This window comes from Geodermatophilus sp. DF01-2 (assembly GCF_004571065.1).
Taxonomy (GTDB): domain Bacteria; phylum Actinomycetota; class Actinomycetes; order Mycobacteriales; family Geodermatophilaceae; genus Geodermatophilus.
In genome coordinates, this window is the sequence record NZ_SPQN01000032.1 from 1 (window position 1) to 40459 (window position 40459).

At 74.7% G+C, this 40459-nt stretch carries 32 protein-coding genes and 2 pseudogenes; 15 read left to right on the forward strand and 19 right to left on the reverse strand.

Going from position 1 to position 40459, the window contains the following annotated elements; genetic code table 11:
- Positions 1-225: 225 nt before the first annotated feature.
- The 3 genes from E4P41_RS10520 (at position 226) to murJ (ending at position 4275) form a co-directional block, all read left to right on the forward strand.
- Entirely contained in the window at positions 226-1797 is a 1572-nt protein-coding gene (locus E4P41_RS10520) for an ATP-binding protein (protein WP_135141210.1), read from the forward strand.
- Positions 1794-2456, forward strand: a complete 663-nt coding sequence (locus E4P41_RS10525) for a response regulator transcription factor (protein ID WP_135141211.1) — start codon at positions 1794-1796, stop codon at positions 2454-2456. Before E4P41_RS10520 ends, E4P41_RS10525 begins: the two co-directional genes overlap by 4 nt.
- A gap of 295 nt (positions 2457-2751) precedes the next feature.
- Positions 2752-4275 carry a murein biosynthesis integral membrane protein MurJ gene (murJ, locus tag E4P41_RS10530; RefSeq protein ID WP_167761023.1) on the forward strand — a complete coding sequence of 508 codons (1524 nt, stop codon included), beginning with the start codon at positions 2752-2754 and terminating at the stop codon, positions 4273-4275.
- Here murJ and E4P41_RS10535 read toward each other — a convergent pair.
- A complete protein-coding gene (locus E4P41_RS10535; RefSeq protein ID WP_209307647.1) occupies positions 4249-4947 on the reverse strand; it encodes a hypothetical protein in 699 nt (232 codons plus the stop codon). The genes murJ and E4P41_RS10535 overlap by 27 nt on opposite strands.
- 155 nt (positions 4948-5102) lie before the next feature.
- Here E4P41_RS10535 and E4P41_RS10540 point away from each other — a divergent pair, with 155 nt between their 5' ends.
- On the forward strand, positions 5103-5867 hold the full coding sequence (locus E4P41_RS10540) for a TetR/AcrR family transcriptional regulator C-terminal domain-containing protein (protein WP_245177258.1): 765 nt from the start codon (positions 5103-5105) through the stop codon (positions 5865-5867).
- Between the two features lie 5 nt (positions 5868-5872).
- On the opposite strand, the gene E4P41_RS22090 is transcribed toward E4P41_RS10540, so the two are convergent.
- Entirely contained in the window at positions 5873-6223 is a 351-nt protein-coding gene (locus E4P41_RS22090; RefSeq protein ID WP_167761024.1) for an STAS domain-containing protein, read from the reverse strand.
- Positions 6224-6481: 258 nt separating this feature from the next.
- Between E4P41_RS22090 and E4P41_RS10550 the strand changes: the two genes are divergently transcribed.
- A complete protein-coding gene (locus E4P41_RS10550) occupies positions 6482-8509 on the forward strand; it encodes a SpoIIE family protein phosphatase (protein ID WP_245177259.1) in 2028 nt (675 codons plus the stop codon).
- Positions 8510-8616: 107 nt separating this feature from the next.
- Here E4P41_RS10550 and phaZ read toward each other — a convergent pair whose 3' ends face one another.
- The 4 genes from phaZ to E4P41_RS10570 all read right to left on the reverse strand — a co-directional run bounded on the left by phaZ (position 8617) and on the right by E4P41_RS10570 (position 14019).
- Complete coding sequence (gene phaZ, locus E4P41_RS10555; protein ID WP_135141215.1) at positions 8617-9468, reverse strand: poly(3-hydroxyalkanoate) depolymerase; 852 nt, start codon at positions 9466-9468, stop codon at positions 8617-8619.
- Positions 9452-11182: an alpha/beta fold hydrolase gene (locus E4P41_RS10560; RefSeq protein WP_135141216.1), complete on the reverse strand. Its 1731-nt coding sequence runs from the start codon at positions 11180-11182 to the stop codon at positions 9452-9454. Before E4P41_RS10560 ends, phaZ begins: the two co-directional genes overlap by 17 nt.
- Positions 11183-11385: 203 nt before the next feature.
- Positions 11386-12429, reverse strand: coding sequence for a YihY/virulence factor BrkB family protein (locus tag E4P41_RS10565; protein ID WP_135141217.1), 1044 nt, complete (start codon positions 12427-12429; stop codon positions 11386-11388).
- A gap of 105 nt (positions 12430-12534) precedes the next feature.
- On the reverse strand, positions 12535-14019 hold the full coding sequence (locus E4P41_RS10570) for an MFS transporter (RefSeq protein ID WP_135141218.1): 1485 nt from the start codon (positions 14017-14019) through the stop codon (positions 12535-12537).
- Positions 14020-14209: 190 nt separating this feature from the next.
- Between E4P41_RS10570 and E4P41_RS22095 the strand changes: the two genes are divergently transcribed.
- On the forward strand, positions 14210-14380 hold the full coding sequence (locus tag E4P41_RS22095) for a hypothetical protein (protein WP_167761025.1): 171 nt from the start codon (positions 14210-14212) through the stop codon (positions 14378-14380).
- Positions 14381-14557: 177 nt separating this feature from the next.
- Here the strand turns inward: E4P41_RS22095 and E4P41_RS10575 are convergent, their stop codons facing one another.
- The 3 genes from E4P41_RS10575 to E4P41_RS10590 all read right to left on the reverse strand — a co-directional run bounded on the left by E4P41_RS10575 (position 14558) and on the right by E4P41_RS10590 (position 19002).
- Complete coding sequence (locus E4P41_RS10575) at positions 14558-16366, reverse strand: acyl-CoA dehydrogenase (protein WP_135141219.1); 1809 nt, start codon at positions 16364-16366, stop codon at positions 14558-14560.
- 327 nt (positions 16367-16693) lie between these two features.
- Positions 16694-18478, reverse strand: a complete 1785-nt coding sequence (locus E4P41_RS10585; RefSeq protein ID WP_135141221.1) for an MDR family MFS transporter — start codon at positions 18476-18478, stop codon at positions 16694-16696.
- Positions 18475-19002, reverse strand: coding sequence for a MarR family transcriptional regulator (locus tag E4P41_RS10590; protein WP_135141222.1), 528 nt, complete (start codon positions 19000-19002; stop codon positions 18475-18477). Before E4P41_RS10590 ends, E4P41_RS10585 begins: the two co-directional genes overlap by 4 nt.
- A 196-nt stretch (positions 19003-19198) precedes the next feature.
- Between E4P41_RS10590 and hrpA the strand changes: the two genes are divergently transcribed.
- Positions 19199-23209: an ATP-dependent RNA helicase HrpA gene (hrpA, locus tag E4P41_RS10595; protein ID WP_135141223.1), complete on the forward strand. Its 4011-nt coding sequence runs from the start codon at positions 19199-19201 to the stop codon at positions 23207-23209.
- Between the two features lie 87 nt (positions 23210-23296).
- Here the strand turns inward: hrpA and E4P41_RS10600 are convergent, their stop codons facing one another.
- Positions 23297-23659 carry a hypothetical protein gene (locus E4P41_RS10600; RefSeq protein ID WP_135141224.1) on the reverse strand — a complete coding sequence of 121 codons (363 nt, stop codon included), beginning with the start codon at positions 23657-23659 and terminating at the stop codon, positions 23297-23299.
- Between the two features lie 345 nt (positions 23660-24004).
- On the opposite strand from E4P41_RS10600, the gene E4P41_RS22100 reads away from it, so the two are divergent.
- Positions 24005-24181 carry a hypothetical protein gene (locus E4P41_RS22100; RefSeq protein WP_167761026.1) on the forward strand — a complete coding sequence of 59 codons (177 nt, stop codon included), beginning with the start codon at positions 24005-24007 and terminating at the stop codon, positions 24179-24181.
- Between the two features lie 89 nt (positions 24182-24270).
- Positions 24271-25797 (forward strand): cytochrome P450, encoded by a 1527-nt coding sequence (locus E4P41_RS10605; protein ID WP_135141225.1) that lies wholly within the window; start codon positions 24271-24273, stop codon positions 25795-25797.
- Positions 25798-25826: 29 nt separating this feature from the next.
- On the opposite strand, the pseudogene E4P41_RS23175 reads toward E4P41_RS10605, so the two are convergent.
- A pseudogene (locus E4P41_RS23175) lies at positions 25827-27002 on the reverse strand (MFS transporter); the annotation flags it as partial.
- Between E4P41_RS23175 and E4P41_RS10615 the strand changes: the two are divergent.
- The 3 genes from E4P41_RS10615 to E4P41_RS10625 are packed head-to-tail and all read left to right on the forward strand — an operon-like array spanning position 26995 to position 30607.
- A complete protein-coding gene (locus E4P41_RS10615; protein ID WP_135141227.1) occupies positions 26995-29280 on the forward strand; it encodes a xanthine dehydrogenase family protein molybdopterin-binding subunit in 2286 nt (761 codons plus the stop codon). The pseudogene E4P41_RS23175 and the gene E4P41_RS10615 overlap by 8 nt on opposite strands.
- Entirely contained in the window at positions 29277-29780 is a 504-nt protein-coding gene (locus tag E4P41_RS10620; protein WP_135141228.1) for a (2Fe-2S)-binding protein, read from the forward strand. Before E4P41_RS10615 ends, E4P41_RS10620 begins: the two co-directional genes overlap by 4 nt.
- Positions 29777-30607, forward strand: coding sequence for a xanthine dehydrogenase family protein subunit M (locus E4P41_RS10625; protein ID WP_135141229.1), 831 nt, complete (start codon positions 29777-29779; stop codon positions 30605-30607). The genes E4P41_RS10620 and E4P41_RS10625 overlap by 4 nt, the downstream gene beginning before the upstream one ends.
- 142 nt (positions 30608-30749) lie before the next feature.
- Here E4P41_RS10625 and E4P41_RS10630 read toward each other — a convergent pair whose 3' ends face one another.
- From E4P41_RS10630 to E4P41_RS10660, 7 genes are all read right to left on the reverse strand, one after another.
- Positions 30750-32093: a GTP-binding protein gene (locus E4P41_RS10630; protein WP_135141230.1), complete on the reverse strand. Its 1344-nt coding sequence runs from the start codon at positions 32091-32093 to the stop codon at positions 30750-30752.
- Complete coding sequence (gene cysD / locus E4P41_RS10635) at positions 32093-33001, reverse strand: sulfate adenylyltransferase subunit CysD (RefSeq protein ID WP_135141231.1); 909 nt, start codon at positions 32999-33001, stop codon at positions 32093-32095. Before cysD ends, E4P41_RS10630 begins: the two co-directional genes overlap by 1 nt.
- 171 nt (positions 33002-33172) lie before the next feature.
- The gene (locus E4P41_RS10640) at positions 33173-33922 is read right to left on the reverse strand and encodes an inositol monophosphatase family protein (protein WP_135141232.1); all 750 of its coding nucleotides are present in this window, start codon (positions 33920-33922) and stop codon (positions 33173-33175) included.
- Positions 33919-34632, reverse strand: coding sequence for a PaaI family thioesterase (locus E4P41_RS10645; protein WP_135141233.1), 714 nt, complete (start codon positions 34630-34632; stop codon positions 33919-33921). The genes E4P41_RS10640 and E4P41_RS10645 overlap by 4 nt, the downstream gene beginning before the upstream one ends.
- Positions 34633-34661: 29 nt before the next feature.
- A complete protein-coding gene (locus tag E4P41_RS10650; RefSeq protein ID WP_245177260.1) occupies positions 34662-36191 on the reverse strand; it encodes a HAMP domain-containing sensor histidine kinase in 1530 nt (509 codons plus the stop codon).
- Positions 36192-36313: 122 nt separating this feature from the next.
- Entirely contained in the window at positions 36314-37036 is a 723-nt protein-coding gene (locus tag E4P41_RS10655) for a response regulator transcription factor (protein WP_245177261.1), read from the reverse strand.
- Positions 37037-37172: 136 nt separating this feature from the next.
- Entirely contained in the window at positions 37173-37898 is a 726-nt protein-coding gene (locus E4P41_RS10660; protein WP_245177262.1) for a siderophore-interacting protein, read from the reverse strand.
- A gap of 390 nt (positions 37899-38288) precedes the next feature.
- Here E4P41_RS10660 and E4P41_RS10665 point away from each other — a divergent pair, with 390 nt between their 5' ends.
- Positions 38289-38498 (forward strand): DUF2945 domain-containing protein, encoded by a 210-nt coding sequence (locus E4P41_RS10665; RefSeq protein ID WP_135141236.1) that lies wholly within the window; start codon positions 38289-38291, stop codon positions 38496-38498.
- 40 nt (positions 38499-38538) lie between these two features.
- Complete coding sequence (locus tag E4P41_RS10670) at positions 38539-38970, forward strand: DUF2795 domain-containing protein (RefSeq protein WP_135141237.1); 432 nt, start codon at positions 38539-38541, stop codon at positions 38968-38970.
- A gap of 10 nt (positions 38971-38980) precedes the next feature.
- Here E4P41_RS10670 and E4P41_RS10675 read toward each other — a convergent pair whose 3' ends face one another.
- Positions 38981-39988, reverse strand: a complete 1008-nt coding sequence (locus E4P41_RS10675; protein WP_135141238.1) for a hypothetical protein — start codon at positions 39986-39988, stop codon at positions 38981-38983.
- A gap of 181 nt (positions 39989-40169) precedes the next feature.
- Here E4P41_RS10675 and E4P41_RS10680 point away from each other — a divergent pair.
- A pseudogene (locus E4P41_RS10680) lies at positions 40170-40459 on the forward strand (LytR family transcriptional regulator); the annotation flags it as partial.

A 40459-nucleotide genomic window follows, 5' to 3' on the forward strand; every position in this document is an offset into this window, starting at 1 on the left:
GGCCGGACGCCGGCACGTCGGTGATCCGGATCGGGTCCGGGAGCGGCCCCCGTTCCACCGCGGCCGGGCGCAGCACCGCCCAGCCGGCGACGAGGGCGAGCACCAGGGCCGCCGCCACGGCACCGCGCGTCGATCCTCCGGACCTCGTGCAGCCGCCGCCCTTGTCGGACGATGACGACGATGACGACGGGGACGGCGGTCCGGAGGGGGACGACAGGGACGACGATGACGACGGCTGAGGGAGCCCGGGGGCGGCTGTGGCGCTGGGTGCCCCGCTCGGCCCGCACCCGGATCATCGGCTGGGTCCTGCTGCTGGTCCTCCTCGCCCTCGGGATCGTCACGTTCGTCACCTGGCGGCTGCTCATCGCCGCCACCGACGAGCGGATGGACATCACCCTCCAGGCCGAGATCGAGGAGTTCCGGCGGATCCTCGAGAGCAACGTCGACCCGCGGACCGGCCAGCCGTTCGGGTCCGTCGAGGACGTCCTGCAGACCCTGATCACCTACAACCTGGCCCGGCCGAACGAGAAGTTCCTCGGTTACGTCGACGGCGACTACCGCTACCAGAGCCGGATCGAGGCGCCGGTCCTGCTCAGCCGGGACGAGGCGTTCACCCGCCAGGTCGGCTCCGTGTCCGAGACGACCTGGGGGCGCTACCAGAGCGGCGCCGGGGAGGTCCGCTACCTCGCCGTCCCCGTGGACCTCGTGGGTGACCCGTCGCGCGGCGTCGCCGTCGTCGCCTACTTCGCCGACCAGGAGCGCCAGGCCGCCGACGACGTCGCCCGGTTGATGCTGGCGGTCGGCGCCGCCACCGTGCTGCTCGCGGCCGGGGGCGCCTGGGTCGTGGCCGGGCGCATCCTGCGGCCGGTCCGCGACGTGGCCACCATCGCGCACAGCATCACCGAGACCGACCTGTCCCGCCGCATCCCCGTCGACGGGCGCCCGGCCGACGAGCTCACCGACCTCGCCGTCTCGGTCAACGGGATGCTCGACCGGCTGGAGGACGGCGTCGCCGCGCAGCGTCGGTTCCTCGACGACGCCGGGCACGAGCTGCGGACGCCGATCACCATCGTGCGCGGCCACCTGGAGGTGGTCGACCCGGCCGACCCGGGCGACGTCCGGGAGACCGTGGCGCTGGTCGACGACGAGCTGGACCGGATGAACCGGATCGTGTCGGACCTGCTGCTGCTGGCCCGCGCTGAGCAGCCCCGGTTCGTCCGCCCGCAGCCGGTCGACGTGGCCGCCCTCACCGGCGAGGTCTTCGGCAAGGTGCGGCGGCTCGGGGAGCGCAACTGGGTCCTCGAGACCGCCGCCGACGTGGACGCGGAGCTGGACACCCAGCGGGTCACCCAGGCGCTGGTCGCGCTGGCCGACAACGCCGTCCGCTACACCGTGCCCGAGGGGCGCATCTCCCTCGGCAGCCAGCTCAGCGGCGGGGACCTGCGGTTCTGGGTCGCCGACACCGGCCCCGGCGTTCCCGAGGCCGAGCAGGCGCGGGTGTTCGAGCGTTTCGCCCGCGGGTCGGCAGGGGCGCGGCGCTCCGATGGCGCCGGCCTCGGGCTGTCCGTCGTCCGGGCGATCGCGGTGGCCCACGGCGGCCGCGCGGTGCTCGACAGCGTGCAGGGCCGGGGGACGACGGTCACACTCGTCCTCCCCGCCCGCCTCGCGCCACCGGTGGACCCCGGGCACGCCGAGACCGTGGACGACGCCGCCGCGGCGCCGGAGCTCGAGCCCGACGACGTCCCCGCCCGCGCAGCGGAGCCGCTGCCCAGTCCATCCCCAGGAGGCCGGTCGTGAGCCGGGTGCTGATCGCCGAGGACGAGACCCGCATCGCCGCGTTCATCGAGAAGGGGCTGCGCGCCAACGGGTTCGCCACCGCCGTCGTCAACGACGGCCGGGCCGCCCGCGCCGCGGCCGCCGGTGGCGACTTCGACCTGCTGATCCTCGACATCGGCCTGCCCGGGATGGACGGGTTCGAGGTGCTGCGGGCGCTGCGCGCCGAGCGGGTGTCCATCCCGGTCGTCATCCTCACCGCCCGGGACAGCGTGCAGGACACGGTGGCGGCGCTGGAGGGCGGCGCCGACGACTACATGCCCAAGCCCTTCCGCTTCGAGGAGCTGCTCGCTCGCGTGCGGCTGCGCCTGTCCGGCGGCCGGCAGACCGAGACCACCGTGCTCACCTGCGGCGACCTGTCGCTGGATCTGCGGACGCGGCGCGCGCAGGCCGGCAACCGGACCGTCGACCTCTCCGCCCGCGAGTTCGCCCTGGCCGAGACGTTCCTGCGCCACCCCGGCCAGGTGCTGGCCCGCGAGCAACTGCTCAGCCACGTCTGGGGCTACGACTTCGACCCCGGCTCGAACGTCGTCGACGTCTACGTCCGCTACCTGCGCCGCAAGCTGGGCGCCTCGCGCATCGAGACCGTGCGCGGCATGGGCTACCGCCTCGTCGCGAACTGAGAAACCCCGTCCTCCCCGCCCCTCGCAGCCTCGGCGGTGCCCGGGACGGGGCCGGGGCCCGGCGGGCGCCAGCACCGTCGTCCAGATGTCGCCGCCGGCTTCGCCGAGCAGCAGCTGCAGGGACGGCGGCCAGCCGTGCCGCAGCGCCGGGCCGGGGGAGGACAGCAGCGGGGAGGTCACCTCCCGACGCTGCGCTGCGCCGGGCCGGCGACGCGGCCGTGAGAGGCCGATGAGCGCCCTCTCATGTCGGGGGCGGTGGTCCGCCCTCCGCCGGACCTGGGCGAGGATGCCCACCGTGGCGAGCGGGCGGCTGGCACGGGCGACGGCGCTGGTCGCGGGGCTGACCCTCGGCAGCCAGCTGCTCGGCCTGGTCCGCGACATCACCGTGGCCGCGGTCTTCGGGGTCGATTCCACGCTCGACGCCTACCTCGTCGCGCAGGGCCTGATGAACCTCGTGCTGGCCCTCATGGCCGGTGCGCTGGCCAAGGCGGTCGTGCCCACCGTGGCGCGGGCGGTCGCCGACGACGAACCGCGGCGCGGCCAGCACAGCGTGCAGGTAGCGCTGACCGTCGCCGTCCTGGTGCTCGGGACGGCGTCGGTGTTGATGGCGGTGTGGGCCCGCCCGGTGGTCGCGGTGCTGGCGCCCGGCTTCGACGAGGAGACCACCGAGACCGCCGTCGCCCTGACCCGGGTCGTCCTGGTGGCGGCCGTCCTGGTCGCGGCGACCAACGTGCTGGCCGGGACGGCGCACGGCCACCGCCGCTTCGGCTGGGCGGCGGCGCAGGGCATCCCGTTCAACGTCACGATGATCGGTGGCGCGCTGCTGTTCGGGCCGGTGTACGGGGTGACCGCACTGGCGGTGGCCTTCGTCGTCGGCAGCGCGCTGCGGCTGCTCCTGCAGGTTCCCCCGCTGCTGGCCGTGGGCCAGTCCTTCCGGCCCTCCCTGGACGTGCGCGACCGCGGTTTTCGGGAGATGGCCGTCCTGGTGCCGCCGCTGCTCGTGGGCAGCGCCATCGGCCAGGTCAACAGCCTGGTCGACCGCGCCGTCGCCTCCACCGTGGGCGAGGGCGCCATCGCGGCCCTCAGCTACGGCTGGCACCTCGTCGGGCTGGCCGACACCCTCGTGGTGGCCACCGTGGCCACGACCCTCTACCCGGCGCTGGCCGCGGCGGCCCGGCCGGGACGGGCCCGGGAACTGCAGGACCTGCTCCGCCGCGGCAGCGGCGTCCTGCTCGTACTCGTCACCCCGGTCGCGCTGGTCCTCGCGCTGGCCGCCGAGCCGGTCGTCGACCTGGTCCTCGGGCGCGGGGACTTCGGCCCGGTGGCGATCGAGCTGACCGCGTTGGCGGTCACCGCCTACGCCGCCGGGCTGCCGGCGCTGGCGCTGCGCGAGCCGGCCACCCGGGCCTTCTACGCGCTCGGCGACTCCCGCACCCCCGTGGTGCTGGCGCTCGCCGGCATGGCGGTCAACGTGGTCGGGGACCTCACCCTGGGGGTGCGCTACGGCATCCCCGGGCTGGCCGCGTCCACGTCGCTGTCGCTGCTGCTCGTCGCCGTCCTCACCCTCTGGCGGCTGCGGCGCGCCGGGGAGGGGCTGACCCTGGCCGGCCTCGGGCGGTGCTGCCTCCAGGTGGCCGTCGCCGCCGGGGCTGCCGCCGTCCCCACCTGGTGGGTCGGGCGCAGCGTCGACGGGGTGCTCGCCGTGCCCGCGTGCGTCGTGGCCTGCCTGGCGGTGTACCTGCTGGTCCTGCGGCTGCTGCGGTCGGCCGAGCTCCGGGAGCTGGGGACGGTGCTACGCGGTGTGCTCCCCGGACGGTGAGCGCCGGACGACGACGATCGGGGTGCTCGACATCCCCTGCCCCATCGGGTTGTCGCCCAGCGCGGTGAGCAGCTCCTGCGCGGACAGCGCCGCCGACGAGACCGCGCGCACCGACCCGCCGCGGTCGTTGACGTCGACGATCGCCACCCCGCAGCCCAGCCGCGCCTGCCAGGTCTGCGCCAGGCGTCGGGCCTCCTCGGGCTCCAGTGGCGGCAGCAGCAGGTCCAGGTAGGGCGGGCGCAGGCCGTCCAGGTCGCGGGCGAACGTGCCGGCCAGCCGGTAGAAGTCGCCGCGGCGACCCAGCGGGCGCAGCAGCCCGGCCGCCACGGCGGCGAGCACCACCCGCGGGCGCCCCTGCCGCTCGAGCACGAGCTGCATCTTCTCGGGGATCGACAGGCCGCGGCTGTCCCCGACGGGGTGCACGTTCCGGGCCAGGGTGTGCGCCAGGCGACCGGGGGAGACCGCCGAGCGGGGCACCGCGCGGTGGGTGAGCAGGACGGCGACCTTCTCGCTCACCGCCACGGTGTCCGTGCCCCGCCGGAACGCGGCCGTGCACCCGTCGAGCACCGCCGCGAGGTCGTCCCCCGGGTTCAGCCAGCGGGTGCGGACCGGGTACCGGCTCCACGTGCCGGTGTCGTCCCAGACCGTGGACCAGTTCCCGTCCTCGGGCATGCGCGGCCTCCTCGCCGTCCTACGAATGGATTCGAGGGTGCTGACCGGACTCACGCGGGAGGATGGGACGGACATGAGAGAACTGTCATGCGGGTAGACCGGCGGCGTACAACGGGGAGCAGGAGCGTAGAGGACGGCGGGAGGCGCGCGGAGTGGTGGACGACGCCGACCACCCTGTCGGGGGTCCCCCACCCACCGGCGCGGTCCGCGCGACCCCCCCGGGGGCGCCCCGGACGCCGCTCGACCGGCGGCGGGTGCTCACCGCGGCCATCGCCTTCATCGACGAGCACGGACTCGACGCCCTCACGATGCGCCGGATGGGTGCCCGCCTCGGCGTCGAGGGGATGGCGCTGTACCGGCACGTGACCGGCCGGGAGGACCTGCTCGACGGCGTCGTGGAACTGGTGGTCGACGAGCTCTACGGCGACCCGGAGGTCCACCTCGCGCCGACCCACGGCTGGCAGGACTACCTGCAGCGGCTGGCGCACGGGGTCCGGCGCATCGCCCTGGCCCACCCGGCGGTGTTCCCGCTGATCGCCACCCGGCCGCCGGCGGCGCCGTGGGTCCGCCCGCCGCTGCGCAGCCTGCGCTGGCTGGAGTCCTTCCTCGACGCGCTGACCAGCCACGGCTTCTCCGAGGAGGCTGCCGTCGCCGCCTACCGGGCGTACACGAGCTTCCTGCTCGGCCACCTGCTGCTGGAGGTCTCCCAGCACGGCGTGCCGATCAGCCCGCTGGACGACCCGGGAGGCTCACCGAACGCCGACGACGGGTCGCTGGCCCAGTACCCCCACGTTCGTCGCCTCGAGCCGCTGCTGTCGCAGGACGAGTCGGCCGCAGAGTTCGAGGAGTCGCTGGAGAACCTGCTCGAGCGCCTGCAGCGGGTGCTCCGGGAGTCGCGGCGCCCCGGCTCCACCATCTGAGCGCGTCAGCCCTCCTCGACGTCGAACAGGTCTCCCACGCCGGTCAGGCGCAGGACCTGCCGGACCGCCCGCGACGGGTTGCGCAGCACCGGCCGTCCGCCGGCCAGCCGGTGCGCCTCGGTCTCGCGGACCAGCAGGGCGACCCCCGCGGAGTTCAGGAAGGCGGCGGCGGAGGCGTCCACCGCGACGACGGCGTCCTGCGGCGCACCGCCCGCCGGGGCCGTGGCCCGCTCGTCGTCCCAGCGGGCCACGGTGGCGGCGTCGATCTCGCCGCGCAGGTGCAGCACGGAGCCGTCGTGCCCCGGCTCGAGCCAGACGGCGCCCGGCGGGTGTGGCGGCACGGCACTGGGGGTCACGGATCCTCCCGGTCTGGTGGGCGGCGCGTCCGTGGCCGATGGCTGGGCCAGGCGCCGTTTACAGGGTAAACGGCGCAGGAAGAGGCGCGGGGATCGCCCCTCCGTGGGGAACCGACCGCCCCGGTGGGCGTCAGGCCTCGTGACGGGGTGACCTGTATCGACGTGGTTGCGGGCGAGCCGTCGGTCGGCCGATACTCCGTGCCGCTCGACGTGAGCTGCGGGTGCCCGGCCCGAGCCGCCGAGCCGCGAGAGGGCAGTGTGGACAGACCCCTGGAACCGATCCTCCTGGACGATGACGAGGCCGACCGCCTGCTGGGCGAGCTGGCGATCGACGCCGCCGGTATCGGCACGTTCGACTGGGACCTGGTCACCGGCGAGCTGAACTGGGACGAACGCCTGCTGGAGTTGTTCGGCTACGGGAGCGGGGACTTCGACCGCACCATCACCGGCTTCTACGTCCGGATCCACCCCGAGGACCTGCCCGCCGTGTCCGCGGCGCTGCAGGCGGCCATCGACGAGTGCGAGGACTTCGAGTCGGTGTACCGCGTCCGTCTCCCGGACGGCGCGACCCGCTGGGTCTCCGCGCGCGGGCGGACGCTCTGCGACACCGAGGGCCGAGCCGCCCGGGTGCTCGGCGCCGCCCACGACGTCACCCGGCAGGTCGTGGGGGACCGTGGCGCCGTGGCCGTCCTCGAGGCGATGCCGGCGGCGCTCTACTCCCTGGACGGCGACTGGCGCTTCACGTACGTGAACGCCGAGGCCGAGCGGCTGCTGGGGCGCCCGCGTGAGCAGTTGCTGGGCCGGCGCCTCTGGGACGCGGTTCCCGCCGCCGTGAACTCGGTGTTCGAGGCGGGCTGCCGACAGGCGGTCGCGACCGGCGAGCCGATCACCTTCGAGGCCCACTACCCGCACCCGCTCGACGGCTGGTACGAGCTCCGTGCCTGGCCGAGCCCGGACGGGCTCTCGGTCTACCTCATCGAGGTCACCGAACGGCGCCGCGCGCAGGAGGATGCCCGGCGCGCCGCCGAGCGGCTCGCCGTGGTCGCACAGGTCAGCCGGGAGCTGTCGGAGGCCTCGACGCCCCAACTGCTCGCCCGGCGGCTGCCGGACCTGGTCGCCCCCGGGCTGGCCGACGGCTGCATCGTGAGCGTGCTCGACGACCACGGCCATGCCCTGGCAGTGGGATCGGCCGCCGCCGACCCCGCGCGGCGGCGGCTGCTGGAGGAGTACGCGCAGGCCCGGCTGGAGGCCCTGCCCGCGCTCCCCGCGGTGGTCGACGCGTTCGCCACCGGTGAGCCGGTCGTCGTCCCCGGGGCGGAGGCGGTCGACCTGGTGCCGGCCGGCGAGGCTCGCGAGCTGCTGACCCGGCTGGCCCCGGAGTGGATGGTCGGGGTGCCGCTGCGCGGGCGGGGACGCAGCCTCGGGCTGCTGACGCTGCTGTACGCGGCCGCCGAGCGACCCGCGCCCGACGACATCGCCACTGCGCGCGACGTGGCCGACCGCGCCGGCCTCGCCCTCGCCACGGCGCGGCTCCGCGACCTCCAGCGGGATCTCGCGGAGGAGCTGCAGCGCAGCCTGCTCACGGCGCCGCCCCAGCCGGACCACTGCGAGATCGTCGTCCGCTACCTGCCGGCCACGGAGACCGCGGCCGTGGGGGGCGACTGGTACGACGCGTTCCTCCAGCGGGACGGAGCGACGATCCTGGTGATCGGGGACGTCGTCGGTCACGACAGCGTGGCGGCCGCGGCCATGGGACAGCTGCGCAGCCTCCTGCGGGGCATCGCCACGAGCACCGATGCGGGGCCGGCGGGAGTGCTCTCCCGCCTGGACGACTCCATGGGGCTGCTCGACGTGGGCACCCTGGCGACGGCGGTGGTGGCCCGCCTTGAGCAGGCGCCCGACGAACTGCGGCGGGAGGTGACCCAGCTGCGCTGGTCGAACGCTGGGCACCCGCCGCCGGTGGTCGTCCGTGCCGACGGCCGGGTGGAGCTGCTCACCGGGCTGCGCGCCGACCTGCTGCTGGGCGTCAGCGGGGACAGCGCCCGGCACGAGGCCGTGATCACCCTCGAGCGCGGCGACACGGTGCTGCTCTACACCGACGGGCTGGTCGAGCGGCGGGGCGAGGACCTCGACCGGGGGCTCACCCGGCTGCGGGCGGCGCTGGCCGAGCTGGCCGCCCGCCCCCTGTCGCAGATGTGCGACGGGCTGCTCGACCGGCTCGTGGACCCGACGCACACCGACGACGTCGCGCTGGTGGCGGTGCGGCTGCACCCCGACGGGCGGTAGGCGGCACGACCGGGCCGCCCCTGGGGAGCCGGCCCGTCCTCGACGAGCTGGGTCGAGGCGCCGGCGACCCCGCGGACGGCCTGCGGCTCCTCGCCGGTACCGGCGCGCTACGGGGCCCGGTCCAGGAAGCGCTCGACCACCGGGGCCAGCTCGTGTGCCTCGGTCACCAGCGCCAAGTGCCCGCCGTGGTAGAGGTGGAGCGTGGAGTCGGGGATCAGCCGCGCCATGATGTGCGCGTTGGCCACCGGGATGATCGGGTCGTCGTCCCCCGCGACGACCAGCGTGGGCTGCCGGATCAGACGCAGGAACGGCAGGCTGCTCCAGCCTGCGCTGGCCGCCAGCTGGTAGTAGTAGCCGCGCCGCGGTCCCACCCGGGTGGCCGCGTGCAGCACCCGCGCCGCCCGGGCCGGGTCGGTGCGGATCGTGCCGCCGTAGATCAGGCCGGCGATCTCCCGCGCGTACGCCGGGTCGCGGTGCCGCCGCGGGGTCAGCATCTTGGAGAGCACCCGCGGGTGCGCCGGCACCATGAGGGAGCCGGTGCCGGTGCCCACCAGCACCAGCCGCCGCACCCGCCGCCGGTGCTGGACGGCGAAGTGCTGGGCCAGCCCGCCGCCCCAGGACAGCCCCAGGACGTCGACCTGCCCGTCGTGCCCCAGCCGGCCCAGCAGCCCCGCGACGACCGGGCTGAACGTCCCCAGCACGTACGGGACCACCGGTCGCGGCGAGCCTCCCACCCCGGGGACGTCGAACCGGATCACCGTCCGCCGGTGGTCGAGCGCGTCGACGAACGGCTGCAGCACCTCCAGGCTCGCCCCGATGCCGTTCATGAGCAGCAGCGGGGGGACCGATCCGTCCCCGGAGCGGACCGCCACCCGCAGCGTGCGCCCGCCGACGGCCAGCGAGCGGACGATCTCACCGCCGTCGGGCTCACCGGCGCCGGCCCTACTTGTCGAAGACATACGTCCCCGGGGCGTCGGCCAGCGGTGGCAGCTCCTCCGTCCCCAGGGACGACGGGGCCGGGACCTCCTCGCCGGTGCGCTCGGCCAGCCACGTGGTGAAGTCGGGCCACCAAGAGCCCTTCGTCTTCTCGGCCATGGCCAGCCAGCGCTCCGGGTCGGCCGGGGTCTCGGGCGCCACCTGGAAGGTCGCCTTCGGGTTCGACGGCGGGTTGACCAGCGAGGCGATGTGGCCGGCGGTGGAGAGGACGAACCGGCTGCGCCCACCCAGCAGCTGCGTCGTCCGGTAGCAGGACTGCCAGGGGCACAGGTGGTCGGCGATCCCGGCGGTGACGTAGGCGTCGACGTCGATCTTGGACAGGTCCACCGGCGAGCCGAGCATCGTCGCCGCTCCCGGCCGGGTCAGCTTGTTGCCGATGGCCACGTCGATGAAGTCGCGGTGCAGGCCCGCGGTCATCCGGGTGGTGTCGGCGTTCCAGTAGAGGATGTCGAAGGCCGGTGGCGGCTTTCCCTGCAGGTAGTTGTTCACCCAGTAGTTCCACACCAGGTCGTTGGGCCGCAGCCAGGCGAACACCTCGGCCAGCGTCGCGCCGTCCAGGTAGCCCTTCTTCCGCGACTTCTCGGTCGCCTCCTGAACCGCGTTCTCGTCCATGAGGGCACCGATCGTGCCGGCGTGCGACCAGTCGAGGACGGTGACGGCGTAGCTGGAGGCGGCCACCCGGTCCTGCGCGCCGGTGGCGGCCAGGTGGGCGAGCACCATCCCCAGGATGATCCCGCCGGAGCAGAAGCCCTGGAGGGCCACCCGGTCGCTGCCGGTGACCCGTTCCGCGGCGTCCATCGCGTCGAGGACGGCCTGGCCGTAGGTGTCCAGACCCCAGTCCGCGTGCCGTGCGTCGGGGTTGCGCCACGAGATCATGAAGACCTGCTGGCCCGAGGCCACGTAGTGCTCGACGATGCTGCGCCCGGGCGCGAGGTCGGTGACGTAGTACTTGTTGATCGTCGGCGGCACGATCACCAGCGGCACCTGCCGCACCCGCTCGGTCGTGGGCCGGTACTGGATGAGCTCGAACACCGGTGTCCGCAGCACTACCGCGCCCGGGGTGACGGCGAGGTCCTCGCCGACGGTGAAGGCGTCGGGCTCCACCATCGTGGGCACCCGCGGCGGCGAGGCGAGGTCGGAGACCATCCGGCGCAACCCGCTGACGGCGTTGCGCCCACCGGTGTCGATGATCGCCTTCCACAGCAGCGGGTTCAGCGGCGTGTTGCTGGGGGCCAGCGCGTCGACGACGTTGGTCATGGTGAAGCGGATGCGCTCGTCGTCCTGCCAGTCCAGGTCGGCGTCGTCGACCAGGCCCATCGCCGCGCGGGCGGCCGCGATGTGCGCCTGCATCGCCCGGCGCATGAGGGGGTTGCCGCTCCAGGCAGGGTCGGTGAACCGCTTGTCCTTGGGCGAGGGCGCGATGTCGGAGCGTCCGACGAGGATCCGCCCCAGGTCCCCGCCGAGCGCTCCGGCCCGCCGGACCACCGCGTCGGGCCGGCGGGCGAGGGCCTGGCCCAGGCGTGCCGTGGTGCGCGCGGGCGGGACCATGCGACGCAGGGGCCCGCGGGCGCCGTCCACGAGCACCATGTCCAGGCCCATCACGGCCTCGCCGGCGTCGGGGGTGGCCCCGTCGGTGGTGCGGGCCTCGGGCGGTCGGGTGGACGCTGACTGGGTCATGCCGGTCTCCTCGGTGCAAACGGCTCGCGGTGTGACCGAGGCCACTGAACCACAGTGTCGGGCTGTCCGCGCCACGGGGCGCATGCCGAGGCGCGGGCGGGCGGCGGCGCCGCCTCGGCCAGGCCCCGGGGCGGGCCCGGCAGGGACGACGCCGGCCCCTTCCCGCACGCGGGAGAGGGCCGGCGTCGCCGTGCGCCGCGGCGTCAGTGGGTGTGCCGGGGCTTGGGGTCCTCGCGGGCGTCGAGCTGGATCTCCTTCTCCGCCAGCGGTACGCCCTCCTTGAGCTCCTTGGTGCGCTCGATCTCGGCGTCGAGCTCGATGCCGAAGAGCAGCGCCAGGTTGGTCAGCCAGAACCAGACCAGGAACACGATGACACCGGCCAGGGCGCCGTAGGTGGCGTTGTAGTTGCTGAAGTTCGCCACGTAGAAGGCGAACAGCGCAGAGGCGACGGCCCAGACCAGCAGCGCCACGGCGGCACCCGGGCTGGTGAAGCGGAAGCCGCGCAGCTTGACGTTGGGGGTCGAGTAGTAGAGGACGGCGATCATCAGCGCGACCAGCACGACGACGACCGGCCACTTGGCCCAGGTCCAGATGGTCAGGACGGTGTCGCCCAGGCCGATGGCCCGACCGACGGCGTCGACCACCGGGCCGCTGAGCACGAGCATGGCCACGACGAGTGCGGCGAACAGGACGCCGATGAGGGTGACCAGCAGCTGCAGCGGCTTGAGCTTCCAGACCTTGCGGCCCTCGGGCGTCTCGTAGACCACGTTGGCCGCGCGGGTGAAAGCGCCGACGTACCCGGAGGCCGACCAGAGGGCGCCGGCGAGACCGAGGACCAGGCCGAGGCCGGGAGCGGCGGCGCTGCCGGCGATCTGCTCGATCACCGGGTTCAGCGTCTCCGCCGCCTGCTGCGGCACCACCGCGGTCAGGGCGTCGGTGAGCTGCTGCGGATCGGTGAGCAGGCCGACGATGGACACCAGCGCGAGGAGCGCCGGGAACAGCGCCAGGGTGCCGTAGTAGGTGAGCGAGGCCGCCCAGTCGGTGAGGTTGTCCTCGCTGAACTCCTTGAGCGTCCGCTTGAGGGTGCCGCCGGTCGACGGCTCGGCGTCAGCGCCCTCGGGAGCGTTGTCCAGCCGGGTGGCGTTGACCTTGTCGTCGTCGGGCGCCGGGTCCCCGGCGGTGTTGCCGGCGAACCGGGCGTCCTTGGCCGCGGCTCTGCTGCCGCGGGAGCCGGTGGGGCGGGCCATCGTCAGTCCTCCGGTCGGATGGGGGGTGATCCGCCTCTGATGCCCCGGATGATCGTGGTCCATGCCCCTCGCCGGGGTGTCGCGACCGGCCCGTGACCGCACGGATCAGCGCGCGCCCTCCACCGGGGACCGTCCGCCGCCCGCCGCGGTCGCCGTCGCCGTCCCCGGGGGCCCGCCGCGCCGGGCCCGCCGTCCCGCCATGCCGGCCAGCGTGACCGCGACGACGGCGGCCGCGCTGCCGGCCCCGACGAGCGCGACGGCGGTGAAGGCACCGGGTGCGGGGAACCCGGTGGCCGGCACCAGGCCGGCGGCGAGCACCGCGACGGTCACCGTGCTGCCCACCGCCTGGCCGACCGACCGGGCGATGGAGTTCACCGCGTTCGCCACGCCGGTCTCCTCGGGGCGGACGGCGGCGACCACGAGCGCGGGCAGCGCCGCGTACGCCACCGCGACCCACAGCTGGGTGAGCAGCCCGGCGGCGACCACCTGTGCCGGCGTGTCCCGCAGCAGCCCGAGGAGGAGGAAGCCGGCCAACCCGCACCCCGCGCCGGCGAGCATCGTGGGCAGCGCGCCGACCCGGGCCACCACCTGCCCGGCTACCGGCGCGAGCAGGATGCCGGCGATCCCGCCGGGCAGCAGGTAGACCACCGCGGCCTCCAGCACGGAGGCGCCGAAGCCGTAGCCCGCGGCCGCCGGCGGCGTCTGCACGTACTGGAGGACGGCGAGGAACGAGGCGAACAGCCCCACACCGGTCAGCAGCCCGGCGACGTTGGGGACGACGGTCCGCGGGTCGGCCAGCAGGGCCGGGCGGACCAGCGGCTCGGCGCGCCACCGCTGCAGGAGCACCCAGCCGGGCAGGACGACGGCCGCTCCGGCCAGGCAGCCGAGCGTCGCCGGCGACGCCCATCCCCAGGCGTTGCCCTGGGAGACCGGCAGCAGCAGGAGCACCAGGCCCCCGGCCAGCACGACGGCGCCCGCCCAGTCGACCCGCCCGGACCCGGTGGCCGGGCGGCGCGGCAGGACCAGCGCCGTGAGCACCAGGGCGGCGAGGCAGACGACCAGGCCGACCCAGAAGGTGCGGTGGTAGTCGCCGCCGTCCTGGGCGAACAGCCCGGCGGCCACCAGCCCGACGACGCCGCCCACCGCCAGCGTGCTGCTGACGACGGACATCGCCACGTCCAGCCGGGCGGCCGGCAGCTCCCGGCGCAGCACGCTGATCGCCAGCGGGAACAGCCCGTAGGAGGCGCCCTGCAGGACGCGCGCCACGATGAGCAGGGGCAGCGACGAGGTGACCAGGGCCAGCAGCGTGCCGGCCGACATGACGGCGAGGACGCCCAGCGCCACCGGGCGCTCGCCCCAGGTGTCGCCCAGGCGGCCCAGCACCGGCGTGGCGACGGCGGCGGCGAGGAGGTTGGCGGTCAGCACCCAGCCCGCGGCGTTCGCCGAGACCCCGAGCTGCTCGCCAATCACGCCCAGCAGCGGGACGACGAGGCTCTGCAGCAACGACAGCGCGGTCGTGCCGAGAGCCAGCACGGCGACCAGCACCGCCGGGCGCGGCGACCGCTGCTCGTCGGCGGCGCGGCGGAACACCCGGGGATCAGACCACGGGGGCCGGTCCGGGCGGGCCTACCCCGCGGGAGTGGAGTCCGTCACACACCATCGGGTGGACGGCGAGGTGGGACGATTGAGACGGCGATCGAGTGGGGAAGACCCGCCCGGACGACGTGCCGCGGGGCTCGAGGCCCCGGCGGCGACTTCTGAGCACAAAGGGGTTTGACTGATGGTGCTGTGGCCGGCCGTGACCCTCGTCGGGTTCCTGGTCCTGACCGCACTGGTGATCGCGATGGGGACCTCGTCGACGGCGAGGTACGAGCGCGAGCAGCGCGCCGCGACCGCCGCCGCTCCCGCCGGCCCGGCGGCCGCCGACCCGGTGGGGGCCCGCGCCGCCTGAGAGCGGACCCCGTCCTCCCCGCCCCTCGTAGAAGGACCCCGCCCTCCTCACCGCTCGCAGGCTGGCGCCGAGCCTCTGGATGGCGTCGGCGGGACACTGCAGGGAGGCCGTCCCCCGACACCACCGCGCCCCGCACTCCGTCCGGAGTCGCGGGGCGCGGGTGTGTCCGGGGCCGGATCAGAGCCAGGCCTCGTCGGTGTCCAGGACGGTGCGGTCCAGCGACTCGAGCAGGTCGAACTGCGCCCGGGTGCGGGGCAGCTCCCACCGCCAGAAGTAGCGGGCCGCAGCACGCTTGCCCTCGTGGAAGGCGTCGGTCGAGCTCCCGCAGGCCAGCGCCTGCTCCAGCCACAGCCAGGCGACCACGATGTGGCCGGCGGCCTCGAGGTAGACGCTGGCGTTCGCCAGGGCGAGGTCGGGGTCCCCGGTGCCCCACAGCGCGGCGGTCACCGAGCCCAGCCGGGCCACCGCGGCGTCCAGGTCGGCGGCGAAGCCCGCCCACTCCGTGCCGGTCGCGCGCGCCGTCGTCGCCGTGATCGTCTCGCCGACCAGCTGCAGCCCGGCCCCGCCCTGCGCGACCACCTTGCGTCCGAGCAGGTCCAGCGCCTGGATGCCGTTGGTGCCCTCGTGGATCGGGTTGAGCCGGTTGTCCCGGTAGAACTGCTCGACCGGGTAGTCGCGGGTGTAGCCGTAGCCGCCGTGCACCTGGATGGCCAGGTCGTCGGCGACCGGGCCCCACTGCGACGGCCAGGCCTTGGCGATCGGGGTGAGGGTGTCCAGCAGCAGGTGGGCGCGGGCGCGCTCCTCCTCGGTCTCGGCGGTCTGCTCCTCGTCGACCAGCCGCGCGCAGTACAGGCCGAGGGCCAGCCCGCCCTCGGCGTAGGACTTGGCGGCCAGCAGCATTCGCCGCACGTCGGGGTGCGCGACGATCGGCACCGGCGGCGGCAGGTCGTCGCCCTCCCGCCCGGACCTGGCCGCCGCCGGCCTGCCCTGGGCGCGGGTGCGGGCGTACTCGAGGGCGTGCAGGTAGCCGGTGTAGCCCAGCACGGTCGCGCCCATGCCGACGCCGATCCGCGCCTCGTTCATCATGTGGAACATGTAGGCGAGGCCGCGGTGCGGCTCGCCCACCAGGTAGCCGACCGCGCCGGGCTCGCCGCCGGGCGTGTGCACGCCCTCGCCGAAGTTGAGCAGCGTGTTCGTCGTCCCCCGGTAGCCCATCTTGTGGTTCAGGCCGGCCAGGACGACGTCGTTGCGCTCGCCGAGCGAGCCGTCCTCGTTCACCAGGAACTTCGGCACGATGAACAGCGAGATGCCCTTCACCCCGGGCGGGCCGCCGGGGATCTTGGCCAGCACCAGGTGGACGATGTTCTCGGTCAGCTCGTGGTCGCCGCCGGAGATCCACATCTTGTTGCCGAAGAGCCGGTGGGTGCCGTCGTCCTGCGGCACCGCCTTCGTCGTGATGTCGGCCAGCGACGAGCCGGCCTGCGGCTCCGACAGCGCCATCGTGCCGAACCAGCGACCCTCGATCTCCGGCCGCACGTAGATGTCGATCTGCTCCTGGCTGCCGTGGGCGAGCAGCAGGCGGGCGTTGCCCATGGTGAGGAACGGGTAGGCCGACGTGCCGACGTTGGCCGCCTTGAACCAGGCGAACACCGCCTGGCCGACGACGTGCGGCAGCTGCATGCCGCCGTACTCCTCGTCGAAGCTGCCGGCCATCAGCCCGGCCTCGGTGAAGATCCCCAGCGCCCGCTTCACCTCGGGGATCATCTCGACCTTGCCGTCGACCATCCGCGGCTCGTTCTCGTCGGCCGTGCGGTTGTGCGGTGCGAAGTGCTCCGTGGCGATCTGCTGGGCCAGGTCCAGGACCGCGTCGAAGGTCTCCCGCGAGTGCTCGGCGTAGCGCGGCCGCTTGACCAGGCCCTCGACGTCCAGCCATTCGTGGAGCAGGAAGTCCAGGTCGCGGCGGGACAGGATCAGCGACGAGCGCACGAGGAGCCTCCGAAAGGACTGCGGTGGGTCTGCGGTTCGACAGTACGACCGGCGCGCCGTACTGCCCTTGGCTCGCCCCCTCCGCTGCACCCTCGACCGGGCGATCTTGGAGCTGCGGTGGCGACACGCGGGGGTCGCCCGGCATGGGCCGGCCGACGGGGGGAGCCCGATCGAGGTCCGGGACGCGCTGATCGCCCTGCCGGCCCGGCGCTGGTCGGTCGTGTTGTCCAACCCACCGTTCGGCCGCAAGTCTGGCTCTCTCGGCCGACGATCATGAAGTCGTGGAGCGGACACGCGGAAGCCGACCGGCGTGTCCTCACCGTAAGTTCATGATCGTTGCGGATCTTCGGCGGTCGCGGCGTCGCCGGGGCGGCCCACCGGGGGAGGGGTGGACGTCGGGGCCGCGGCACCGACCGCCTGGGTGACCTGTTCGCCGGCGTCGTCCCCGTCGGGGGCGCCCGCGGTCTGCCGCGCCGCTTGGCGGGCCTGGATGCCGGACTTGTCGGACAGGGCCAGCTGCGGCAGGAACAGGAACACGACGAACCCGACCGCCACCACGCCGGCGGCGATGAGGAACACCAGGTCGATCGAGTCGGAGAAGCCCGTCCTGAACGGCAGCGCCAGGTAGTCGGGCAGGTCCTGGATGAACGAGGTGTCCGACAGGTCGGTGCCGGCCTGCAGCCGGTCGCTCTGCAGCGCCTGGGCCACCCGCGGGTCCTCGGCGGCCGCCTCGGTGAGCGACTCCTCGATGTCCACCGGCAGCCGGGTGAACAGCAGCGAGAGGAAGGCGGCGGTGCCGATCGTGCCGCCCATCTGCCGGAAGAAGGTCACCGAGGAGGTGGCCACGCCCATTTCCCGCGGGGAGACGGCGTTCTGCACCGCGAGGATCACCGGCTGGAAGTTGAACCCGAGCCCCAGGCCGAGCAGGACCATCAACGGCACCAGCGTCCAGATCGAGGTCTCCGCGCCGACGGCGACGGACATCGCCAGCAGGGCGGCGGTCATCAGCGCGATGCCGATCAGCGGGAAGGCCTTGTACCGGCCGGTCTTCGAGATCGCGATGCCCGAGCTCATCGCGCCGGTCATGATCCCGGCGACCAGGGGGATCATCTGCAGGCCGGCGACGGTCGCGCTGGAGCCCTGCACGATCTGCAGGTACTGGGGGAGCAGCAGCAGGCCGCCGAACATGCCGGCGCCCATGACGATGCTGCCGAGGCCGCTGACGGTGAAGCTGCGGTTGCGGAACAGCCGCAGGGGCAGCAGCGCGTCGTCCCGGAAGGCCCGCTCGGCCACGACGAAGAGGACGAAGCCGGCCGCGCCGATCAGGTAGCAGGCGAGCGCGCGACCCGACGTCCAGCCCCAGAGCCGGCCCTGCTCGGCGACGACGAGCAGCGGCACGAGGAAGGTGACCAGCGCCAGCGCACCCGGCCAGTCGATGCGGTGCTCGCGACGTTCGTGCGGCAGGTGCAGCACGCGGAAGACGGCGGCGAAGGCCAGGGCGCCGAGCGGCACGTTGACGAGGAAGATCCAGCGCCAGCCGTCCATGCCCAACAGGGACGTCTGCCCGGCGAAGAAGCCGCCGATGACCGGACCGAGCACGCTGGAGGTGCCGAAGACGGCCATGAAGTAGCCCTGGTACCGGGAGCGCTGCCGCGGCGGCACGATGTCGCCGATGATCGCCAGGGCCAGCGACATCAGACCGCCGGCGCCGATGCCCTGGACCGCCCGGTAGGCGGCGAGCTGGTACATGGACTCCGCGATGCCGCAGAGCACCGAGCCGAGGACGAAGACCGCGATGGCGAAGAGGTAGAACGGCCGCCGTCCGTAGATGTCGGAGAGCTTGCCGTACAGCGGGGTGGCGATCGTCGACGTGATGAGGAAGGACGTGGTGGCCCAGGCCTGCAGGTCGTAGCCCTGCAGGTCGTCGGCGATGGTGCGGATGGCGGTGGAGACGACGGTCTGGTCGAGGGCCGCGAGGAACATCGCGACCATCAGCCCGGCGAGGATCGTGACGATCTGCCGGTGCGGAAAGGCGCCGTCCTCGGCGGGTGCGGAGGCCGCCGCCCGGGCGTCCCTCCGCTCGGCCGCGCTGGTGCGGGTGCTGTGGCTCATGGCTTCTCTCTGGGGATGGCAGCGACCGGCGCGACGGTGGGCTCGGTGGGCAGGCAGGCGGCGAGGTCGTCGAGGAGGCGACCGAACAGGCGGGTCAGGGTGGTCAGGTCCGACGCCGGCCACTCCGCGGTCACCCGCGCCAGATGGGCCTCGCGCTCGGCGCGGACCTGGGCGAGGGCGGCCCGGCCGGCGTCGGTGACGACCAGCCGGCTGGCCCGGCCGTCGGTCTCGTCGGCGACGCGGTGGACCAGACCCTGCTCGATCAGGGTCGCCACGTGCCGGCTGACCGTGGACGGGTCGGCGTGCACCAGCTCGGCGAGCGCCCCCTGGCGCAGCGGGCCCAGCCGCTCGAGCGGGAAGAGCAGGACCAGCGCCGCGCGGTCACGGCCCTCGGCGGCGTGGCTCGCCTTGAGGGCGTGCACCAGCCGCAGGAAGCGGGGGAGCTGCTCGCCGAGGGTGCGCAGGTCGGCCAGCCGGTCGACACCGGGCACGGCGGGGCCGGACGCGGCGGGAGAGGACGGCACGGGTGCTCCAGGGGATGGACAGCACGGAATACGTGCACGTTACAAGCGCTTGCGCTCAGCAAGCAACGAGTTGCGCGGCTCATGCAAGTGAGGCGTCCCACGTCCGCCGTCCTGGGCGCGGTGCGATCCTGGAGAACGCGCAGGCCGCCGCCCGCCCGCGGCCGCGCACCCACAGCCCCCGACGAGGAGACCGTCCGTGACCACCCCGCCCGACGACCTGCGTGCGCGGCTGGCCGGGCTGACCCTCGAGGACGAGCACCGGCTGCGCCGCCGGCTCGACGGGACCCGCCGGACGAAGGACGCCGAGGCGCGGGCCCGGCAGCGGGCGCGGATCGCCGCGGACGTGGCGGCCGCGGAGGAACGCATCACCCGCCGCCGCGCCGCCGTCCCCACGGTGACGTACCCCGTCGAGCTGCCGGTCGGCGCGCGGCGCGAGGACATCGCCGCCGCGCTGCGGGAGCACCAGGTGGTCGTCGTCGCCGGCGAGACCGGTTCGGGCAAGACCACGCAGCTGCCCAAGATCGCCCTCGAGCTGGGCCGGGGCGTCCGCGGCCGGATCGGGCACACCCAGCCGCGGCGGATCGCCGCCCGCACCGTCGCCGAGCGGATAGCGGAGGAACTGGGGACGCCGCTCGGCGAGGTGGTCGGCTGGAAGGTGCGCTTCACCGACCAGGTCGGCGACACCACGCTGGTCAAGGTGATGACCGACGGCGTGCTGCTCAACGAGATCGGCCGCGACCGGCTGCTGCGCCAGTACGACACCCTGATCGTCGACGAGGCGCACGAGCGCAGCCTCAACATCGACTTCCTGCTCGGCTACCTCGCCCGGATCCTGCCGCGGCGGCCCGACCTCAAGCTGGTCATCACCTCGGCGACGATCGACGTGGAGCGGGTGGCCAAGCACTTCGCAGGACTCGGCGAGGAGGGGCGGAGCGCAGGACTCGGCGAGGAGGGGCGGAGCGCAGGACTCGGCGACAGTGGGCGGAGCGGGGACGCCCCGATCGTCGAGGTCAGCGGGCGCACCTACCCGGTGGAGGTCCGCTACCGGCCGGTGGTCGACCCCGACGACGCGGACGCCGATCCCGATCGCGACCAGGTCACCGCCATCGCCGACGCCGTCGACGAGCTGGTGGCCGAGGGGCCGGGCGACGTCCTGGTGTTCCTCGCCGGCGAGCGGGAGATCCGCGACACCGCCGACGTGCTGACCGAACGCTTCCCCACGGTCGAGGTGCTGCCGCTCTACTCGCGCCTGTCGGCCGCCGACCAGCACCGCGTCTTCGCCCCGCACACCGGACGGCGGATCGTGCTGGCCACCAACGTCGCCGAGACGTCGCTGACCGTGCCCGGCATCCGCTACGTCGTCGACCCCGGCACCGCGCGCATCTCCCGGTACAGCTCGCGCCTCAAGGTGCAGCGGCTGCCGATCGAGCCGATCAGCCAGGCCTCGGCCCGGCAGCGCTCCGGCCGCTGCGGGCGCACCTCCGACGGCATCGCGATCCGGCTCTACACCGAGGAGGACTTCGACAGCCGGCCCGAGTACACCGACCCGGAGATCCTCCGCACCAGCCTGGCCTCGGTGCTCCTGCAGATGGCCGCCCTCGACCTGGGGGACGTCGCCGACTTCCCGTTCATCGACCCGCCGGACCGCCGCGCGGTCGCCGACGGGCTGTCGCTGCTCGAGGAACTCGACGCCCTCGACGACGCCGGCGCGCTCACCCCCACCGGCCGGGCGCTGGCGACCCTGCCCCTGGACCCGCGGATGGCGCGGATGGTCGTCGAGGCCGACCGGCGCGGCGTGCTGGAGGAGGTGCTGGTCATCGCTGCGGGGCTGACCATCCAGGACCCGCGCGAGCGGCCGACCGAGCACCAGCAGGCCGCCGACCAGATGCACGGCCGCTTCGCCGACGAGAACTCCGACTTCCTCGCGCTGCTCAACCTCTGGCGCTACCTCGGCGAGCAGCAGGAGGCGCTGTCGGGCAGCCAGTTCCGGCGCACGCTCAAGCGCGAGTTCCTGCACTACCTGCGCATCCGCGAGTGGCAGGACCTCCACGGCCAGCTGCGCAGCACCGCCCGCCGGCTCGGCATGACCACAGGCTCGCTCGCCGCCGAGCCCGACGAACGCGGCATCTCCGCCGCGCTGCTGTCCGGGCTGCTCTCCCACGTCGGGCTGCAGGTCGAGGACGCCAGCAACTCGAGGTCCCCCCACCCCCGCGGTCGCGGCCGCGAGTACCTCGGCGCCCGCAACGCCCGCTTCGTTCTCGCCCCCGGCACCCCGCTGGCCAAGAAGCCGCCGCGCTGGGTGGTCGCCGCCGAGCTGGTGGAGACCAGCCGGCTGTTCGCCCGCACCGTCGCCCGCATCGACCCCGAGGTCGTCGAGCGGCTGGCCGGCCACCTGGTCAAACGGCAGTACTCCGAGCCGCGCTGGGATGTCCAGCGCGGCTCGGTCGTCGCCACCGAGCGGGTCACCCTCTACGGCATCCCGCTGGTCGTCGGCCGCCGCGTGCAGTACGGCTCGATCGACCCGGTCGTCTCCCGCGAGCTGTTCATCCGGCACGCCCTGGTCGAGGGCGAGTGGACGACGCACCACCGGTTCTGGCACGACAACCAGAAGGTGATGCAGCGGGTCGCCGAGCTGGAGGAACGGGCCCGGCGCCGCGACATCCGGGCCGACGACGAGACGCTGTTCGAGCTCTACGACGCCCGCATCCCCGCCGACGTCGTCTCCGTCCGGCACTTCGACAGGTGGTGGAAGGCCGCGCGCCGCGAGACGCCGGACCTGCTCACGTTCTCCTCCGAGATGCTCACCAACGCCGCGGCGGCCGGGCAGGTGCGGGTCGAGGACTTTCCCGACGAGGTGCCGCTGAGCCAGGGGCTGACCCTGCCGCTGTCCTACGCGTTCGCGCCCGGCACCCCGACCGACGGCGTCACCGTCGACGTCCCGCTGGCCGTGCTCGACACCGTCGCCTCGGAGACCTCCGGGGAGTCGCTGGCCTTCACCGTTCCCGGGCTGCAGGAGGAGCTGGTCACGGCGCTGCTGCGCACGCTGCCCAAGCAGCTGCGCCGGACGCTCGTGCCGATCCCCGACCGGGTGCGCGAGGTGCTGCCCCGCATCGCGCCGGCCGAGCCGCTGCTGCCGGCGCTGGAGCGCGAGCTGCGGCGGGCCGCGGGGGTCGTCGTCCCGCCGGACGCGTGGGCGCCCGACCAGGTTCCCGACCACCTGCGCGCGACGTTCCGGGTCGTCGACGACCGGCACCGGCCGCTGGCCACCGGCAAGGACCTGCAGGCGCTGCGCCGGAAGGTCGCGCCGCAGAGCCGGGCGAGCCTGGCCGCGGCGGCGTCGGACGTCGAGCGCACCGGCCAGACCGCCTGGACGTTCGGTACGCTTCCGCGCACCGTCGAGGTCCGCCGCGGTGGGCACGTGGGAACCGCCTACCCGGCGCTGGTCGACGAGGGGACGACGGTCGGCATCCGCGTGGTCGCCACCGAGGCGGAGGCCACCCGGCTGACCTGGCGCGGCGCCCGGCGGCTGCTGGTCCTGGTCGCCGGCTCGCCCACCCGGCAGGTGGTCAAGGGCCTGTCGCCGCAGACCCGGCTGGCGCTGCAGTTCAACCCGGACGGGGAGATCCCCGCGCTGGTCGACGACTGCGTCGACGCCGCCGCCGACGAGCTGATCGCCGCCGGTGGGCCGCCCCGCGACGAGGCCGCGTTCGCCGCCCTGGTGCAGACCGCCCGTGCCCAGCTGCTGCCGCTGACCACCGACACCGTGCGGCGGGTCGAGGCCGTGCTGGTGCAGGCCCGCGAGGTGGCCGTCGCCATCGGCGCGGCGCCCGGCCGGCGGGTGCCCGAGGCCGCGATCGTCGACCTGCGCCGGCAGATGGGCGGCCTGCTGCACCGCGGCTTCGTCGCCACGGCGGGACGGCGCCGACTGCCGGACCTGGTGCGCTACCTCAAGGGCATGGCGCACCGGCTGGAGAAGCTGCCCGCCAACGCCGTCCGGGACGAGCTGTGGATGCAGCAGGTGGTCGCGGTCACCGCCGCGTACGAGCAGCTGCGCCGGCAGGTCCCGTCGACGGGAGCGCCGGACGACCCGGTGGCCCGCGTCCGCTGGATGGTCGAGGAGCTGCGGGTCAGCCTGTTCGCCCAGACCGTCGGCACCCCGCGGCCGGTGTCGGAGCAGCGGGTCTACAAGGCGATCGACGCGCTCTAGAAGGATTGTCCTCCCCACCCCTCGCAGGCTCGGGGCGGGTCCCGGGACGGGGCCGGCGGCGAGCCTCTGGACGGGGCCGGGGGCCGCTCACTGGTGGGTGCGGGCGCGCTCGCGGAGCAGGGCGGAGATGCGCTGGCGGGTGACGCCGAACATCGCGGCGATCCGGTTGATGCTCACCTGCTCCGAGGCGAGTGCGTGCGCCTGCTCTCGCCGCCAGGCGCCACCGGCGCTGGCCAGGGCCGCCATCACCGAGCTGATCTGCTCGACCACCAGCGGGCGGGACTCCGCGGTGACGATGTCGAGCCAGGCGCGGCCGCTCCGGCGCTCCTCGAGCAGCTTCCCGGCCCGCTCACGGGCTCCGCCGAGCTCCGCCATGCAGGTGTCGAGCACGGCGAGCAGGTCGCTGAGCGCCCGGGCGGCCGGGTCCTGCTCGATGGGGTCCGTCGCCACGGCACCTCCGCGTCAGATGTCCGGATGTGGGCAACCCGGTTGCCCACTATCCGTACGTTCCTCCCGCTGCGCAAGGCGTGTGACACGCAAGAGCCCTCGCGTGCAACAGACGTTGTCGGCGCCCCATTGGGCGTCCGGGTCGTGGGCACCGGGTTCGGGACCGGCGACCGGCCGCCGGCATCGTCGGACGCCGGGGCGTCGAGGGCCACGCCGACGGCGCGCGTGCGGTTCGAGCCGGCCCGGCCCTCGACCCGAGCGCGGGGGTCGCCACCGCGCTCGCCGGAGTTTGACGGCGGCGGCTCCCGGGGAGGGGCGGGGAGACCGATCGACCGAGGAGGAGATGGCATGAGCGAGCCGACCGGCCGGAGCGAGGGCGCGGGCGAGGGGCTCTCCGACGAGGAGATGATCCGCACCGTCGCCGAGCAGACCGACAGCACCTCCGAGCACGCCGACGTGGCGGGCAAGGACTGGGACGGCGACCCCAGCACGGCCCCCGACCCCAAGGCCGACCCCGCCGGCTGACAGCGGTGCCGGGCGTGGCTGATCGGCCACGTCCGGCACAGCCCTGCCACACTCCGCACCACCCGGTGGACGGCGGAGGGAGCGCGGGCGTGGGGACGACGACGACACCGGCCCGCGTGGCGGGCGCACAGCCGGCCCGTTCGCTGCGCCCCGTCCGCACGATGGCCCGGTGGGCGGTGCGCCACGGCATGCCGGCGGCCTACCTGTCCCGGGAGGCACGCCGCGGTGACCTCGTCGCCCGCCTGCTGCGCGATCCTGCCCTGCGTGCGGAGCCGTACGGCCTCTACGAGCAGCTGCGCGCCCGGGGGCCGCTGGTGGCAACCGCCCTCGGCCCGCTGACCACGGCGCACGGCGTGGCGCAGGAGGTGCTGCGGTCGGACCGTTTCGGTGTCGGCTTCGACTGGTCCGGGGCACCCCGGCCGGCCCGGTGGGCACTCGCCTTCGGCGACGACCCCGCCGTCACCGGCGTCGCCGAGCCCCCGTCGATGCTCGTCGTCGACCCGCCCGACCACACCCGCTACCGCCGGCTGGTGAGCCGGGCCTTCACTCCCCGCGCGACCGCGGCGGCCGAGCCGATGGTCCGGCGGATCGCCGACACCCTGCTCGACGCCCTGGCGCCCGCCGCCGCCCGCGGGGAGCCGGTGGACCTGGTCGCGGCGTACGCCGCCCCGCTGCCCGTCCTGGTCATCGCCGACCTGCTCGGCGTGCCGGCCGACCGCCGGGAGGACTTCCTGCGCTGGGGCGCCGCCGCGGCGGCGACCCTGGACCCCGGCCTGCCGCTGCGCCGGTTCCTGGCCGCCGACCGCGCGCTGCGGGCGCTGCACGACTTCCTGCGCGGGCACTTCGACCGTTTGCGCCGGACCCCGGGCGAGGACCTGGTCAGCCGGCTGGTCGTCGCGTCAGAGGAGGACGCGCTGACCGATCGGGAGCTGCACGCCACCGTGATGCTGCTGCTGGGCGCCGGCTTCGAGACGACGGTCAACCTGCTCGGCAACGCCGTCGTCCTGCTCGACGCGCACCGTGACCAGCGTGCCGCCCTGCTCGCCGATCCCGGGGGCTGGCCGGACGCCGTCGAGGAGGTGCTCCGGTTCGACAGCCCGGTGCAGATCACCGGCCGCACGGTCCGCGCCGAGACCACGCTGGCCGGCGTCCCGCTGCGCCCGGGCTCCCGCGTGACGCTGCTGCTCGGCGCGGCCAACCGCGACCCCGAGGTCTTCGCCGACCCCGGCCGGTTCGACGTCACCCGCCGCAACGCCCGCGACCACCTGGCGTTCTCCGCCGGCATCCACTACTGCGTCGGGGCCGGGCTGGCCCGGCTGGAGGCGGCCGTGGCGTTGCAGGCGCTCACCGAGCGCTTCCCCGGCCTGCGGGTGTCGGGCCGGCCGGTCCGCCGTGACCTGCAGGCGCTGCGCGGCTTCGAGCACCTGCCGGTGACCCTGACCGGAAGGTGCGGTCCCGAGGACGGGGTCCTCGTTCAGGCCGGGCTGGCCGCCCGCGGCTGCTCCCCGGTGGACAGGACGGCGTTGCGCGCGGCGCCCCAGCCGGCCCAGGTCATCGGCACCAGGCAGGCGAACAAGAGCGCCAGCGGTGCGCCCCAGCCGCCGGTGAGGTCGTAGAGCCAGCCGAGCGCCAGCGGGCCGGCGGCCGCGAGCAGGTAGCCCAGGCACTGGGCCACCCCGCCCAGCCGGGCGGCGGTGAGCGGGGTGGGGCTGCGCAGCACGATGAGCGTCAGCGCCAGGGCGAAGCCGCTGCCCTGGGCCAGGCCGAAGGCGGCGACCCAGAGCAGCGTGCCCTGGCCGGGGACCAACAGCAGCCCGCCCAGCCCGACCAGGTAGGTGCCGGCGACGGCCAGCACCAGCGGGCGCTGGGTGCGCATCCGGCCGGCCTGCGCCGGTGCCAGCAGCGCGCCCGCGGCCCCGACGACGTTGCTCAGGCCCAGCAGCAGGCCGCCCTCCGACACCGGCACCCCGGCGTCGGCCAGCAACGTGGGCAGCCAGGCGCCGATCGAGTAGAACTGCACGCTCTGCATGCCGATGAAGACGGTCACCTGCCGGGCCAGCGGCTGGCGCAGCAGCGTCCAGGACCCGCCTCCGGGCACCGTTCCGCGGGCGGCGCGGTGCGCGCGGCCGGTGCCCGCCACCGGGAGCCACAGCGCCAGGGCGGCCAGCGCCAGCACCAGCCAGGCGGCGAGCGCGCCGCGCCACCCCCAGCCGACGGCGGCGGCCAGCGGGACCGTGGCCGCCGCACCGACCGCAGCCCCGACGTTCAGCGACGCCGAGTACACCCCCATCACCACGCCGGGGCGGGTGGCCTCGCGCTTGACGTAGGCGGGCATCAGCACGTTGGCGACGGCGATCGCCGCCCCGGCCAGCAGGCTGCCCGCGTAGAGCGCCGACACGGGGGACAGCAGCCGGAGCGCGATGCCGGCGGCGAGCACCAGCAGCGACGCCGCGACCGCCAGCTCCAGGCCGACTCTCCGGGCGATCCGGGGAGCCAGCGGGGCGAACGCGCCGAAGCAGAGCACCGGCAGCGTGGTGAGCAGGCCGCCCATCGCGGGGGACAGACCCGTGTCGGCCCGCAGGTCGCCGAGCAGCGGGGCCACGGCCACCACCGCGGGCCGCTGGTTGAGGGCCACCGCCACGACGGCGGCCACGAAGAGCAGCGTCGCCGCCCGGGGCCGCGCCGTCCCCCCGCCGCTCATCGCGCCCACCTCACCACACGGCGCGGTCGTCCGCGGCCCGGGTCGAGAGGTGGCGCACCGCCGCCGGGGTTGAGAGGGTGACCCCCGTCTCTCAGCCGACGGGAGTGAGCACATGAGCATCCTCGGTACACGGGTCGTCCGCACGGAGGACCCGCTGTTCCTCACCCGCGGCGCGACGTACACCGACGACCTGGTCGACGACCGGCTCGCCGGCGCGGTGTACGCGACGTTCGTCCGGTCCCAGGTGGCCCACGGCCGCCTGCTGTCCGTCGACACCTCCGCCGCGCGTGAGGCGCTCGGCGTCGTCGACGTCGTCACCGCCGCCGACTGCGCCGCGCTCGAGCCCATCCCCGCCGGGCTGCCGATGGTGCCGCCGGCGACGACCCGTCCGTGGCTGGCGACCGACAGGGTGCGGTTCGTCGGTGACATCGTCGCCGTCGTCCTCACCGAGGAGCGCTACCAGGGTGAGGACGCCGCGGAGCTGGTCGCCGTGGACGTCGACCCGCTGCCCGCCGTCGTGACCACGGCCGATGCGGCGGAGGACGAGGTGCTGCTGTTCCCCGAGGCCGGCACGAACGTCATGGCCTCCTTCGGGGAGCCGGTGCCGGACGACTTCCTCGCCGGCTGCGAGGTCGTCGTCTCCCAGCGGATCGTCAACCAGCGCGTGGCGCCGGTGCCGCTGGAGACCCGGGCCGCCGCCGCGGCCTGGGGCGAGGACGGGCGAGTGACGATCTGGTGCTCCAACCAGGGTGCGCAGCAGGCCAGGAGACAGATCGCCGGCTGGCTCGGGCTGGACCCGGCGCTGGTCCACCTGGTGACCCCGGACGTCGGCGGCGGCTTCGGCGCCAAGATCGGTGCCGACCCCGAGTTCGCCATGGTCGCCTGGCTGGCCCAGCGGGTGGGCCGGCCGGTGCGGTGGACCGAGAACCGGTCGGAGAACCTGGTCGGGATGCTCCACGGCCGCGGCCAGGACCAGGTGGTCACCATCGGCGGCCGCCGGGACGGCACGGTGGAGGCCTACAGCCTCGAGGTCGACCAGGACTGCGGCGCCTATCCGCGGGTGGGCGCCGTCCTGCCGAGGCTCACCATGCTCATGGCCCCGGCCGTCTACGCCTTTCCCAGGGTGCACGCCCGGGCCCGCGCACTGGCGACGAACACCACCTCGGTCGGCGCCTACCGCGGAGCCGGTCGACCCGAGGCCACCGCCGCCGTCGAGCGGGCGATGGACCTCTTCGCCGGCGAGATCGGCATGGACCCGGCCGAGGTCCGGCGGGCGAACCTGCTGCCTCCGTTCTCCGAGCCGCACACGACGCCGACCGGCGCGGTCTACGACAGCGGCGCGTACGTCCCGGCGCTGGACACGGCACTGGAGGCCGCCGGCTACCCCGAGCTGCGTGCCGAGCAGGCCCGCCGCCGCGCGCGCGGCGACGTCCGGCAGCTGGGCATCGGGCTGTCGGTCTACGTGGAGATCACCGGCGCCGACACCGGCGTGGGGACCGGGGAGTCCGCCGGGCTGGAGGTGCACCCCGACGGGACGGCGACCGTGCTCACCGGCACCTCGCCGCACGGCCAGGGGCACGCCACGGCCTGGGCCATGCTCGCCAGCGACCAGCTCGGCATCCCGGTCGAGAGGATCACCGTGGTGCACGGCGACACCGACCGCATCCCGTGGGGCGGCGGCACCATGGGCTCGCGCAGCCTCCAGCAGGGCGGCGCCGCGGTGCACCAGGCCGCCGTCGAGCTCATCGAGCTGGCCAAGCGGCGAGCCGCCGACCAGCTGGAGGTCGATCCCGCCGACCTCGAGGTCGACCTGGCCTCGGCCGGACTGGCCGTGCGCGGCACCCCGGGGGCCGGCATCACCCTCGCGCAGCTGGCCGAGTCCGAGCCGCTGGTCGTGGAGACCCGGTTCCAGGCAGCCGCCCCGACCTTCCCCTTCGGCGCGCACGTCGCCGTCGTGGAGGTGGACACCGAGTCCGGGAAGGCCGAGATGCTGCGGATGGTGTCCGTCGACGACGCCGGCACGATCGTCAACCCGCTGCTGGCCGAGGGGCAGCGGCACGGGGGCATCGCCCAGGGCGTGGCGCAGGCGCTGCTCGAGGAGGTCCGGTACGACGCCGACGGCAACCCGCAGACCGCGACCCTGGCCGACTACCCGTTCGTCTCGGCGACCGAGCTGCCGAGCTTCGAGCTCGTCGACATGGCCACGCCCACGCCGCTCAACCCGCTCGGCGCCAAGGGCATCGGCGAGGCGGGCACCATCGGCGCCACCCCCGCCGTCCACAACGCCGTCGTCGACGCGGTCGCCCACCTCGGCGTCCGGCACATCGACATGCCCACCACGCCGATGACGGTGTGGCGGGCCATCCAGCAGGCGCAACAGGAAGGCAGCCCCGCATGAAGGTCACCCTGACGGTCAACGGCGAGCCGCGCACCGACGAGGTCGAGCCCCGGCTGCTGCTGGCGCACTACCTGCGGGAGGTCTGCGGGCTGCGGGCCACGAACATCGGCTGCGACACCACCTCGTGCGGAGCCTGCACGGTGATCGTCGACGGGCTGTCGGTGAAGTCGTGCACCGTGCTGGCCGCGCAGGCCGACGACTGCCAGGTGACGACCCTGGAGGGGCTGGCCGGACCGGACGGCGAGCTGCACCCGGTGCAGAGCGCCTTCCGCGCGGAGCACGGCCTGCAGTGCGGGTTCTGCACGCCCGGGATGGTGATGGCCGCCATCGGCCTCCTGGCCGACAACCCCGACCCCAGCGACCGCGAGGTCCGCGAGGGGCTGGAGGGCAACCTCTGCCGGTGCACCGGCTACCACAACATCGTCCGCGCGGTGCGGGCCGCGGCGGGCGCCGGCCCCGCCGCCGGCCGGGTGCCGCAGGCGCAGGGGGAGGACGCGTGATCCCGGGGCCGTTCGAGTTCGTCCGCGCGGCGTCGGTGGAGGAGGCGGTCGCCGCGCTGGTGGCGCACGGGGACGACGCCAAGGTCATCGCCGGCGGCCACTCGCTGCTGCCGCTGATGAAGCTGCGGCTGGCCATGCCAGCCGTGCTCGTCGACATCGGCCGGATCCCGGGGCTGTCCTACGTGCGGGTCGAGGGCGACGAGGTGGCCATCGGCGCCGGCATCCGACACCACGAGCTGGAGCGCGACGAGGTCGCGGGGGCCGAGGTGCCGATCCTGCCCCACGCCGCCGGCCAGGTCGGGGACCCGCAGGTGCGCCACCGCGGCACCCTCGGCGGCACGGTGGCGCACAGCGACCCCGCCTCCGACCTGCCCACGGCGTTGCTGGCGCTCGGCGGCAGCGTGGTCGTGCAGGGTCCGGACGGGCGCCGGTCGATCCCGCTGACCGAGTTCTGGCTCGGCTTCTTCGAGACCGCGCTACAGCCGGAGGAGCTGGTCGTCGAGCTGCGGGTCCCGCGCACCGGGCCGGCCGGCTGGGCGTACGAGAAGTTCACCCGCCGGGCCAACGACTGGCCGATCGTCGCGGTCGCGGCGGTGGACGGCCGGGTGGCGCTGGCCAACATGGCCGGGACGGTGGTGCGGGCCACCGCCACCGAGGAGGCGCTGGCCCGCGGCGCGTCGATCGCCGAGGCCGCGGCGCTGGCCGCCGACGGCACCTCGCCGTCGGCGGACATGCACGCCGACCAGGAGTACCGCCGGCACCTCGCCCGGCTGCTCACCCGCCGGGCGCTGGAGAAGGCCGCCGGCGTCGGGGTCACCGCCGCCTGACCCCCTGCACCCGTCGCAGCATGTGCGCTGAGGCCCCGTTCCGACGTCCGGAACCGGGCCTCAGCGCACACCGCCGCCAGTGGCCGACCCCCTTCCGGGCACCGCCCCGAGCGTGCGAGGGGTGGGGAGGAGGGGTCCTTTCTCAGCCGGCGGGGGTGAGCATCCCGGCGCCGACCGTGGCGTTGGTGGCCTCGTCGACGAGGATGAACCGACCGGTGACCCGGTTGCGGATGTAGTCGTCGACGAACAGCGGCTGGGTGGCCCGCAGCCGCACGCGGCCGATGTCGTTGAGCCCGAGCTCGGTGGCCTCCCGGTCGCGGTGCAGCGTGTTGACGTCCAGCCGGTAGGCCAACTCCTTGACCATCGCGCGGACCGTGCGGGTGGTGTGCTTGACCGCGATGCGCTGACGGGGCCGCAGCGGCTCGTCGGCCATCCAGCAGACCAGCGCGTCGAGGTCCTGCGTGGCGGTCGGTGCGTTCTCCGGCTTGCAGACCAGGTCGCCGCGGGAGACGTCCAGATCGTCGTCCAGCCGCAACGTCACCGACATGGGCGGGAACGCCTCCTCCACCGGGCCGCGCGGGCCGTCGATGCCGGCGACCGTCGTCGTCAGGCCGCTGGGCAGCACCTGCACCTCGTCGCCCGGCCGGAACACCCCGCTGGCGACCGTCCCCGCGTAGCCGCGGTAGTCGTGGTGGGCCTCGGTCTGCGGCCGGACGACGTACTGGACCGGGAACCGGGCGTCGGTGAGGTTGCGGTCGCTGGCCACGTGCACGTGCTCGAGGTGGTGGAGGAGCGTCGGGCCCTCGTACCACGGGGTGTTGGGGGAGTGCGTCACCACGTTGTCCCCGTGCAGGGCGGAGATCGGGACGACCGTCAGGTCCGGGACGCTGAGCTTGGCCGCGAAGGCGCTGAACTCGTCGGCGATGGCGTCGAAGGTCTGCTCCGACCAGTCGACGAGGTCCATCTTGTTCACCGCCACCACCAGGTGCGGCACCCGCAGCAGCGAGGCGAGGAATGCGTGTCGGCGGCTCTGCTCGACCATGCCCTTGCGGGCGTCGACCAGCACGATCGCCAGGTCGGCGGTCGAGGCGCCGGTGACCATGTTGCGCGTGTACTGCACGTGGCCGGGGGTGTCGCCCAGGATGAACGTCCGCCGCGGGGTGGCGAAGTAACGGTAGGCGACGTCGATGGTGATGCCCTGCTCGCGCTCGGCGCGCAGGCCGTCGGTGAGCAGCGCCAGGTCGACGTGGTCGCCCTTGCTGGCGCGGGCGACCGCCTCGTACTGATCCTCGAAGATCGCCTTGCTGTCGTAGAGCAGCCGGCCGATCAGCGTGCTCTTGCCGTCGTCCACCGAGCCGGCGGTGGCGATGCGCAGGATGTCCTTGCGCGCGGTGGCGATCTCCACCGCGTGCTCGGCGACGGCGGAATGGACGTCGACGGGCTCGTCGACGTCCGTCACGGCGGGGTACGTCTCGGCGGGAGCCATCAGAAGTAGCCCTCCTTCTTCCGGTCCTCCATGGCGGCGTCGCTGACCTTGTCGTCACCGCGGGTCGCGCCCCGCTCGGTCATCCGGGTCACCGCGATCTCGGCGATGACCTCCTCGACCGTGGTCGCCTCCGAGCGCACGGCGGCGGTGAGGTTCGCGTCGCCGACGGTGCGGTAGCGGACCGTCGCCCGGAACGGCTGCTCGCCGTCCTTCGGGCGGATGAACTCGTTGACCGCGTACAGCATCCCGTGCCGCTCGACGACCTCCCGCTCCTGGGCGAGGTACAGCGGCGGGATGGCGATCTGCTCGCGGGCGATGTACTGCCAGATGTCGAGCTCGGTCCAGTTCGACAGCGGGAAGACGCGGATCGACTCACCGAGGTGGATCCGGCCGTTGTACAGGTCCCACAGCTCGGGACGCTGGTTCTTCGGGTCCCACTGGCCGAACTCGTCGCGGAAGGAGAAGACCCGCTCCTTGGCCCGGGCCTTGTCCTCGTCGCGCCGAGCCCCACCGAACAGTGCGGTGAAGCCGTGCTCCTCGACCGCGTCGAGCAGCACCGGGGTCTGGATGCGGTTGCGGGAGCCGTTCGGCTCCTCCTTCACCAGGCCCCTGGCGATCGCGTCGGGCACCGAGGCGACGATCAGCTGGACACCGAGCTCGGCGACCCGCTTGTCGCGGAACTCGAGCACGTCGGGGAAGTTCAGCCCGGTGTCGACGTGCATGACCGGGAAGGGGATGCGGGCCGGCGCGAACGCCTTGCGGGCCAGCTCCAGCATCACGATCGAGTCCTTGCCGCCGGAGAAGAGCAGCACCGGCCGCTCGAGCTCGGCGGCCACCTCGCGGATCACGTGGATGGACTCGGCCTCCAGCGTCTCCAGCTGGGAGAGCCGGTAGTCGGGGGTCGTCACGCGTCCTCCTCGCCAGCGCTCGTCGGCCGCGTGCCGAGTCGTGCTGTGTCCATCGGTGAGCTCGCAAGCTCGCTCACGTGTCAAGGCTCCGGGGGCTCGGGGACAGGACTCGAACCAGCACCAACCGCACCGGCTCAGGGGAGATTCCCCGTACCAGTCTCCGCCACCGCCTCACCGCGACCGCTGTGACCCTGCTCGCACCCCGGCGAGCAGCCGCTCGGCCAGCTCGGGGCGGCAGACCAGTAGGTCCGGCAGGGAGGGGTCGGGCTGGTTGTAGACCAGCGGCGAGCCGTCCAGCCGGACGGCGGTGAGCCCCGCGGCGCGGGCGACGGCGACCGGCGCGGCCGAGTCCCACTGGTACATGCCGCCCGCGTGCACGTAGGCGTCGACCTCGCCGCGCACGACGGCGGTGACCTTCCACCCCGCCGAACCCATCGGGACCAGCTCCGCGTCGAGGGCGGCCGCGGCGGTGGCGGCGACCTCCGGCGGGCGGGTGCGGCTCACCGCGATCCGCGGCCGGCCCCCACCGGAGGCCGGCACGGCGGGTGCCGGGTCGGTCGCCAGCACCTCGTCCAGTGCGGGGAGGGCGACCGCGGCGGCGACCAGCTCACCGGCCGACCACAGCGCCACGTGCACCGCCCAGTCCGGGCGCGGCACCTCGCCGTACTCGCGGGTGCCGTCGAGCGGGTCGACGATCCACACCCGATCGGCCGCCAGCCGGCGGGGGTCGTCGACCGCCTCCTCGCTGAAGACGACGTCGTCCGCGCGGTGGTCGGCCAGCAACCCGGAGATGGCGGCCTGCGCGGCGGCGTCCCCGGCGTCGCCCAGGGCCCGGCCGGACAGCCGGCCCTCCTCGCGCAGCCCGGTCAGGACGGCGGCCGCCGCCCGCGCCGCCGCGGCCGCGACCTCGACGTCGGTCACGGCTCCTCCGCCAGGGCCGTGGCGTCGGTCGGCCGTCCGGGCGGGGCGTGCCGGCCGGAGGCGTCGGTGATCGCGCCGAAGTAGTCGGCGCGCAGCTCCTCCCGCGGCATGACGAAGACGCCGCGGGCCTCCACCAGGGGCCGGTCGGGTGCCCCGGCGATGGCGATGGTCCCGGTGACGACGCACCTGCGCCCCGCCGACTCGGTCACGCGCGCCCGCAACACCAGCGGCGTCGAGAGCGGCACCGGCCGCCGGTAGTCCAGCTCCAGGTGGACGGTCATGCCCCACAGCCCGGCGGCGATCGCGGCCGCGCCGAGGAGCTGGTCCATGAGCAGGCTGCTCATCCCGCCGTGCACGTAGCCGGGCGGGCCCTCGTAGGCCTGGCCGAGCGTGGCCTCGGCGACCACACCGCCCGCGGCCGGGCGGATCCGCAGCGGCGGGGCCAGGGCGCTGCCCACCCCGCTCACCGGGTTGTAGACGCGGCGGAAGACCAGCGGGTCGTCGAGCGCGGGCAGCTGGGTCGGGGGCCGCTGCGTAACGGCCAGCCGCGTGGTGACCGCCCGGGCCTCGGCGGCCGCGGCGCGCAGCTCGGCGGCCGGGACGGTGGTGCGCACGGAGGCGTCCACCAGTTGCCGCAGGGCCGTGCCGAGCTCGGTCACCGCGGCCATCAGGTCGGCGTCGTAGGGCTGCCCGCCCGCGTCGGAGTGCACCCGCGGACGGTAACCAGCCGGTCGCCGGCTCAGGCTGCCGGGCCGTCCGGCACCGGGAGGACCGCCGCGCCGGGACCGGAGCGCGGCAGCCGCACGGTGAACGCCGCGCCCCGGCCCGGGGCGGTGTCCAGGTGCACGGTGCCCCCGTGCGCGGCGACCAGCGCGCTGACGATGGCCAGCCCCAGCCCGGTGCCGCCCGCCGTCCGGGCGCGGGAGGGGTCGGCCCGGTAGAAGCGCTCGAACACCCGGGCGGCGTCCTCGGGTGCCATGCCCGGCCCCTGGTCGGTCACCCGCAGCACGACGACGCCGCCGTCCTCGGCCGCCCCGTCACCCGGCCCGTCCCCCGGCGCCGGCTCGTCGGAGAGGCTCACCGTGACCGGCGCCGTCGGAGGCGTGTGCACGAGCGCGTTGGTGACCAGGTTGCCGACCACCTGGCGCAGCCGGGCCTCGTCGCCCAGCACCACCGGCACCTCGCTGAGCGCCTCGTCCAGGTGCAGGCTGACCGGCCGGTCCGGCTGGACGGCGCGGGCGTCGTGGACGGCATCACCGGCGACCTCGGCCAGGTCCACCGGGGTGATCGTCAGCGGACGCTGCTGGTCCAGCCGGGCCAGCTGCAGCAGGTCCTCGACCAGCACCCCCATGCGGGCGCCCTCGGACTCGATGCGCTGCATCAGCCGGGCGGTCTCCTCCGGGCTGCCCACCGCACCCTGCCGGTAGAGCTCGGCGAACCCGCGGATCGAGGTCAGCGGGGTGCGCAGCTCGTGGCTGGCGTCGGCGACGAACCGGCGCATCCGGGTCTCCGAGGCGCGGGCCTGCTCCTCGGAGGCCTGCTGCGCCCGGAAGCCGTGTTCGATGCGGGAGAGCATCCCGTTGAGCGCCGTCGCCAGCCGGCCCACCTCGGTGCGGTCGTTCCCCGCCGGTACCCGCTGGGACAGGTCGCCGGCGGCGATCGCGGCCGCCGTGCGCTCCACCTCGGTCAGCGGCCGCAGGCTGTTGCGGACCAGCACGTACGCGGCGGCCCCGAGGATGGTGAGCACCACCAGCCCGACGACGACCTCGATGGCGACGAGCCGGCCGATGACCCGCTCGTCACGCCCCAGGTCGCCCGCGGCCACGAGGGTGTAGCCGCTGCCGACGTCACGGGACACCATCTGCCAGTCGCCGTCCCGCGACCACGTCGGGCCGGGTCGTCCGTCGGACTCGCGGACCTCGTCGGTGACGTCCGGCAGGTCGCCGGCCCTCGGCGGCGGCGCGTAGACGACGGTCACCTCGTCGGCGTCCGGCGCCAGGCAGCCGACGAAGTAGGAGGCGGGCACCCCACGGTCGACGCCGTCCAGGCAGGCGTCGAGCACCCGGGGGTCGGTCTGTGCCTCGTCGAGGACCTGCCGCAGCTCGTCCTCCTGCTGGCTCTCCAGGTACCCCTGGAGCATCCGCGTGGCGGCGACGCCCGTGGCGGTCAGCGCCAGGCCGACCAGCGCCACGATGAGTGCCACCAACGTGATCCGCAGCGGGAAGCGGGACATGCGGCTGCCCGCGCCGGGGACGGGCCGGCCCGTCACGACGCCACCGGTCGGCTCCCCCGGGACGTTCCGCTCCTCGCTCGCTGCGACACCGGTCGCCTCCGCGGTCGCTCCGGTCCTTCGCTCGCCGGCGCTCGCTGCGGTGCTCACTCCCTGTCGGCTCACGTCCCGCGCGGCAGCCGCAGCGTGTAGCCCACGCCCCGGATGGTGTGCAGCAGCCGCGGCTCCGTCGTGTCGACCTTGCGGCGCAGGTAGGAGATGTAGGACTCGACGACGTTGGCGTCACCGTTGAAGTCGTAGTTCCACACGTGGTCCAGGATCTGCGCCTTGGACAGCACCCGGCCGGCGTTGGCCATCAGGTAGCGCAGCAGCTTGAACTCCGTCGGCGAGAGGCTGACCACCTGACCGGCCTTCACCACCTCGTGCGACTCCTCGTCGAGCTCGATGTCGGCGAAGGTCAGCCGCGGCGCGTCGGCGGGGCGCTGGGGTCCGGTGCTGCGGCGCAGCACCGCTCGGATGCGGGCGAGCACCTCGTCGAGGCTGAACGGCTTGGTGATGTAGTCGTCACCGCCCAGCGTCAGCCCGGACACCTTGTCCTCCGCGGCGTCGCGGGCGGTGAGGAACACCACCGGCGTGTGCCGGCCGCTCTCTCGCAACCGCCGTACCACACCGAAACCGTCGAGGCCCGGCATCATCACGTCGAGGACCAGCAGGTCGGGACGGAAGGACGCCGCCATGGCCAGCGCCTGCTGGCCGTCCGCGGCGGTGGCCACCTCGAAGCCGGCGTAGCGCAGGCTGGCCGAGAGCAGCTCGCGGATGTTGGGTTCGTCGTCCACCACGAGGAGACGCGCCTCCGGTGCTGAGCTCCTGCCGGTGCTGGTCACAGCACCTCCCGTCGAACGCGCTGCCGTCGTCATGCTCCGAGGGTGCGGCCCCGGGCTGGAGCACTCCTGGACACTTCCTGTGAGGAGTCTGGACGCCGGCCACCCGGTCGTGCTCGTCGGCCGGCTCCCGCGGACGTCAGCCGGCGGGCGCCATCGCCCGGCCGCGGCGCCAGTAGCCGATCGCGTGGTGCTGGACCCGGCCGAGCCCCCACCGTCCGCGCAGGTCGGCGCGGACGGCGCGCACGGCCGCCGACTCCGCGGCCACCCAGGCGAAGAGGTCGTCGCCGGCCGGGCGGTCCAGCGCCGCGACGGCGTCGGCCAGCAACGTGCTCTCCCCGGGCGGGGTGCCGTCGCGGTGCAGCCAGCGCACCTGGACGCCCTCGGGGGCGGTCAGCGGCTGCTCCTCCGCGGCGTCGGCGACCTCCACCAGGGCCACCCCGCGGGTGGACGGCGCAGCCGTGGCCAGGATGCGGGTGATCGCCGGCAGGGCGGTCTCGTCGCCGGCCAGCAACAGCCACCCCGCCGGCCGGTCGCCCAGCGGGCCGCCACCGGCGGCGGCGATCATCGCGCCGGGCCCGGCGGCGGCCGCCCACGCCGCCGCCGGACCGTCGCCGTGCAGCACGAAGTCGATCTCCACCTCACCGCGGTCGGCGTCCTGCCGGCGGGCGGTGTAGCTGCGCAGGCTCACGCCGTGCGAGCCGGGAGGCCAGACGATCCGCCCGTCCCGTGCCACGTCGGGCCAGCGCGGCGCCGGGTCGCCGACGCGCGGGACCAGCAGCGAGACGGTGGGTCCGGCCGCCGCGGCCGCGGCCGAGGTGGCCGAGAGCACGACGCGGCGCACGGAGGGCGTGACGTCCGTCACCGACGTCACGGTGAGGACGTCGACCGGCCGGGTGGGGCCGGGAGGGGTCGGTGAGGAGGCGGCAGGACTGGAAGGTGCCGCCGCCGGTGGAGTCGCGTCGCTGAGGGGCATGGCGGAGACAGCCTAGAGCGGGCCGACCCGGTCGACCCCGGGGGAATGGGGGCGACCGGGCCGGCGATCGAGGACGGGGGCGCGTCACCGTGGGTAGTCGCATCCGCCGCCCCGAACAGCAGCGATGGTGCGGCGCCCTCCGTCGACGAGAACGCTACGTGACGATCAGGCCCGCGTCAGTGCCCGCACGGGTGAATCCGACGTTCCGAACGGGTGATGTGTGCCGCGGGTGTGCGCCGGGCAGGGGCAGGGGACCGCGCCGAGCACCGGGAGGGCCACGTGTCCGACGAGCTGAGGAAGGGTGACCACGTCACCTGGAAGAGCCACGGCCAGGAGGTCGAGGGCACCGTCAAGCGCAAGATCACCTCGGAGACGGAGGCGTCCGGGCGGACGGTGAAGGCCAGCGAGGACGAGCCGCAGTACGAGGTCGAGAGCGACAAGACCGGCAAGACCGCGGTGCACAAGCCCGGCGCCCTGCACGAGAAGTGACGGCGCACCAGCACAACGAGGCACCAGGAGAGGGGCGATCGTGAGCGAGACCGGAGACCAGTTCGCCGGGACGGCGGCCCGCAGCACCAAGCACAATCCCCGGCTCGACGAGGAACTCGAGCACGAGGTCCAGGGGATGCTCAAGGCCGAGCGAGGGACCCGCGCCGAGGAGTGGCGCGAGGTCGAGCCGCAGGCCGAGGGCGACCCCGACATCGACAGCGACCCCCAGGGCACGCTCGTCGGCGGCACCCCGGTGGGCATGGACGCCGACGCCGTGGTGCGCCGCGCCGAGCTGGCCCGGTGGCTGGACCGGGCCGATTTCCCGAGCGACGGGCCGGCCCTCGTCGAGGCGGCGCTGGACCACCGGGCGCCGGACGCGGTCGTCGACGAGCTGCGCCGCCTGCCGGAGGGCGAGACCTACGTGCGCATCGGCGACGTCGTCCGCGCCCTGGGGTACCCCACCGAGACCTGAGGGACGGCGGTCAGGAGCCGGTGCGCTCCGGCTCCTGACCGTCCGCTCCGGCGCGGTCGGCGGCCTCGCGTTCCTCGTCCTCCGCGACCTCCTCCGCCCCCCGCCGGCGGAACAGCCGGGAGCCGGGGAACCCCTTCACCACGTGCCGCAGGTCTTGCATGGTGTCGAGCAGGTCGTGCACGTCGGTGGCCACCGAGCCCATCGACTCGATCACCGGCAGGATGTCTTCGTCGAGGTGGGTCATCAGCCGCGGCAGCCGGTCGATGAAGGTGACCACCGCCTCCACCTCGGCCGGGTCGACGCTGGCCGCAAGGCGACGCACCGACGGAGCCAGGGCCAGCAGCGGCTCCTCGAACACCTCGACCAGCGGGTCCATCCGACCGATCAGCTCTTCGGCCCGGCCCACCGCGCCGTCGGAGCGGGAGATGGTGTGCCCGACGGCGGTGATGGCCTCGTCGGAGCGGGAGATGGTGTGCCCGACGGCGGTGATGGCCTCGTCCGACCGGGAGATCGTGCGGCCCACCGCGGTGATGGCGTCGTCGGACCGGGAGATCGTGCCCTCCACCGCGGTGATGGCGTCGTCGGACCGGGAGATCGTGCGGCCGACGGCGGTGATGGCCTCGTCGGAGCGGGAGATGGTGTGCCCGACGGCGGTGATGGCCTCGTCGGAGCGGGAGATGGTGTGCCCGGCGGCGATGATGGCTTCGTCGGCGCGCCGCTGGGTGGACTGCAGCCCGGAGATGGCCGCGTCGGCCTTCCGCTGGGTCTCGCCGACCGCGGCGATCATGGCATCCACACGGCGGCGGGTGCCCTCGACCGCGGAGACCTCGGCGTCCAGCCGCTCGACGAATCCTTCGGCCCGGTCGACGACGGTGGTCACCCGGTCGAGCAGCGACTCCACGCCGCCGACGACGGCGGTCAGCCGCGGGACCAGGGCGAGGGCCTCGGCGACGCCGTCGCGGACGCCCTCCACCGCGGAGATCACGTCGGACGGGCCGGGGACGAACGGCAACTTCATCCCGCGGAGGCTACGGGCGGCGGTCGGGTCCTGCCCGCCGGTCTCCGCGCGTCCGACCCGGAAGGGGCCGCCCCGACCGTATCCTGGGTAGCGACCCGACTGCGCAGCGGTACTGCCGAGCGCGGCGCGGGAGCGACGGCGCCCGCCGGGGCGACAGTTCGACGATGGGAAGTCGGCACGGGTGGGGGACAAGCGCACGCGCGACGACGCGAGGGACGGCCGCACGCCCGGGCGTTCCCGGGTCCGGCGCCGTCCCGCCGCGCCGTCCCCCGCCGCGGGCGACGGGACGCCGGCCCGTGAGCCGATCACCGTCGAGCAGCTGATCGCCCGCCAGGGCGGCGAGGTGGGCCGCCGCCGCGCTGCCCGGACCGGTGAGATCCCGCTGCCCCTGGCCGTCGGGGCGCGGGCCCCGGCGCATCGGCGCGGGCTGCCCCCGGTGCCGGCCGAGAGCGCTCCGGCGGCCGGCAGATC

Bases quoted from the DNA above. Each gene is read 5' to 3' on its own strand.
- E4P41_RS10520 (WP_135141210.1), top strand. From the start codon at position 226: ATGACGACGGCTGAGGGAGCCCGGGGGCGGCTGTGGCGCTGGGTGCCC.
- E4P41_RS10535 (WP_209307647.1), bottom strand. From the start codon at position 4,947: ATGCCCGAGGACGGGAACTGGTCCACGGTCTGGGACGACACCGGCACG.
- phaZ (WP_135141215.1), bottom strand. From the start codon at position 9,468: ATGTCTTCGACAAGTAGGGCCGGCGCCGGTGAGCCCGACGGCGGTGAG.
- E4P41_RS10560 (WP_135141216.1), bottom strand. From the start codon at position 11,182: ATGACCCAGTCAGCGTCCACCCGACCGCCCGAGGCCCGCACCACCGAC.
- E4P41_RS10565 (WP_135141217.1), bottom strand. From the start codon at position 12,429: ATGGCCCGCCCCACCGGCTCCCGCGGCAGCAGAGCCGCGGCCAAGGAC.
- E4P41_RS22095 (WP_167761025.1), top strand. From the start codon at position 14,210: ATGGTGCTGTGGCCGGCCGTGACCCTCGTCGGGTTCCTGGTCCTGACC.
- E4P41_RS10585 (WP_135141221.1), bottom strand. From the start codon at position 18,478: ATGAGCCACAGCACCCGCACCAGCGCGGCCGAGCGGAGGGACGCCCGG.
- E4P41_RS22100 (WP_167761026.1), top strand. From the start codon at position 24,005: ATGAGCGAGCCGACCGGCCGGAGCGAGGGCGCGGGCGAGGGGCTCTCC.
- E4P41_RS10615 (WP_135141227.1), top strand. From the start codon at position 26,995: ATGAGCATCCTCGGTACACGGGTCGTCCGCACGGAGGACCCGCTGTTC.
- E4P41_RS10620 (WP_135141228.1), top strand. From the start codon at position 29,277: ATGAAGGTCACCCTGACGGTCAACGGCGAGCCGCGCACCGACGAGGTC.
- E4P41_RS10630 (WP_135141230.1), bottom strand. From the start codon at position 32,093: ATGGCTCCCGCCGAGACGTACCCCGCCGTGACGGACGTCGACGAGCCC.
- E4P41_RS10675 (WP_135141238.1), bottom strand. From the start codon at position 39,988: ATGAAGTTGCCGTTCGTCCCCGGCCCGTCCGACGTGATCTCCGCGGTG.